We start from the raw sequence: 57,671 nt of genomic DNA, 5'->3' as shown, positions 1-57,671 counted from the left end.
TGTGATAGATTTTATCTCATCTTTTAAATTGAGAGTATTATTGTTATCAACAGTTTCAATTGAGAGAATTAACTCAATTATAGATGAAGTACCATTAGACTTAAAATTATTAAAATTTATAAAAGACAATCGTGAGCAATGTTTTATTGTAACCGGCAATATTGACCTTTGGATTAAGCCTTTACTAGATAAGTTTGAGTGTAATTATTATTCATCATCTGCTCAATATAGTGATGGTTATATCAAACTTGATAAAGTCTTAGTTAAATCTGAAGCGATAAAAAATATCAGAGCAATGGGATTTGACAGGGTTATTGCTGTTGGTGACGGAATGAATGATGTTCCGATGTTTCTCGAGTCAGATATAAAAATTGCATTTGGGGCGATTCATCACCCTCCTAAATCACTCGTAAATTTAGCAAATTATATTGTTCATAGTGGGGATTCTTTATGCAACTTATTGAAAATGTTGTGATTGCAGCTGCAGGTATGGGAGCGAGAATTGGTCTTGGCATTCCGAAATGTATGATTGATATTGAAGGAGCAAATCTCTTATCAAGGTTGATTAATTTACTTGATAGCTATTGCAAAAATATAGTTGTAGTTGTTGGTTATCGTGAAGAAATGGTTGTTGAATATTGTTCTGTTTATCACCGTAATGTTATTATTGCAAGAAATCCTGATTATGCAACGACTAATACAGCTTATAGTTATTATCAAGGAGCTAAAAATTTAGTAGGGAAAACATTATATATAGATGGTGATCTATTAGTTGAAAAAAATAGTATGCTAGCTTTTCTTAAGAGTGCAAGCTCTGTTGATGTTTTAATAGGGGTGGCAAAAGCAAATAGTGAACAAGCTGTATACGTTGGGTTGGAAGGCGAATCTGTCACCTATTTTAATCGAAATTATCAAGGTGAAGAGTATGAGTGGGCAAATGTTTTTGTCGCGCCTAGTAACTTCTTGACAAAAATAGATGGTTATGTTTTTGAATCAATAGAGTTAACTTTACCACTTCCTTCAAAAGAGATCGTATTAAGGGAAGTTGATACTAAAGATGATCTAGAACAAGCTATTCTATTTTGTCGTTCTTGGTGATCTTTTTAAGATGGAATATTAAAAGTAGATAGTTATTTCTATCTGCTTTTAAGTTGAAAACTCTGCTCGAATGGGTTGCTTTTGTAATAAAATGGGGATTTCATATTCAAGGAAGTCCGCTAGTGATAACCAGTCCTGATTTTCTTGGGCAGTTAGCATTGGAGGGATTATTTTAAATATTTGACTTTTAGCATCCGCATCTAATGTTTCAATAATAGGCTCAATTATATTTAGGCATTCTCTTAGTTTTTTTGAACCATCAGCTTCTTGTCCTAGCCTGAAATGATGTGCAGTGTTAATTAGTTTATCGATTAGCTCTTGCAATCTTAGTTCATAATTCATCTATTAAAGTCCTTAAACTGTGTCCCCTGAATTCGTGCACCTTCAAGGCTTGATTGATAAAATTTCACATTAGGCTTGGTCTTAATGTAATTTTCTAAACTACGTAAATAACCTCTAAAATTCAAGTCTGTTGGTACTCTTTTTCCTCGTCCATTCAGGATCCAATGTTTAGCATTATTTATTTTTGGTCCTAATGAACCATCAGGCCAAAATGCATGAGTTTTATTTTTGGTGTAGCAAAAGTCACAACCAAACATTGATATTTCATAAGCGCCTAAATAAATTGCTAAATCTATAATTGGATGAATAACACTACCATTAGTATATAAACGAAGTTTAGGGTGAGAATTAGCCAAAGCGTCGTATTGCTTATGCTTTGAGTAAGCACAATATTTTTTTCCTTTCCATTTTTCTACTACTTCAGGTGCCAATTTAGGAAAGTATACCAATGAGATGTTATCTGTCTCTTCTATAGGTAAATGGTCAAGGCGAATATTTATATCTATACTAATCACTATGTCTGGGTAGATCCCATGATTTATTAAGCCTCTTAGTGCAGTATCTGCTGCAATCATTAATGGTCTTATGCTTTCAGGTAACTGGCGTTGTTTAAAGAGATAATCATAGTGATCTTCAAGGGTTGGGCCTGATGCGATGACAAAACACTGTGGGTTGCTATGTTGCATGATTAGCAAATTCGCGCTTGGATCATTTTCTATATTTTTTATATTGGCCTTAAATCGAGATTCAACTCTCATATCGTTGATATGCTTTTGATTGACATAGTGGCGATTTAGTTCAAAGATGATCAAATCACGAATAATAGCATTTTCATTGCTAACTAAATTGAGTTCAGGAGTTATTGCAATATATGGAAAACTCAGTGTTTTTCCTGCTTGTTCGTGTAAGGTCAGATTTGGATGATCTAGCCACTCTCTCTGATCGGTATAACAAAGTAATAACGCGAATACTGCCAAATTTAAAATGCATACTTCAATGCGAGTATAGTGAGAGTTTTCAATCAATACGCTAGGTACATCACCCATACCCACCCCATAAACTGTTACTTGGCGAGCATTTGGGGGAAGGGTGTTGATAAAAAGTTGTGCTTCAGCGATGCGGTCGTGACGACTACTGAGCTGAATACCATTTACACTAATGGTTTGATCGCGGCCTATGACAAGATGGGCATTAAGTTGATCTATTGATTGGCTTTTGATCGCAGCAGCCACAATCGGCCAGCGTTTAGTAATAATATGTAGATTATTGGCAAATAGTTCAGTCATTCCGTTTCCTCGGAAGCTTTTGTTATTTGATATCACCGACATCACTATCTGGTCTCTCCACAGGGACTCGAACCCCGATCGGCCGCTTAGGAGGCGGCTGCTCTATCCTGTTGAGCTATGAAGAGACGAGAGTGATTATACTGGTTTTATCTGTGATTAAAAGGCTTATGATTTAGTTGCTTAAATCTTAATCGCGATGTCGTTTATCTGTACGTTGTAGACAGCATTTTGGTCTACAAGCACCGCGGTTGAGCTTTCTTCACTGACTTGTTCAATTTTGACTGTGGCGCGACTTTTTGTCGCGACAGGACGCATTTCATTGAGTCTGTCTGGCAAGTTCTGTTGTAATACTACTTGGAATTTATCGTTAACACGAATGCCATGTTTTCTGCCTAAATTTAATATTATCCTATCAGCTTGGCGACTCACTACTTGCCCGAGTAAAGGGCGGCAGTTGAGTGTGCTATCCAAATCTTGAGTAGCTTGCTGCATTAATTGATTGATATTTCTGCCATATGCCGAGCGCCAAAACCTTTCACTATTAGGCGATACTACGGCTTGTTCTTCAAACTCCCATGGGGCAGAGGTACTGTAACTTTTACTCCATACTTCTTCTCCACTGATCCCGTGGTAGAGATTAAGTTTGAATTGAAATTGTCTTTGTGGGGCTTCATCCCAGATGCCGAGGAAGGTTGATTTAACTGGATCTGTCGAAATATCAATAATTTGTGGCTGAAGAATATATTGGCTGTCGGTTATTTCGCTCAACCAATTTGGTAGCCTATATCCTCGAATATCGACTAAATCTTGGGTAATATCGAGTCTTTCTTTAGCATGTAGGTGGCTAAAACTCGTAGATGAATAGCTATCGATATTATGGCTCAATTTTTCGGAGATAATTTCTTCAAACCCTGAGAGTTGACCGTATCTAAGCTGGGTGCGATCTTTTATTTGCGCTTGAGGTATTAAAATAGCCGCTTTTAATTGCCCATTCGGACATTGCTGCGTAGGGTCTTCATTCAGATCAAGTCGTAGGGAAACATATATTCTTTGGCCTTGGATCCGCTCATTGACCAGTTGAATGCTGATTGCTTGGGCATTTCTATTTATCGCAAAGCTGCTTTGGGTGAGATTGCCATTAGTTGTTTGTTGTTCGCTGGATATTCTTATGCCTGTATTAAGCGTTGCATAACTTACTGCCTGATTGATGGCTTCTTCCCTAGCTTGGGCTATATTGCCATTAATAATCATGGCCTCACCACTGGCTTCGATCCATTCAGCCTGTACAGACATTGAAAGTAAAGTAAGGCTCAAACTAATGATAGAAGCGGATCTTAATATGTGCATCAATTCAGTCCTTAATGCTGTGCCATCACGAATGACGAGATTGTTAATTTAGCCAGTTTACTGACAGACAACGCTATTAGACTAGAAAGCAAGTTTCATGCCTTATTGAAAGGGGACTTTAGATAAAGTTTTACTAATGACTGCCGATAAAGTAGCTATGGATATAATCCCAATGGCAATTTGCTGTCTTGGTCTGGTATTTGCATTTGATATTTCCTGTGTTGTAGCTGTGGCCTAATTATCATTTAAATGGCCAAGAATTCCTTTAGACGAGGTCTGCCCAATGTTAAAACGTGTCATTATTCCCTTAATCCTAATAGTGTTAGGTGGATGCGTTGCTAAATCCGTTGTGCCTCCGAAACCTAGCTTAGTTGATGGCAATGGCTTGCCGCCAACATCGACGATTAATCATTTAGCTCAGCGAATTGTCACAGAGTTAGTTAAACAAAATGATGCACTCCGTTCAGATCAACCCATAGTAGTTACAACACCTGTGTTGGTGGGGGATATGAACAACACTAATGCAATGGCACAACAGTTACAGCAAGGATTAATGACATCACTGCATAGCTTTCAATTTAATGTTGTAGATTTAAACCTTGGTGATGGTTTAAGGGTGACGACAAGTGGTGACTTTATTTTGACGCGGGATTGGCAAAAGTTATCAAACAATCTCCCCGTTGAACATTTAGTCGTATCGACGATGAGCCCCACAACAAATGGCATGGCAATCAATACACGTATCGTGAATATCAGTAACAATCGCGTGGTTTCTGCGTCTCAAACTTATGTTACCCAAAAAGAAATGGCCAATTATATGCAGGCATCAGAACAAGTGGTCTCACAGAATGGTATTTTATATAGGCAATCAAGTTCAGGCATGAATGAGGTTCGTGTGTTGGGAGATGGAAAATGAAACATTACCTTTTACTCGTTGCAACACTTTTGTTTAGCGGTTGTGTGACAAAAGACAGATATGTACAGTGGGAAGATGTGCCTCCACCCAGTTTTCCCAAATTAACAGCTATAGGTTATGCGCCATTAGCGACACAGCCTGCTAAGGAACAATCGCAAAGAGTGTTAATGGCGATGCAAGCGTCAAAAATAGTGGCTTATCGTGAATTGGCGGAACAAGTTTATGGTCAAAAGATCACGGCGAATAGCAGTGTGAGTGATTGGATGTTAACGGATGATAATGTAAAGGCTTCAGTATCTGGCGTTATTCGCGGGGCTAAAGTGGTAAAAAGCTATCCAGCTGGTGAGCATTATGTTACTGAGTTAGAACTTGATTTTTCTCAAGTTTGGGCTCTTTATCAACAACAAAACCGTCCACAAAAAGTTAAAGAAGTCACGTATTTTTAGGCATGTCATACCCAAATATTGATTTCACTTTGGCAAATTTTTGCATCTAAAATACTAACGCTTTTGGAGCTTTTGATCGCGAAGCAAAAAGCGGAGTTATGCTACTCAAATGAGGAGTTGCGTGCATGAAGGTAAGTGCATGTCAGCTGAACTTTTTAGCTGGATCTCTGTTGTGATTGAGCGTTTGTGTTGAAAAGATCCTGTGGGAAAAGTTTTGTCCTATATCACCGTAAAACGTCAATCTTTCGTATCAATCCCTTTCTTATAAACACATCGACCGCGCATTTGCGCGGTTTTTTAGTTTATTGATTTTGCAAGCGATTATTTTGCGAGAGATACTAGCTGAAATAGAGATTAAGCTTTTAAATCATTACCTAAACTTGAGATTGTTGAGGTTTTACCTTTATCGTTATAGGTCAAGCTAGTGGCGTTACGACTTGCTTGTAGAGCTTGAGCAAAGCGATTTAAACTCGCTAAATTCATGTCGATTAAACTGGCATTTTGCTCATTTAGCTCTTTGCATTCGACCAATGCCAGCTTAACTTCTGCCATTTTATGGCTAAGGTGAGGTTGCTGCGTGAGCTGAGATTGGTCGCTATGGTTGGCCAGCAATTCATCATTGGCCTTAAGCGCTTTGAGGCATTGTGATTTTTCATTTGCGAGTGACAACAGCAAATCGGCGTTTTGGTCAACCAAAGCGCCTTTTTCTTTGAGTATAATTTGCTTTAGAACAGCCAAATGGGCGTGTTGCTGATCAACCAGTTTAGCTACTTCTGTCATAGTTACTCTTTATTAAGATCACTTAATTCGGCTTCAAAACTAGCAATATTGGCGGCCAGTTTTTCGGGATCAATTTTATATCGACCTTCGGCAATGGCTTGTTTAATTTCAGCCACTTTCTTTTGGTCAACTTCGGGTAGACTCGCCATTTTAGTCTGAGCTCCTTGTAGCTGCTGAGCTTGAGCCGTAATGACTACAGAGTCGCCTTTTTGCGATGGAGTCGATTTTGTCGCTACTTGAGCAGATTGTTCACTGCTGACTTTAGTTGCGCCAGAACGGGTTTGAGACGTCGTTCCGGTGTTGAGTTTGCTTATATCAATTGCCATTTTAGGCTCCAGCGTCGTGTATACGGGATTGCTTAACTGGTATCGGCAGCTTACAGAAAAGCTTTAGATTATTTTACATTCTAACTTCGACTTCGCCAATGCCTATGACTATTGCATCTAGTTGTTTGTTTGAACTGCTATTTTTAACTCTAATTTGCTCACCAATATTTCCATCTTGTAAGGCCTCTCCTGCTGTTTTTAACATAAATGAAGGAGAACGTACATAAATAGAGATTGCGTCATTCTTACACACAAAACACAGGTTGTTGGCAAAAATAGGAGATTCCTTTGCAATTCGACGTTTTACGCGTGTGCCTTCGAGTTGACTTGGGTCGTCAAATTGTTGTCCGCGTAAACTATTTTGTTCAATATATCTTACTTCAATTTGGCTAGCATTGATTCTATCGCCAGGTGCCAGAATTTCTGTAGTAACCACGACAGGAAATAAAATATCGACTCTAACTGAGATAAATATTTGCCAAGGGTAGGCAAGTTCAGGAGTATGACAACTGACTTTAATCGTATTATTGCGACTAATGTCGCGATCACTCGCCATTTCAACTTTTATCGGTGATGTGCACTGGGATGGTAACATGCGAGCGTCAATATTCTGAGGTGTTATGTCTACTTTAGCCTTTGCCGGTATGGAAATCTTTTCATTAATAAGGGCTTTAGCTAATTCGGATATCGCCGATATGGTGGGGGCAACAGGCTCTGTACTCGCAGTCGCGGGTAACAGTAGGGTGAAAAAACTCAAAAAACAGACTAAATTTACTTTCATAATGAAGAGACTAGCTTGTAATGCCAGAATGCACCTATACTTTTATCAAGTGAGAAGCTGATAACCAAAATCAACAGAAATATCCATGTCAGAAGATTGACTCAGTTTCAACTATGTTTATCGATAGTAAGACGTAAGCAATTTATATGCCTATACTCATACGAGTCTTAGGGTCGTACATAAACAGAACAACAAGGCAGAGTTATGTCGAGTATTCTTGATTCAGTCAACAAACGAACTCAGCTCGTTGGCCAAAACCGTTTAGAGCTTTTGCTATTTAAGTTAAATGGTCGTCAGCGATTCGGGATAAACGTGTTTAAGGTGAAAGAGGTACTGCAGTGTCCGCCGCTGACGACTTTGCCTAAACTTAACGCCAATGTGAAGGGGGTTGCACATATTCGAGGTACAACAATTTCAGTTATTGACCTCAGTGCGGCGACTGGTGGTCGTCCCTTAACGAGTACTGAAAATTGCTTCATTATTATTTCTGAATATAACCGAAGTGTGCAGGGCTTTTTAGTCAGTTCTGTTGAGCGGATTATTAACATGAACTGGGAGGCTATAATGCCTCCTCCTCAAGGTGCCGGTCGTTATTCTTATCTTACAGCGGTGACTGAAATTGAGGGGGAATTGGTTGAGATTTTAGATGTAGAAAAAATCTTAGATGAAATCTCACCGGTAAAAACGGCGATTAGTGAAGAACTCAATGAGCAACTAACCATCGACCGTACGCAGCATTACCATATTATGGTTATCGATGATTCCGCTGTCGCACGTAAGCAAATCATTCGCTCCTTAGAGTCCTTAAATTTGCAGATAGATACGGCGAAAGATGGTCGTGAGGCCCTCGATAAGTTAAAGGCTATTGCCAGTGAAATGGATAATGTTGCAGATGAAATTCCATTAATTATCTCTGACATTGAAATGCCTGAAATGGATGGTTATACCTTAACGGCTGAAATCCGCGATGATCCAAAGCTTAAACATATTAAAGTGGTGTTGCATACATCACTCAGTGGGGTGTTTAACCAAGCTATGGTGCAAAAAGTAGGGGCTAATGATTTTATTGCAAAGTTTAACCCAGATGAATTAGCAGCAGCAGTGAACAAGCATTTAAGTTTATAAATGATAGCGTTGGGGGGTTAGTGCCGAGTTGAGCTTTGCGCTATAATCAGCCCCTTATAACATTTTAGTTTTGCACTGTTTTTGGTGCTCGCTAGCGATAGGATCTAGGACGTGAATGTGCCAAATAAGTCACTTGCTGAAGCTGAGTATAATCAATTTAGGTTGTTCCTAGAGCAACATAGCGGCATCGTACTGGGTGAAAATAAGCAATATCTAGTACGTAGCCGTCTTGCCCCTTTGATGGGGAAATATAATCTGCCATCATTATCTGATGTGGTTAAGCACTCGATGAAACCGACAGAGCGAGCTCTGAGGGCTGAGGTTATCGATGCAATGACGACAAATGAAACTTTATGGTTTCGTGATCGTTACCCATTTGAATTGCTAAATAATGTTTTACTTCCAGAGTACAGCCGCTTAGGTCGTCCATTGAAAATTTGGTCTGCAGCTTGCTCATCTGGGCAAGAGCCTTACTCATTGGCGATGACCATTTTGGAATATCAGCAGAAAAAACCGGGTGCCCTTGCTGGCGGTGCAACAATTCAAGCAACAGATTTATCTCCCTCAATGCTAGAGCGTTGTAAAAATGCTGAATATGACAGCTTAGCTTTAGCAAGGGGCTTATCGGATGAGCGTAAGCGTCAGTTTTTTGATGCATTACCTTCTGGCAATATGAAGCTGAAGGATAATGTTAAGCGACTCGTTAACTTTAGAGCTCATAACCTGCTTGAAAGTTATACTTTGCTAGGTAAATTTGACATTATTTTTTGCCGTAACGTGCTAATTTACTTTGCGCCAGAGGCAAAAGCCAAAATTTTGCGGCAATTTGCTGCCGCTCTTAATCCAAAAGGGATTTTGTTTTTAGGGGCTTCAGAATCGATTGCAGGCTTAACCGATGAGTTTGATATGGTGCGTTGTAATCCTGGGATTTATTATCAGAAAAAGACTTAACTAGCTTATTTAATTGAAAATTACCGACTTATGTCGGTAATTTTTTGCCGCTATTTTTACCTGCCACCACTGTTTACCGCTATTATCTTCTTTTTGGCACATGAATTGCTTTATTCCTGCGAGTGACACTATGGAGGCAATTTTATGGCGATCAATTTCGATAATGCATTGGGTGTGCATCAATACACTTTAGGCATACGTGCTGAACGGGCTGAAGTGATTTCAAGTAATATCGCAAATGCCGATACGCCACATTATAAAGCCCGTGATGTCGATTTTTCTGCTGCGATGCAAGCCGCTCGTAGCCAACAGCAACAGCGTAATCATCTCGATATCACAGATCATGAACGGCACTTTGGTTTAGCGGAATTAACGGGCCAATATGTTAAATTTCGTGTTCCAAATCAACCTGATACTGGTGATGGTAATACTGTTGATATTCAACAGGAACAATCTGCCTTTATGCAAAATGCCCTCGAATATCAAATGTCACTGGGGTTTTTGGATAGTAAGTTTAGTGGCATGAAAAAAGCACTAAGAGGGGATTAATCATGAGTTTATTTAGCATTTTTGATGTCGCTGGCTCTGGAATGTCAGCACAATCGGTAAGGCTTAACACTACGGCCAGTAATATTGCAAATGCTGACTCAGTTTCAAGCAGTATCGATAAAACTTACCGTTCTCGTCATCCTATTTTTGAAGCTGAAATGGCTAAAGCACAGAGCCAACAGCAAACCTCTCAAGGGGTAACGGTAAGGGGGATAGTAGAAAGTGATAAACCCTTACTCAAAGAGTATTCACCAGATCATCCTATGGCGGATGCCGATGGCTTTATTTATAAACCGAATGTAAATGTCATGGAAGAAATGGCAGATATGATTTCTGCCTCTCGCTCATATCAAATGAATGTTCAAGTCGCTGAAGCCGCAAAATCAATGCTGCAACAAACACTTGGGATGGGTAAATAACATGCGTTATTTAGGAGGTAAGCTGTGAGCCTCATTAATCAAGTTGATCAAGCGTCAACGCAAACGACTCAAACTAAGAGTCAATCGGGTGCAGTAACAACGAACTCGACAACGGGAAATCCTTTTTTGGATAGTCTTCGTTTACCAACAGAGTCAATCGTGCCTGAAGCGAAAAGTCAGCAGTTGACACAAGAAGATTTTTTCTCGTTATTAAGTCAACAATTATCCATGCAAGATCCATTTAAGCCTGTGGATAATGACCAGATGATTGCTCAAATGGCTTCTTTCTCTACGGTAGATGGCATCTCTAAGCTTAATAAAGAAATTGTTAATCTAAATAGCGTAATGACATCGAGCCAAGCGTTACAAGCATCGGGGCTTGTCGGACGAAAAGTGCTACTTCCCACTGATACTGGATACGTTTCTAGTGAAAATCCTTCGATGAAAGGGGTGATTAGTACAACGGAAAAAATTCCAGTGATCAATGTGCGGGTTGAGGATGAAAAAGGACAAGTGATTACCACATTTAATGTTGATGGTAGTAAAGGCGGTAATATCGACGTCAATTGGGATGGATTAGATAAGAATGGTCAGCCTGTTGTCACAGGTAACTATTCGATTAAAGCCAGTGGGTTAGTTGACGGTAAATCTCAACAGTTAGCTGTATCCACCTATGCACATGTCAGTAGCGTTTCTTTAGGTACCGCAAGTACTGGTGCAATTTTAAACCTACGTGGTGGTATGGCCTTTAAACTTTCTGATGTGTTGTCAGTGTCCGAAACTTAATATTGTCAGTATCTAAAATGGACGCTACTCGTCCACAATTGAATTGAGTCAAATGTAGAGGTGAATTATGTCGTTTAACATTGCATTGAGTGGCATTTCGGCTGCGCAGAAAGATTTAAACACGACTGCGAACAACATTGCTAACGCAAATACTATTGGTTTTAAAGAGTCACGTGCCGAATTTGCGGATGTGTACGCTAATTCAATTTTCTCTAATTCTAAAACGGCCGTTGGTGGCGGTGTTGCAACGAGTCAAGTGGCTCAGCAATTCCATCAAGGAAGTTTACAGTTAACGAATAACTCTCTGGATTTGGCGATTAAAGGTGGTGGTTTTTTTGTCACATCTTCAGAGCTTGGCACATTAGATTTTTCCTATACTCGGGCTGGTGCATTTAAAGTTGATGCGAGTAACTATATGGTTGACTCATCTGGTAACTACTTGCAAACCTTTCCCGTTGATAAAGAAGGGAACTCAACGTCTGTCAGTTTAACGACTGCTAAACCTGTTCAAATCCCCGATACCGCAGGTAGCCCAGTAAAGACTGAGAATGTCAGTTTTCAGATGAATTTAAATGCTAAAGAGGGGTCACTCGATCCCGCTGCGTTCGATCCGACAGATCCTAAAACGTATACCAGTGTCACCTCAATGACGATTTATGACTCATTGGGTGAGCCACATATCATGACCACTTATTTTGTTAAGCCCACTAATGGGGCGCACAACGGCGAAAACAATTGGGTCGCTTACTATGCTGTTGATGGTAAACAAGTTGATGTCGCTGGCGCTGCTGGTACTTACCAAACTGATACAGATGGTGATGGGGTTCCTGACTCAACCGGTACAGCGGAAACGGCTGGTGGATGGCGTGGATCGGTATTGAAGTTTAACTCTGTCGGGGTTTATACGGGAAGTGATCCAGCCATCGTAACCACTGAAACACTTGGTGTTGGTGGTGCTGGTGTTCTAGGCCCAGGTGCGGATGGCACTCAAAGTTTGACTGTAAAATTTAATGCACCGACCCAGTATTCGGCTCCCTTTGCTGCCACTGAATTGACCCAAGATGGTACGACTGTGGGCCGTTTAACCAATGTTGAAATTGGTGCTGATGGTTTAATCACCGCTAGCTACTCAAATGGTTCGACCGTGCCTTTAGCGCGTGTTGCTTTGGTGCGTTTTGCTAATGAACAAGGATTGACTCAAGTGGGTAATACCTCTTGGAAGGCGAGTCTAAATTCGGGTCCCGCATTAGCGGGTGAAGCAAATAGTGGCACATTTGGTAGTCTCAGTTCTTCTGCGTTAGAGCAATCGAATATTGATTTGACGACCGAGTTGGTGGATTTGATTTCTGCGCAGCGTAACTTCCAAGCGAACTCACGTACTTTGGAAGTTAATAACACCTTGCAACAAACCGTGCTGCAGATCCGCTAGTTTTGACACTTATTTTAAGTGTTGCCGCCTGCGGCAACACTTAGCCTCTTTACTGTACTCCTCCGCTATTCTTTCTCCTATTCTCAGTTAATCAATAAGTTAGATGCTTGCTTTGTTGGCATGATGCTTGCTTTGCTATTGTCAGGTAGAAAATTTGACGGAGCAGTCTGTGGACAAATTCCTATATATCTCCATGAGTGGGGCTAAGCAAAATATGCATGAGTTGGCCTTACGAGGCAATAACTTAGCCAATGCGAATACCGATGGCTTTAAGTCTGATATGGCGCAGGCAAGATCAATGCAAGCCTTTGGAGAAGGATTACCAACACGGGTGTTTGCCATGATCGAAACTCCGTCTGCTAATTTTCGTTCAGGCCCAATTAAGACGACAGGACGAGATCTTGACGTTGCCATTAAGGGCGATGGTTGGTTTGCTGTGCAGGCAAAAGATGGGGCAGAGGCTTATACCCGCTCTGGCAGCTTGAGTTTTGATGCGACAGGTCTCTTGCATAACGACCGAGGTAATCCGGTGATGGGAGATGCCGGGCCAATTGTACTGCCGTTACCCATAGATAAAGTGACTATTTCCCAGGATGGGATTATTTCTGTTCGTCCTCAAGGTGCTACCGCAGAGGTTATCGAAGAGGTTGGCAGACTTAAACTGGTCAATCCTGGTAATGCCCAGATGATGCGTGGCGAAGATGGTTTATTCAGACTTGTGTCAGGTAACGATGCTCCAGCAGACCCTAATGTCGCCGTGGAAAGTGGTGCAGTAGAAGGCAGTAACGTCAATCCAGTCGATGAGATGGTGTCTTTGATTGAATTACAACGTCAGTTTGAAATGCAAGTCAAGATGATGAAAACCGCGGAAGAAATTGACCGTGCTTCATCTTCATTAATGCGTATTAGTTAGGAGATAGATTATGCATCCGGCGTTATGGATTAGTAAAACTGGCTTAGACGCGCAGCAAACAGATATTGCGGTGATATCAAACAACGTTGCCAACGCCAGTACTGTTGGTTACAAGAAGAGTCGAGCGGTATTTGAAGATTTGTTATATCAAACTGTTAACCAAGCGGGAGGGATTAGTGCATCAAACACTAAGTTACCCAATGGATTAAACATTGGTGCGGGTACAAAAGTGGTCGCCACACAAAAAATGTTTACCCAAGGCAATATGTTAACAACGGATAACTCATTGGATTTGATGATTGAGGGACCTGGTTTTTTTGAGATACAGCTACCCGACGGTACCACTGCCTATACCCGTAATGGTCAATTTACATTAGATGATACAGGGCAAATTGTAACGCCAGGATCAGGTTATGTACTGCAACCTGCGATTACGATTCCTGAAGATGCAACCAGTATTACCGTTTCTGCAGAAGGTGAAGTGTCAGTAAAAACGGCAGGAGCCGCCGAAAACCAAGTGGTTGGTCAGCTCAGTATGACGGATTTTATTAACCCATCAGGTCTCGATCCTATGGGCCAAAACCTATACACAGAAACCGGGGCGAGTGGTACGCCTATTCAAGGCACCGCTTCATTGGATGGGATGGGAGCTATTCGGCAGGGAGCACTAGAAACCTCCAACGTCAATGTGACTGAAGAGCTTGTTAATCTTATCGAAAGCCAGCGTATCTATGAGATGAACTCCAAAGTGATTTCAGCGGTAGATCAAATGTTGGCGTATGTGAATCAGAACCTATAGAGGCACATATCATGGCTAGATATTTCATATTGGCCGCAGCCCTTCTGCTGAGTGCTTGCAGCTCGACACAAAAAAAGCCGATTGCTGACGATCCTTTTTATGCACCCGTTTATCCAGAAGCTCCCCCGACAAAAATTGCCGCAACGGGCTCTATTTATCAGGATAGTCAAGCGGCGAGTTTGTATTCTGATATTCGAGCCCACAAAGTGGGTGACATTATCACCATCGTCTTAAAGGAAGCGACTCAGGCGAAAAAGAGTGCGGGCAATCAGATCAAGAAAGGATCTGATATGAGTTTAGATCCTATCTATGCCGCTGGAAGCAATATCTCTGTCGCCGGTGTGCCTTTAGATTTGCGTTACAAAGACAGTATGAATACTAAACGCGAGTCCGATGCTGATCAAAGTAACAGTCTTGATGGCAGTATCTCCGCCAATATCATGCAAGTACTTAATAACGGTAACTTAGTAGTGCGTGGTGAGAAGTGGATTTCTATTAATAATGGTGATGAGTTTATTCGCGTTACAGGTATTGTCCGTTCACAGGACATCAAGCCTGATAACACAATAGATTCAACACGTATGGCTAATGCCCGTATCCAATACAGTGGCACAGGCACCTTTGCAGATGCTCAAAAAGTCGGTTGGTTGAGCCAGTTCTTTATGAGCGATTGGTGGCCTTTCTGAGGAGTCAAATCATGAGATTTAAACGGATTATCGCACTTGCCATACTGATATTCTCTCTACCTAGTCAGGCAGAGAGAATCAAAGATATTGCCAATGTTCAAGGTGTTCGCAGTAACCAATTAATTGGTTATGGTTTGGTCGTTGGTTTGCCTGGTACTGGTGAGAAAACCAATTACACCGAGCAAACCTTCACAACGATGCTAAAAAATTTCGGGATCAATTTACCTGATAATTTTAGACCTAAAATCAAAAACGTAGCTGTAGTGGCTGTACACGCTGATATGCCAGCGTTTATAAAACCAGGGCAAGAATTAGACGTTACTGTGTCGAGTTTAGGTGAGGCTAAAAGTTTGCGTGGTGGCACGCTATTGCAAACGTTTCTCAAAGGGGTCGATGGTAATGTATACGCCATTGCCCAAGGGAGTTTAGTGGTGAGTGGTTTTAGTGCAGAAGGTTTGGATGGTTCTAAAGTTATTCAAAATACGCCTACAGTAGGCCGTATTCCAAATGGTGCGATAGTCGAGCGTAGTGTAGCAACGCCATTTTCAAGTGGCGATTATTTGACGTTTAACCTGCGCCGTGCCGATTTTTCAACCGCTCAACGAATGGCTGATGCCATTAATGATTTACTTGGGCCTGATATGGCGCGTCCATTAGATGCAACATCAGTACAAGTCAGTGCCCCAAGAGATGTCTCACAGCGGGTATCCTTTCTTGCAACTCTCGAAAATTTGGATGTTATTCCAGCAGAAGAATCAGCCAAGGTGATTGTTAACTCACGTACAGGAACGATTGTTGTCGGACAAAACGTAAAATTACTGCCTGCGGCAATAACCCATGGTGGTTTAACCGTAACCATTGCAGAAGCAACGCAGGTATCTCAACCTAATGCATTGGCTAATGGTGAAACGGTTGTGACGGCTGACACCACAATAGGTGTCAGTGAAAGCGATCGCCGTATGTTTATGTTTAGCCCAGGAACCACTTTGGACGAGTTAGTTAGAGCCGTCAACTTAGTGGGTGCGGCCCCTTCAGATGTACTTGCTATCCTAGAAGCGTTAAAAGTGGCAGGTGCTTTGCATGGTGAGCTTATCATCATCTAATTTCTGTCGGGAAAACTATGGAAAAGCTTTCAAGTTCATCACATTTTCTTGACCTGGGAGGCTTAGATTCACTTCGCGCTCAGGCACAGAAAGATGAGAAGGGCACTTTAAAACAAGTTGCCCAACAATTTGAAGGCATTTTTGTGCAAATGTTGATGAAAAGCATGCGCGATGCTAATGCGGTATTTGAATCGGATAGTCCCCTCAATAGCCAATACACTAAGTTTTATGAACAAATGCGTGATCAGCAATTGTCAGTGGATTTGTCAGATAAAGGAGTATTAGGACTGGCTGACATGATGGTGCAGCAACTCTCGCCTGAATCTAGCCAGCTTACACCAGCCTCAGTATTACGTAATGATGGTGGTGAAAAACTACAGCGAGGTGATAAAGCATTCACAGCTCTTGCACAAAATACATCAACCCAAGATGTACTTGATGCTTCAACACCACCTGTGAGTACTTCAATACAGATCCCGATTTATATCGCTCGTCCAACATTTGAGTCCGATAGACCCGAGGCTGTGACATCATCATTGGATATCGACACTCCAATACCTTCACTCGCGATAAATACGCCCAAACCTGCGTGGTCAGAGCAACCATTATCGCCGATTGAGCCCGTCATCAGTGGCCAGATTTTGCCGACTGTGGCATTTAAAGAAACTCAAAAGACACTCAAGTTTGGTAGCCGAGAAGAGTTTTTGGCGACCTTGTATCCCCATGCTGAAAAAGCGGCTAAGGCTTTAGGTACGAAACCAGAAGTGCTACTTGCACAATCTGCACTCGAAACTGGTTGGGGACAAAAAATAGTACGTGGCAGTAATGGTGCGCCTAGTCACAACTTATTCAATATTAAAGCTGATCGCCGTTGGCTTGGCGATAAAGCTAACGTGAGTACCTTGGAATTTGAACAGGGTATTGCCGTGAGACAGAAAGCCGATTTTCGTGTTTACACCGACTTTGAGCATAGTTTCAATGATTTTGTCACCTTTATTGCTGAAGGTGAGCGTTATCAAGGTGCTACAAAAGTCGCCGCTTCACCAACCCAATTTATTCGTGCATTGCAGGATGCGGGCTATGCCACTGATCCTAAATATGCTGAGAAAGTCATTAAAGTGATGCAGACCATAAGCCAAGAGCTTAAGTCGATACTGCCAGGAGAAGACAAATGATAAATCTTCATAGGATATTCGTTCTGAGGAGTGTCGGCTAATGGCGATTGACCTATTAAATATTGCACGTACTGGTGTGCTTGCCTCTCAATCGCAGCTAGGGGTAACCAGTAATAACATTGCTAACGCGAATACCGCAGGCTATCACAGACAAGTGGCAACTCAGTCAACGCTGGAGTCGCAACGCTTTGGTAATAGTTTTTATGGTACAGGGACTTACGTTGATGACGTAAAGCGTATCTACAATGATTATGCGGCAAGAGAATTACGCATTGGGCAAACAACCTTAAGTGGCGCAGAAGCAAGCTACGGCAAACTCAGTGAGCTCGATCAACTGTTTTCTCAAATCGGTAAAATGGTTCCTCAGAGTTTAAATTCTCTGTTTACTGGATTAAACAGTCTCGCGGATTTACCCGCTGATTTAGGTATTCGTAGTTCAACTCTAAACGATGCTAAACAATTGGCTAATAGTTTGAATCAGATGCAATCGAGCTTAAATGGCCAACTGACGCAAACCAATGATCAGATCACTGGGATGACTAAGCGTATCAATGAGATTAGTAAGGAGTTGGCTAATTTAAATCTCGAGCTGATGAAATCGCCAAATCAAGACGCCATCTTACTTGATAAGCAAGATGCACTCGTTCAGGAGCTAAGCCAATATGCTCAAGTGAATGTTATTCCTCAAGATAATGGTGCGAAAAGTATTATGTTGGGCGGCTCGGTGATGTTGGTCTCTGGTGAGATTGCCATGACGATGGATACTAAAACCGGTAATCCATTCCCCAATGAGTTGCAGTTGATGTCAAGTATTGGTTCACAAAGTGTCTCTGCCGATCCGAGCAAATTAGGTGGGCAATTAGGTGCGCTGTTTGAATACCGTGATCAAACGTTAATTCCTGCAAGTCACGAGCTCGATCAGTTGGCCCTGGGGATTGCTGATAACTTCAACAAAATGCAGCAACAAGGATTAGATCTAAATGGCCAAGTGGGAGCGAATATTTTTAGAGATATTAATGATCCTTTAATGTCATTGGGTCGTGTTGGTGGCTATTCAAACAATACTGGTAACGCAACCTTAGGCGTGAATATTGATGATACTCGTTTATTAACGGGTGGCTCATATGAGTTATCTTTTACTGCGCCGGCCTCCTATGAACTAAGGGATACAGAAACAGGGGGAATTACACCACTGACGTTAAATGGCTCGACCTTAGAAGGCGGTGCAGGATTTTCTATTAATATTAAAGCTGGGGCAATGGCTTCTGGTGATCGATTCGCTATTCGACCAACTGCTGGCGCAGCTAATGGTATTACGGTTGAAATGACGGATCCTAAAGGTATTGCCGCCGCTTCGCCAAAAATAACTGCTGACGCCGCGAACTCAGGTAATACCCAAGTTAAGTTGACGCAAATTACGAATCGCAGTGCAGCGAATTTTCCTATTACTGGCAGTGAATTGACGATCCAGCTCGATACCACCGCGATACCTCCAACCTATGAAGCATTTGATGCCTCCGGAACCTCCCTTGGCGCTGCCGCTCCTTATACTCCCCCAAGTATAAGTGCCTTTGGTTTTACCTTTGAAGTTGATAGTACCGCAGCCGCCAGTAATGACAGATTTACCTTTAACTTAGCCTTTGCTGAAGGCGACAACTCTAACGCCGTTGCTATGGCCAAATTGAGTGAAAGTAAAGTGATGAATGGGGGGAAGTCAACCTTAGCGGATGTATTTGAAAATACAAAAATTGACATAGGCAGTAAGACAAAAGCGGCCGAAGTGCGTGTAGGGTCTGCAGAGGCTATTTACCAACAAGCCTATGCCAGAGTAGAAAGCGAATCGGGCGTCAACTTAGATGAAGAAGCCGCCAATTTAATGCGTTTTCAACAGGCTTATCAAGCCTCAGCCCGTATCATGACTACGGCACAACAAATTTTTGACACCCTATTAACTTCAGTGCGTTAGGAGATTTAATCATGCGACTATCATCCGCGCAGATCTTTAATCAAAGCATTACGAGTGTACTGCAAAAGCAAACGGCAACTAGCAAGATCCTCGAACAGCTCAGTAGTGGCAAAAAAGTCAATACTGCAGGTGATGATCCTGTCGCGGCGCTAGGTATCGATAACCTGAATCAACGCAATGCCTTAGTCGATCAATTTATGAAGAATATTGACTACGCGACTAATCGATTAGCAGTAACTGAAAGTAAGTTGGGGAGTGCCGAAAATCTGGCATCTTCCATACGTGAACAAGTTATGCGAGCGGTAAACGGCACACTCGCGGATTCTGAGCGGCAAATGATTGCCGATGAAATGAAAGGCAGCTTAGAAGAGCTCTTATCTATTGCCAATAGTAAGGATGAATCTGGCAATTATATGTTTTCTGGCTACAGCACGGATAAAGAGCCTTTTGCTTTCGATAATTCTACACCACCCAAGATAGTTTATAGCGGTGATTCTGGTATTCAAAATAGTTTAGTGCAGTCTGGTGTTGCACTGGGAACTAATGTCCCTGGCGATAGTGCATTTATGAAAGCACCTAATGGACTTGGCGATTATAGCGTCAATTATTTGGCCAGTCAGCAGGGGGAATTTAGTGTTAAAACGGCAAAAATAGCTGATGCATCAACTTATCTAGCTGATACATATACATTTAACTTCATTGACAATGGCTTAGGTGGCACAAATTTACAAGTGCTTGACTCTGCCAATAACCCAGTGGCTAACATCGCCAATTTTGATGCGACTACCCCCGTTAGTTTCAATGGAATTGAAGTTAAAGTGTCTGGGAAACCCAGTGCTGGCGATAGTTTCACCATGGAGCCTCAGGCTGAAGTCAGTATTTTCGATACTATCAGTAGTGCAATCGCATTAATCGAGGATCCTAATTCTGCTAACACTCCGCAAGGTCGTGCGAAGTTGGCACAGATATTGAATAACATCGATAGTGGCGTCAATCAGATCAGTTCTGCCAGAAGTGTGGCGGGAAATAATCTGAAAGCCGTTGAGAGTTATAAAGAGACTCACACAGAGGAGAAAGTGGTGAATACATCTGCTCTATCTCGACTTGAGGATCTTGATTACGCGTCAGCGATTACGGAATTTGAAAAGCAGCAGCTTGCATTGAACGCAGTCTCTAGCGTGTTTAGTAAGGTGGGTTCTGTTTCCCTGTTTGATTATATTTAATCGTGATTTTTAGGTGTAATAGCCTAAATGCACTGGTAGTTTCAAGATTGGAAATGGCCAAGCTTCGAAGTCTTGGCAAGATACTTAGAAGAGGAAAATACTATGGCTATTACAGTTAATACCAACGTGACTTCGATGAAGGCACAGAAAAATTTAAATACGTCTAGTAGTGGTTTAGCAACCTCTATGGAACGTTTATCAAGTGGCCTGCGCATCAATAGCGCCAAAGACGACGCCGCTGGTTTAGCCATTTCAAATCGTCTAAACAGTCAGGTACGTGGTTTAGATGTGGGAATGCGCAATGCTAATGATGCGATCTCCATTGCCCAGATCGCTGAAGGTGCAATGCAAGAGCAGACTAACATGCTGCAACGTATGCGTGATTTGACTGTACAAGCTGAAAACGGTGCAAATAGCACCGATGACTTAGATGCAATACAAAAAGAGATCGATCAATTAGCTGAAGAGATTACTGCCATTGGTGACAGTACCGCTTTTGGTAATACTAAACTGATGACAGGGAATTTTTCTGCGGGAAAAACCTTCCAAGTAGGGCACCAAGAAGGTGAAGATATCACTATTTCCGTTGGTACCAATAATGCTGGGAGTTTATCTGTCAACACATTAACGATTGCAAGTGCAGGTGGCCGCTCTACAGCCCTCGCAGCCATTGATGCGGCAATTAAAAATATTGATAACCAACGTGCAGCGTTAGGTGCTAAACAAAACCGTTTAGCCTATAACATCAGTAACAGTGCTAACACTCAAGCAAACGTTGCCGATGCTAAGAGCCGTATTGTCGATGTCGATTTTGCTAAAGAAACATCAGTAATGACGAAAAACCAAGTATTACAACAAACGGGTTCTGCAATGTTAGCGCAGGCTAACCAATTGCCTCAAGTTGCGCTGTCACTACTGGGATAATTTACTAAGCAGAACATATCAATACAGGACGTTGCTTTTGCCTACTTTCTTCTAGAAAAAGGAGATATAGTAGGCAAAGTGTTTTTATACGTTTTTATGTTATTGAAAATAATGATTTTATATAAAATTAAATTTTTTTAAAAATAATCCTAAAGATAAAAAAGATGCTGCCGTTAAATATACTGTAACCACTAAGACCCGCCTGGCTTAAGTAGACAGGCAAGTTAAGTTAACAAGCCAGGTATACAGAGGAAACGATCATGGCCATTACAGTAAACACTAACGTAACATCTTTAAAAGCACAGAAAAACTTAAATACTTCAGCGAGCGGTTTGGCCACTTCCATGGAACGTTTGTCCAGTGGTCTGCGTATTAACGGTGCAAAGGACGATGCGGCAGGTTTAGCAATTTCTAACCGCTTAAATAGCCAAGTCCGTGGTTTAGATGTGGGTATGCGTAACGCTAACGATGCTATCTCTATCGCCCAAATTTCTGAAGGTGCGATGCAAGAACAAACTAACATGCTGCAACGTATGCGTGACTTAACCGTCCAAGCAGAAAACGGTGCTAATAGTTCAGATGACTTAACGTCAATACAAAAAGAGATCGATCAGTTAGCATTAGAAATCACAGCAATCGGTACAAATACGGCCTTTGGTACTACTAAATTACTTGATGGCACTTTCTCTGCTGGTAAGACTTTCCAAGTAGGGCACCAATCAGGTGAAGATATTACGATTTCTGTGTCAAAAACCACTGCATCAGCATTAAAAGTTGGTAGTTTAGATATTAAAGGCTCTGCTCGAGCCTCTGCACTGGCTGCGATTGATGCTGCAATTAAAACCATTGATAGTCAGCGTGCGGATCTAGGTGCTAAGCAAAACCGCTTAGCCTATAACATCAGTAATAGTGCTAACACTCAGGCCAACATTTCTGATGCTAAGAGTCGTATTGTGGATGTGGATTTTGCGAAAGAAACATCGCAAATGACCAAGAACCAAGTATTGCAACAAACGGGTTCTGCTATGTTAGCCCAAGCTAACCAATTACCTCAAGTGGCCTTATCACTGCTGTAATAGAAAGCAAGAGGTGAGACAGTGATAGGGAGGTTCGGCAACGGATCTCCCTTTGCTGTATTAAAGGTCTAGAAAGTTTTTAAAGTACACAGGTCTTATACTTATATTAGGTAAAGTTCTGTGTTCAATTTGGTGAGGTATCGCTATGGATATCAATATAGCAAGTTCATCGACTATGGTTCACAATAAAGTCGAACTAGCTCAGACGCAGTTAAAGGGGTCTGCGGATGTCGAGTTAAAGCGAAATGCCGCAGTATCGGCAATTGAGCAAACGGTAGTACAAGATGATATCGAAAATGAACAACATCCAGATCCCGCTAAACTTTCGCAAGTTGCTACTGAACTGTCTGATATGATGTCTATGATGCGTAAGGGGCTTGCGTTTAAAGTTGATGAAAAATCGGGTCAGGCGGTTGTGACTGTTTTAGATAAAGATACGGGTGATGTTATCAGGCAAATGCCTAGTGAAGAAGCGTTGGCATTAGCTGAAAAATTATCTGAAGTGACAGGGCTTTTGATGAAAACAGAGGCTTAAATAGTGATATTTCTAACATATCGATAGTTGATGAGTAGAGGTTTGTATGGCATTAACAGCGACAGGCATGGGGTCAGGTCTAGATATTACTAATATTGTTAAAGTATTAGTCGATGCCGAGAAAACGCCCAAAGAAGCGATGTTTAATAAAACAGAAGACAGTATCAAAGCTAAGGTTTCTGCTATGGGAACCTTGAAGAGTGCCTTGTCTGCGTTCCAAGATGCCGTAAAAAAACTGCAAACTGGCGATGCTTTAAATCAACGTAAGATATCCGTTAGTAATAGTACCTTTTTAACCGCTACTGCAGATAAAACCGCTCAAGCGGGAAGTTATGGCATCAAAGTCGAGCAGCTTGCTGTCAATCATAAGATTGCAGGGACAAATGTTGCTAATCGTGCATCAGGTGTTGGCGAAGGAAGCCTTGATTTTGACATTAATGGAAAAAATTTCTCTGTTGATATCGCTGCAACAGATTCCCTTGATGCAATTGCCAAAAAAGTCAATAAAGCTTCTGACAATGTGGGTGTTACCGCAACCGTAGTTACCAGTGATGCTGGTAGTCGATTGGTTTTTAGTTCCAATAAAACGGGTGAGGATAATCAAATCAATATTACTGCGACTGACACTTCAGGTTCAGGGCTCAGTGATATGTTTGATGCAAGTAATATTACAACATTACAAGATGCCAAAAATGCAGTGATCTATATTGATGGCCAAACTGTAACTTCGCAAACGAATGAAGTTAAGAATGCAATTTCTGGTGTTACGTTACAGTTAACTGAGGCTGATCTTTCCAAAACAACAACAGTTAAAATTGAGCAGGATACTGATGCTGTTAAAGCAAACATTAAGGCTTTTGTTGATTCTTATAACAGTTTGATTAATTCTGTTAATAAGTTGTCATCTTACGATAAAGACAAAAAAACGGCATCAGCATTGCAGGGCGACTCTATGGTCCGCTCAATAGAATCCCAACTTCGTAGTATCTCGAGTGAGCGAATACCTACAGAGAATGGGGGGACTATTGCGTTATATGATATTGGGATCAAAACAGATCGAAATGGCAATCTATCCATTGACGACACTAAGCTCTCAAAAGTCGTGTCTGAAGATATGTCCAGTATTGAAGCGCTATTTGCTACCTCAGAAAAAGGCCTTGCAAATCGGTTTTATGATGTATCAAATACTTATGTAAAATCAAGAGGACTGATTGCTGATAGACAGACAAGCTATACTAACCAGCAAAGTAGGCTTGCTGACCAAAGGGAAGCCTTTACTCTTAAAATGGAACAGCTAACAGCGCGGTTAACAAAACAGTTTAATGCGATGGATCTTGTCGTTGGGCAACTGAACCAACAGAGCAGCGGCTTAGTTGATCGTATAAACTCTCTTCCAGGAGCCGTTAAAAAGAGTAGATAAGGAAGCGTCTAGTGAAACAACTTGATGAACTTAATACGATTCTCATAGAGACACTCAACCAGTTAACTCTTATTCCCGCAGAAGATCCTCAAACTGATGAGTTGGTGTCAAATTTGCAAGCCTTGGTTGGAGAACGTCAACTTTTACTCGATGTGCTGGTTACAGATACTAACATATTGGATGTTGAGTATCTTCAAGGACAGCTTGACCTCACTAAAGAGTTCACTGTTAAGGCAAGTCATATCATGGCCGATAGGCAAGCATTATTATATGCAGGTAGTAAGAATAAACGTCAAATTAGTGTTTACGAGACAATAGATTCAAACAGGTAGGTATTTATGAGAGGATCGCTGCAATCATATCGTAAAGTTTCGTTAGAAAGTGAGATCACTGTAGCTTCGCCGCATCGAATTATTCAGTTAATGTTTGCTGGAGCACTGCAACGTTTGGCACAAAGTCGTTATGCTATCGAGCAAAATGATTTGGCAAACAAAGGTATTTATATTAATAAAGCGATCGGTATTATTACGGGTTTAAGTAATAGTTTGAACATGGATGAAGGCGGCCAAATTGCAAAAAATTTAAGTGAACTTTATGATTTTATGTTGCGAAAAATTTCAGAAGCTAACTTGAATAATGATGTGAAAGCAATAGACGATGTGTGTGATATTTTACGTACTATTAAAGAAGGCTGGGATGCTATCCCTGCCGATAAGCATAATGTGTCTTCCCATTCTGACGCGAGTTAAGGTAATTTAGGACACGGGTCAAGGGCCATAAAAAAAGCGCACTCTGTGCGCTTTTTTTATGGCGAATGTCAATAAATTGACTCTTGTAGCTAGAATCATGGCATAAATGAACTAAAATCAACTCAGATTGGCATAAAGCGCATCTGAGGCTTGCTTCTCGACTGCTGATAATACAATATTCATCACAGTAGTGATGGTGGCACAGATTGTTACATTGAATTTGTTAAGCTTTTACAGCAACTAATCATAAAATAATTAATGCAAATTAATACATATTAGAGCTTTACGGCCTACTGAATGATGCAAACAGATCAACGAATTTTACTTGTCGGAACCCCATCAGAGCGCCTAAGTCGCCTGTGTTGCATATTTGAATTTTTAGGTGAGCAAATAGATGTTATTGCTCCCGAAAAATTAAATTCTTATCTCCAAGATACTCGTTATCGTGCTTTGGTTCTCTTTACTGATACCATGCCAAGTGATGCAATAAAATTGCTTGCGACCCAGTTCGCGTGGCAACCGATATTATTGTTTGGCGAGATAGGTGATTTTCAAGTATCCAATGTGCTTGGACAAATTGAAGAACCCTTAAGCTATCCCCAATTAACGGAACTGCTGCACTTTTGCCAAGTTTACGGCCAAGTTAAACGTCCTCAAGTACCTACAAGTGCTAATCAAACTAAGCTTTTTAGAAGTTTAGTTGGACGTAGTGATGGTATTGCTCATGTAAGACACTTGATCAATCAGGTCGCAACCTCTGATGCAACAGTGTTGGTGTTAGGCCAGTCTGGTACGGGTAAAGAGGTCGTTGCTCGTAATATTCATTATCTTTCTGAACGTCGTGATGGTCCTTTTATTCCCGTTAACTGTGGCGCTATTCCTCCTGAATTACTCGAAAGTGAACTGTTTGGTCATGAAAAAGGTTCATTTACAGGGGCCATTTGTTCCCGTAAAGGACGTTTTGAATTAGCTGAAGGTGGCACACTGTTTCTTGATGAAATCGGTGATATGCCCTTACAGATGCAAGTTAAATTGCTACGTGTGTTGCAAGAGCGAGTTTTTGAACGAGTGGGTGGAACTAAGACGATTAACGTGGATGTTCGAGTCGTCGCGGCTACCCATAGGGATCTAGAGAGCATGATCAGCGGTAATTGGTTCCGTGAGGACCTTTACTATCGCCTTAATGTTTTCCCTATCGAAATGCCCGCCTTAAGCGAGCGTAAAGACGATGTACCTTTGTTGCTACAGGAGCTGGTGAGCCGTGTATATAATGAGGGACGTGGTAAAGTGCGCTTTACCCAACGCGCAATAGAATCGTTAAAGGAACATGCATGGTCTGGCAACGTTCGAGAGTTATCTAACTTAGTTGAGCGACTCACCATTTTATATCCAGGTGGTTTGGTTGATGTTAATGATCTGCCCGTTAAATATCGCCATATTGATGTGCCCGAATACTGCGTAGAAATGAGTGAAGAACAACAGGAGCGTGATGCCTTAGCGTCCATTTTTTCGAGTGAAGAACCCGTTGAAATTCCTGAAACACGTTTTCCAAATGAGCTACCTCCTGAAGGCGTTAACCTTAAAGATTTGTTGGCAGAGCTTGAAATTGACATGATACGTCAAGCTCTTGAGTTGCAGGATAATGTTGTTGCTCGAGCGGCTGAAATGTTAGGGATTCGCCGTACAACCTTAGTTGAAAAAATGCGGAAATACGGAATGACAAAAGAATAGTCTTTTGCATTTTAAGTTATGCTATTGATTTAATTTATTAAATTTGAATTTTAATTTGGCATAGAACCTGCAGTCACTGCGTCATAAGCAATTTTTTGACGGAGTGACTATGTCAGCCCACCCACTAGCGCAAATCGAGACATTTAAGCACACTAGCAAACAATGGAACCAACTGCGTGAGGCCGCAAATATGTCCAATCGAATGGAACATATTTTACAAGCGATGCCCTCTGGCGTGGTGATTTTAAATGGTGATGGTATTGTCACTGACGCGAATCCCGTCGCGGTGGAATTGCTAGAGCACTCTCTATGTGGTGCTCGTTGGATTGATGTGATTCATAGTGCTTTTGCACCTCAAGAAGATGATGGCCATGAAGTGTCTTTACGTAATGGTCGTCGAGTCAAATTAGCCATTACTCCTTTAACTCCAGAGCCGGGTCAGTTAATCGTATTAACGGATCTGACTGAAACTCGTCTTTTACAAAAAAATATTTCACATCTGCAGCGGTTATCTGCACTTGGTAAGATGGTGGCGACATTGGCCCATCAAGTCCGTACGCCACTCTCTGCGGCCTTGTTATATGCCTCGAACTTAGCAAGCCCTAAATTATCAGACTCTGCCAAGACTAAGTTTCAACAGAAATTGGTTGATAGACTTAATGAATTGGAAAGACAAGTTAACGATATGCTGTTGATGGCAAAAGGCCGTCAAGATGAGCTTGGCGAGTTAGTTTCCCTGAATGATGTGATGGTCAGTGTGATTGGAAACTGTGATCCAATTGCAGAGCAGCAAGGTTGCAAACTTTCCTTTACTAATACATCAAGTGGATTATTACTGGCAAATTCAAGCGCGCTAAGTTCTGCAATTAATAACCTTGTCATCAACAGCCTCGAAGCTGGAGCGAGTCAGATCCGTATCCTTGCCACAGAGTCAAAGGATCAATTAATGCTAGAGGTTATTGATAATGGCAAAGGGTTAGATGCGAAGATGCAGCAAAAAGTGATGGAACCTTTTTTCACCACCAAAGCTCAAGGGACAGGACTTGGATTAGCCGTTGTGCAATCGGTTGTGCGTAATCATGGCGGAGAAATACAACTTCGCTGCCTACCGAATAAGGGCTGTACTGTTTCGTTAGTTTTTCCTCGCGCAAAATCGGCGGTTGTATTGCCTTTGGAGAAACCCCATGTCTGAAGCCAAGTTACTCTTAGTTGAAGACGACGCCTCATTAAGGGAAGCCTTACTCGATACTTTATTACTTGCGCAGTATGAATGTATTGATGTGGCTTGTGGTGAAGATGCCATTCTTGCATTAAAACAACATCAATTTGATTTAGTGATAAGTGATGTGCAGATGCAGGGAATTGGCGGTTTAGGCTTGCTAAATTACCTGCAACAACATCACCCAAAACTGCCTGTATTACTGATGACGGCCTACGCCACGATTGGCAGTGCCGTTAGCGCGATTAAATTAGGTGCGGTTGACTATTTAGCCAAACCCTTTGCGCCAGAAGTATTGTTAAATCAAGTATCTCGCTATTTACCATTAAAAACTAACGCGGATAAACCTATTGTTGCAGATGAGAAGAGTCTTGCATTGTTATCACTAGCACAACGCGTTGCAGCATCCGATGCTTCTGTGATGATCATGGGACCCAGTGGTTCGGGTAAAGAAGTACTCGCTCGTTATATTCATCAGCATAGCAGCCGCGCCGAACAAGCCTTTGTTGCCATCAACTGTGCAGCTATTCCTGAAAATATGCTTGAAGCAACTCTCTTCGGATATGAAAAGGGCGCATTTACTGGTGCTTACCAAGCATGCCCTGGTAAGTTTGAACAAGCACAAGGTGGAACTTTGCTGCTCGATGAAATATCGGAAATGGACTTAGGTTTGCAGGCAAAGTTGTTACGGGTGTTACAGGAGCGCGAAGTTGAGCGCTTAGGTGGTCGTAAGACGATTAAGCTCGATGTTCGTGTATTGGCGACCTCAAATCGTGATTTAAAAGCGGTAGTGGCCGCAGGTGGATTTAGGGAAGATCTTTATTACCGTATCAATGTATTCCCATTAACATGGCCTGCACTGAATCAAAGGCCTGCTGATATCTTACCGCTTGCTCGCCATTTATTGGCTAAGCATGCAAAGGCTCTCAATATCGGCGCTACACCTGAATTGGATGAACAAGCATGCCGGCGTTTGCTTAGCCATCGCTGGCCAGGAAACGTGCGAGAGCTAGATAATATTGTCCAAAGAGCCTTGATTTTACGGACAGGTTCTGTGATTACCGCCAATGATATTATTATTGATGTGCAGGGTGTGTTGATAAATGATGAATCTGAAGTGTCAGCGTCTGAGCCAGAAGGGTTAGGTGAAGAGCTTAAAGCACAGGAACATGTGATTATTTTAGAAACCTTAGCCCAGTGTCAGGGGAGCCGAAAACTTGTGGCTGAAAAACTGGGGATCAGCGCTCGAACATTACGATATAAAATGGCTCGTATGCGAGATATGGGGATTCAATTACCCAGTTAACTTCAGTAAAAATGCATGATTAGCAAATGCACTTTAATGCCTTTTAGGATTAAGGTGCATTTGTATCTTGCTGATTTACCTAGTGAGTTAATCTTCCAATGCTTTTTAGTATCCCTTATTTGTCTATTTTAAATGGCTGGTTTTAAACTTGGCCATTATTTTGCATATTCCTCATTATCGATATTTTGATCGTCAAGAATTCGACGACTGGGAGCTCAGCATGCAAATAGGCGCAAATACATTTCTGCAAGAAATGCAGTCACTCAAAGGTGAAATAACACCGTCTTTCGGTATCTCACCGAATATTATGCAGCAGGTAAATAACACCAGTGGTGCCGATTTCGGTCAGCCACTCTCGCAGGCTGTTGGCAATGTCAGCGGCTTACAATCAACGTCATCAAACTTGGCAACGCGATTAGAGATGGGTGACACGACAGTGAGCTTGTCGGATACTGTGATTGCCAGAGAGAAAGCAAGTGTGGCATTTGAAGCGACGGTACAAGTGCGTAATAAACTTGTCGAAGCTTATAAAGAAATAATGAGTATGCCTGTTTAGGCCGAGAATAACCCAATCAGCAGGTACGAATTGTGAGCACAGAAATGATTGTCGGGTCTAATTCCGATTTAGCAGACCAAGGTGTCCAAGAAGAACATAAGTCAGGTGTGATGGGGAGTCTTGGCGGTGTCGATATGATGCGCCAAATTACCATGATCCTTGCGTTGGCAATCTGCTTAGCCCTAGCCGTTTTTGTGATGTTATGGGCTCAGGAACCTGAGTATCGTCCATTAGGAAAAATGGAAACTCAGGAAATGGTACAAGTACTCGATGTCTTGGATAAGAATAAGATCAAGTATCAGATCGAGGTTGATGTTATTAAAGTACCTGAGGATAAATATCAAGAAGTCAAACTGATGTTAAGCCGAGCAGGGATTGATGGTGGCACTACAAGTAAAGATTTTTTAACCCAAGACAGTGGTTTTGGTGTCAGCCAAAGGATGGAACAAGCGCGTCTTAAACACAGCCAAGAAGAAAACCTTGCCCGCGCTATTGAGCAGCTACAAAGTGTCAGTCGCGCAAAAGTGATTCTCGCACTTCCCAAAGAAAACGTCTTTGCCCGTAATACTTCCCAACCTAGCGCAACCGTGGTTATCAATACTCGTCGTGGCGGTTTAGGCCAAGGAGAGGTGGATGCCATTGTTGATATTGTTGCCTCAGCCGTGCAAGGGTTGGAACCATCGCGTGTTACCGTCACTGATTCAAATGGTCGTTTGCTTAACTCAGGGAGCCAAGATGGCGTTTCCGCTAGGGCGCGTAGAGAACTCGAATTAGTACAACAAAAAGAAGCTGAATATCGCACAAAAATTGAATCAATTTTAGTCCCCATTTTAGGGCCTGATAACTTTACTTCCCAAGTCGATGTTAGCATGGACTTTACCGCAGTCGAACAAACAGCCAAGCGCTTTAATCCTGATTTACCAGCATTACGCAGTGAAATGACGGTTGAGAATAACTCTACCGGTGGCACTACGGGGGGGATCCCTGGTGCTCTGTCAAATCAACCGCCAATGGAGTCAGATATTCCTGAAGATGCAACCAATGCATCTGAAAAAGTGGTTGTGGGTAACTCTCACCGTGAAGCAACACGAAATTTCGAGCTCGATACCACCATTAGCCATACCCGTCAGCAAATTGGGGTAGTCAGACGAATTAGTGTTTCAGTTGCTGTGGACTTTAAACCCGGTGCTGCAGATGAAAATGGGCAAGTGGCACGCGTTGCCCGTACTGAGCAAGAGTTAACCAACATTCGTCGTTTACTAGAAGGTGCGGTAGGATTCAGCACACAACGTGGTGATGTGTTGGAAGTGGTTACCGTTCCTTTTATGGATCAACTGATGGAAGACATACCATCTCCTGAATTATGGGAACAGCCGTGGTTCTGGCGTGCGGTAAAATTGGGTGTTGGCGCCTTGGTGATCCTAGTATTGATATTGGCCGTGGTTCGTCCAATGCTAAAACGCCTTATTTATCCTGATAGTGTAAACATGCCAGATGATTCAAGACTGGGTAATGAACTGGCGGAAATTGAAGATCAGTACGCTGCCGACACCTTAGGTATGCTTAATACCAAAGAAGCAGAATACAGTTATGCCGATGATGGCTCAATTCTTATCCCTAATCTTCATAAAGATGATGATATGATTAAAGCTATCCGTGCGCTTGTGGCAAATGAGCCCGAGCTTTCCACTCAAGTCGTGAAAAACTGGTTACAAGATAATGGCTGAGAATAAAACAAAAGAAGCCGCTGAAGTCTCAAGCTTTAATGTGAAGGACATGAGCGGTATCGAGAAGACGGCAATTTTACTCTTAAGTTTAAGCGAAGCCGACGCCGCTTCTATCCTCAAGCACTTAGAGCCCAAACAAGTGCAAAAGGTGGGGATGGCCATGGCCGCAATGGAGGATTTTGGCCAAGAGAAAGTGGTTGGTGTGCATAAGCTTTTTCTTGATGATATTCAAAAATATTCCTCTATCGGTTTTAACAGTGAAGAATTCGTTCGTAAGGCGCTAACGGCAGCATTAGGTGCAGACAAAGCGGGTAATTTAATTGAACAAATCATCATGGGCAGTGGTGCTAAAGGCTTAGACTCCCTCAAATGGATGGATGCGCGCCAAGTGGCGACAATCATCCAGAATGAGCATCCGCAGATCCAAACCATTGTATTGTCTTATTTAGAACCCGATCAGGCCGCAGAGATTTTTGGTCAATTTCCTGAAAATACTCGCTTAGACTTAATGATGCGAATTGCTAACCTTGAAGAAGTTCAACCCGCAGCCTTGCAGGAATTGAACGATATCATGGAGAAACAGTTTGCGGGTCAAGGTGGCGCACAAGCAGCGAAAATGGGTGGCTTAAAAGCAGCCGCCAATATTATGAACTACTTAGACACGGGCATCGAAAGCCAATTGATGGAAACTATGCGCGAATCCGACGAAGAAATGGCGCAACAAATCCAAGATCTCATGTTTGTCTTCGAAAACCTTATCGATGTGGACGACCGTGGTATTCAAATCCTGTTGCGTGAAGTACAACAGGATGTGTTATTGAAGGCGCTTAAGGGAACTGACGATCAACTTAAAGAAAAACTGTTAGGCAATATGTCCAAGCGAGCCGCAGAGTTACTGCGTGATGATCTTGAAGCTATGGGACCTATTCGTATCAGCGAAGTGGAGGTTGCACAGAAAGAAATCCTCTCTATTGCTCGTCGTTTAAGTGATAGCGGTGAAATTATGTTAGGCGGCGGTGGTGGCGATGAGTTCCTCTAATCCGAGTGACAATAAATTGTCGGATAAGATTGTCAGTGACAGTGAAATCGAATTTAGTCACTGGAACCTACCCGATGTGACAGAGGTTGAGGATGAAAGCATCTCTAATTTGTTTGGCTACTCTGGTAAGCACATCAAACCAGTCACGGTAGAAGCTATCGCACCTCCCACAATGGCTGAAATTGAGCATATTCGAGCTCAAGCGGAAGAAGAAGGCTTTAGTGAAGGTAAAACACAAGGTTTTAATGAGGGGTTAGAAAAAGGACGTTTAGAAGGATTAGCGCAAGGTCATCAAGAAGGTTTTACACAGGGCCATGAACAAGGCTTAGAAACGGGTCTTGAAGAAGCAAAGGGTTTAATCAATCGTTTTGAATCGTTACTCAATCAGTTTGAAAAACCCTTACAACTTCTCGATGGCGACATTGAGTTATCTTTAATGACCTTAGCGATGGCACTGGCTAAATCTGTTATTGGACATGAGTTAAAAACCCATCCTGAACAAATACTTTCCGCTTTACGTCTTGGTATTGAATCTTTACCTATTAAAGAGCAAGCAGTGACTATTAGGTTGCACCCTGATGACGTTATCCTCGTTGAGAAACTATATTCCGCAGCTCAATTGGCGCGCAATCAATGGCAACTCGAAGTCGATCCCTCTCTAAGCCCTGGAGAGTGCATTATTAGTAGTCAGCGTTCCTTGGTTGATTTAAGTTTACCATCGCGAATAGATGCAGTATTTGAATCTCTACGAAGTCAACATGCCCATTTAACGCAACAGCAGCAACAACGACAGGAAGCACTTGCCGCAGAAGATGCCGCAAGAATATCACATCATAATCAGGATGCTGCGGGATCGGAACTTATGCAAACTGAGTCAGATATTGATTCACTCCAAACGAATGGAGATCAAGATGCAAAACCGTCAACACCAGCTGCTGAGTAAATTCCACCAATATATTGATAAAGTACCTCCTTTTCGCGCCGTTGCCAGTGGGCAATTGGTGCGGGTTGTTGGTCTCACTTTAGAGGCGAGTGGTTGCCGTGCGCCTGTTGGTAGTTTGTGTTCTATCGAAACCATGGCGGGAGATTTAGTGGCTGAGGTGGTCGGGTTTGATGATGAGTTACTCTATCTTATGCCCATTGAAGAGTTACGAGGTGTACTCCCTGGAGCGAGAGTCATTCCACTTGGAGAGCAAACAGGGCTTAAAGTAGGCTTATCTTTATTAGGCCGTGTACTCGATGGAAATGGTGTTCCTCTTGATGGATTAGGTGCGCTGCAAACCGATCAATATGCACCAAGACATAATTCTGCCATTAATCCCTTATCTCGCCGTGCAATAACGGAACCCCTTGATGTTGGCGTACGTGCGATTAATGCCATGTTGACCGTTGGTAAAGGTCAGCGCATGGGACTCTTTGCGGGCTCTGGTGTCGGTAAAAGTGTGCTTCTGGGTATGATGACCCGTGGTACTACTGCAGATATTATTGTGGTGGGGTTGGTTGGTGAACGGGGACGAGAAGTTAAAGAATTTATTGAAGAAATTTTGGGTGAAAAGGGGCGAGCTCGCTCCGTTGTTATTGCGGCTCCGGCGGATACCTCACCCTTAATGCGCCTTCGCGCCTGTGAAACGTCAACGCGTATCGCTGAGTATTTCCGTGATTTAGGCTATAACGTGTTGTTATTGATGGATAGCTTGACTCGATATGCCCAAGCGCAGCGGGAAATCGCTTTAGTGGTGGGGGAGCCGCCTGCAACAAAAGGTTATCCACCATCAGTATTTGCTAAATTGCCCCGTCTTGTCGAACGTGCGGGTAATGGTGGTCCTGGACAGGGATCTATTACGGCGTTTTATACCGTATTGACCGAAGGCGATGATCAACAAGATCCGATTGCCGATGCATCAAGAGCGATTCTGGATGGCCATATCGTATTATCGCGTGCTCTGGCTGATTCGGGGCACTATCCCGCGATTGATATTGAAGCATCAATTAGCCGTGTTGCTCCGATGGTTATTTCTAATGAGCATTTAGAAGCGATGCGTCGTGTAAAGCAAACCTATTCTTTATATCAACAGAATCGGGATTTGATTTCTATCGGGGCCTATGCCCAAGGTAGTGATCCTCGGATCGATAATGCGATACGTCTGCAACCGGCGATGAATGCCTTCTTAAGGCAAACCATGCGTGATGCCTTTAGCTTTGCAGATAGTCAATCGATGCTGGCTCAACTTGCTGCACAGTGTAAATAACCGAGGCCATGATGGCGAATGCAGATCCCTTATTACTGGTACTTAATTTAGCGCTTGATGCTGAAGAGCAAGCCTCGCTCTTACTGAAATCGGCCCAATTAGAATGTCAAAAACGCCAACATCAGCTCAATGCCTTAAACAACTATCGTTTAGATTACATGAAGCAAATGCAGTCTCAGCAAGGTCAAGCGATTAGCGCAAGTCATTATCACCAATTTCATCGTTTTATTCGTCAGATTGATGATGCCATAGCCCAACAAAACCGGGTGGTGGCTGATGGCGAAAAGCAAAAAGAGTATCGTCAGCACCATTGGCTAGAAAAACAAAAGAAGCGCAAGGCAGTTGAACTGCTTCTCGCTAATAAAGCGAAAAAACGCGATGCATTAGAATTGAAAAGAGAGCAGAAAATGACCGATGAGTTTGCATCTCAACAGTTTTACCGCCGACATAAATAGTCTGTATTTGCGCCGATACGCGCTTTCGTAAATCTTGTTAACTATCACATAACTTTCATGTTGGCATTTTATTTGCTTAATTTCATACACAACATTGCTTTTACAGCATAAATTGACGTTTTACTCCGTTACTGTTGAGTTTAACTGGGGTGGTTTGGGAGCCGATATGCAACAAATGACGAATATATTATTACCAAAAGCGGCAAATAATAATGCAAGCGCAGGTAAAGCATCGACTCCAGAAACGCGTAGTGAAGATTTTTCTGCAGCTTTAGCCTCTGTTAACAGTGTTTCCTCATCTACCCAAAAGCCTTCAACGTCTCAAGAACGCGCGATTGAACTGACTAAATCAGCATCCTCCAATGATATATCCCAAGATGAAGAGGATGATGTGAGTTTGATTTTTGCCCAGATTAGCATGGCAAACGAAATGAAAAAAACGGCCGCAGAGGGCGACAAATTGCCGCTACTGCAGGAAATGGATCTGGATATTGGTACTTCTGCCGTTGAAGCTGAGAGTTGTTTTTCCTCTGAGTTAGATAAATTAGCCGAGTTATTAGTTGATTCGTCAGATACGGATGAATCGGGTGTAGCTTTGATTGCTGAGGCTGATGCCACTAACTTACCCGACATTAATTTGGCTTTACCCCTATCAACGCCAGCCATGCTAGATGGAGCTATTGCGTCACAAAACAATGGGGAACTGCCAGAGCAGAGCGTATTGGTTGAAGAAAGCACGGTCGAATTGGTTAGCCAAGAAGCCGCTAAACAACAGAAACAAGGGATAGTAGATGCTCAACCTATTATGGGAGAAAATGATAGTATCAGGTCTTTTTCTGCAGATAAGTCGTCTATTGCCCAACAAAATGCTTTTACAACGGGTCTAAAAGATACAAACAGTATTGATGGTACAAAGAAGGAATCTTTTGTTAGTGCAACCACTGCAGCCTTAAATACATTAGGGACTGCGGAGGATGTGGCAACTCCGAAAAACATTGAGCTAGATGGATCAGAACGGCTTGCGACAAACGTACAACTTAAAGATGCCAAGTTAGCTGTTACATTAGAATCAAGTTCACCGACGGCATTTAATCTTGATGACGAAGTCGCCTCTGAGTTTAAACCCGTTTCAGTGACAACATCACCTACTCAACCGCAAGTGAATCGTCAAGATATCCCGCAAATTCAACTTTCACTGCGTCAAGGCGTTGAAACGCCAAATCAGATGCAGGAGATGATCCAACGATTTTCTCCGGTGATGAAACAACAGCTCATTACGATGGTGAGTAATGGTATCCAACACGCTGAAATTCGTCTTGATCCACCTGAGCTTGGCCATATGACGGTCAAAATCCAAGTGCACGGCGATCAAACCCAAGTACAGTTTCATGTGACTCAATCTCAAACCCGTGACATGGTTGAGCAAGCTATCCCTCGATTACGTGAATTATTGCAAGAGCAAGGAATGCAACTCGCAGATAGTCATGTATCACAAGGTGAGCAAGAACAAGGTCGCGATGGTGGTTTTGGCGAAAGTAACGGTTCTGGGAGCACAAATTTGGATGAATTCTCAGCAGAAGAACTGGATTTAGGTTTAAATCAAACTACTAGTCTGCATTCTGGTATAGATTATTACGCTTAAGCAGGTAACCTATAGGATTAAATAGCATTGTTACATTTTGATATGATGCATAAAATGTAAAGACTTAAGTCTAAATTGAAGAGCACAGTGAATGGCCAACGAAGAATCGTTAGAACTTGAAAATACTGATACGCCTAAAAGTAAGAAAAAACTTTTTATTTTTATTGGTATCGGTGTACTCGTTGCACTATTGATTGGTGGTGCATTATGGTTTTTTCTCGGCAGTTCAGATGAGTCATCCTCTGAAGCTGTAGAGGCTGTGGTTGAAACACCTTCAAATGATAAACTGGTCGCCTCTTATGTGCCCATGCCTCGTCCTTTTCTCTTTAATTTACCCGGGCCAGATCGGGCTCGTTTAGTCGAAATTAAAGTACAGCTGATGGTCCGAGGTTCCGATGATGAGGTCCTGATACAAAAACATATTCCGCTCATTGAAGATGCTCTCCTGACAACTTTTAGCAGTTCAGATGTGCAAAAGTTAAGCACTCAAGCAGGTAAGGATGAAGCTCGTCAATTAGCACTTCTTAGTGTTCAAAATACACTGCAATCCGTAACGGGACGTAAAGTGGTCGAAAAAGTGCTATTCACCGGTTTTGTGATGCAATAACCCGTAATTTCAGTACCCTAAAGAGGCTAAGGCAATATAGTGAGTGATTTATTAAGCCAAGACGAAATTGATGCGCTACTGCATGGGGTTGATGACGTCGATGACGATGATGATCTTGATGCTGCTAGCCAAGATGCGCGATCCTACGACTTTTCATCCCAAGATCGTATTGTACGTGGGCGCATGCCCACACTCGAAATTGTTAACGAGCGATTTGCGCGTCATCTACGTATTAGCATGTTCAATATGATGCGCCGTGCGGCTGAAGTGTCGATCAATGGCGTACAGATGCTCAAGTTTGGTGAGTACGTACATACCTTATTCGTCCCAACCAGTCTAAACATGGTACGTTTTAGTCCACTCAAAGGGACTGCACTTATCACCATGGAAGCTCGCTTAGTGTTTATCCTTGTGGATAACTTTTTTGGCGGTGATGGCCGGTTCCATGCCAAGATTGAAGGGCGTGAGTTTACCCCTACTGAGCGGCGGATTGTACAGCTTCTTTTAAAAATTATCTTTGAAGATTATAAAGATGCTTGGGCTCCAGTCATGGATGTCGAATTCGACTATCTTGACTCTGAAGTTAACCCTGCCATGGCGAATATTGTCAGTCCAACCGAAGTGGTGGTGATAAACTCCTTCCATATTGAGGTGGACGGCGGCGGCGGGGATTTTCACATTACTATGCCGTACTCCATGATCGAACCTATTCGAGAGTTGTTGGATGCAGGGGTGCAAAGTGATAAGCAAGATACGGATATGCGCTGGTCACAGGCATTACATGATGAAATCATGGATGTAAAAGTGGGATTCGATGCATGCGTTGTTGAGCATGAGTTAACGCTCAAAGATGTAATGAACTTTAAAGCCGGTGATATTATTCCAGTTGAATTGCCTGAATATATCATGATGAAAATCGAAGACCTACCGACTTACCGCTGTAAAATGGGGCGTTCTCGCGATAATTTAGCGCTCAAAATATATGAAAAAATACCCCGTCCAGAAACAGTAAAAACTGAACTCCAATTAGTGACGCGCAAAGGCAAAGCTAGAGATATATCTGAATTATAAGGTGAAGCAAGATGAGCACAGAAGATACGGGCGATGATTGGGCTGCCGCGATGGCGGAGCAGGCTTTAGAGGAGGCAAATGCTGTTGCGCTGGATGAGCTCGTTGATGACTCTCAGCCTATTAGTAAAGCAGATGCTGCTAAATTAGATACGATTTTGGATATTCCGGTGACCATTTCAATGGAAGTGGGCCGCAGTTTTATTAGTATCCGCAATTTACTACAGCTAAACCAAGGTTCTGTCGTTGAGCTTGACCGTGTGGCTGGAGAGCCGTTAGACGTGATGGTCAATGGGACACTTATTGCCCATGGCGAAGTGGTTGTAGTAAATGACAAGTTTGGTATTCGTTTAACTGATGTTATCAGTCAAACTGAGCGAATTAAAAAGCTTAAATAATAGATGCACATGAGTTGGTATATGAGATGAGTACATCGGTAATATTCAGTTTAATGCCTGTTACGCAGGCTAATGCCGTGGGATTAGTTACCGACACTTCTACTGCGGTAGTCGCATCAACTGCCAAAATGTCAGAACCATCTCAACTTGCCACTGCGGCAAGTATGCTTGGTGGCTTGATCCTCGTATTATTGCTTATCTTCGCCTTAGCCTATTTGTTAAGGCGATTTAATTTAGTTCAAACAAATCATAATGTGCTTAAGACCCTCGCGGTGACTTCACTTGGACAAAAAGAACGGCTAGTGCTTGTTCAAGTTGGAGAGCAGCAATATTTACTTGGGGTGAGTGCACAACAAGTGAATTTGATTGATAAATTAGCCGAGCCCATCCAAGTGGAATCTGATTCCTTTGCGAATCGCTTACGTCAGGCGAAATTAAAACAATGACAAAGTACAGTTTCCCATTAATCGGGCTTGCCATTTTATTTTTTAGTGTATCGGTCGGGGCGGCAGATGGTGTGTTGCCTGCGGTCACCGTAAAAACGGCTGCCGATGGTTCGACAGAGTATTCAGTGACAATGCAGATTCTACTGCTGATGACGTCACTGAGTTTTTTGCCAGCCATGGTGATTATGCTGACCTCGTTTACACGGATTATTGTGGTACTTTCTATTTTACGCCAAGCGATTGGATTGCAGCAGACGCCTTCTAACCAAGTGCTTATTGGCATGAGTCTCTTTATGACTTTTTTTATTATGGCGCCCGTGTTTGACAAAATTTATGATCAAGGTGTTAAACCCTATATCGATGAACAACTGACGCTACAGCAAGCTTTTGATAAGGGGAAAGAACCATTACGAGCTTTTATGCTAGGCCAAGTTCGTACGACAGATTTAAAAACCTTTATTGATATTTCTGGCTATCAAAATATTAACTCGCCAGAAGAGGCGCCGATGAGCGTACTTGTGCCTGCTTTTATTACCAGTGAACTCAAAACGGCCTTTCAAATTGGCTTTATGTTATTCGTGCCTTTTTTGGTATTAGATTTAGTAGTGGCGAGTATTTTGATGGCGATGGGGATGATGATGCTATCGCCGATGATAGTCTCATTGCCATTTAAGATTATGTTATTTGTGCTCGTTGATGGTTGGGGGCTTGTGTTAGGCACCTTAGCCAATAGTTTTGGTTAGTCGTACTAGGAATTGTTATGACTCCAGAAGCACTGATTGATATATTTCGAGAAGCCTTAGCCGTTATTGTGATGATGGTGTCGGCCATTGTCTTGCCTGGGTTGGGTATAGGGCTTGTTGTCGCAGTGTTTCAAGCTGCCACTTCAATTAATGAGCAAACCTTAAGTTTTCTTCCTCGATTATTGGTCACATTGTTTGGACTGATGTTTATGGGGCATTGGTTAGTTCAAACCTTAATGGATTTTTTCATTGAGATGGTTAACCGTATTCCCCAAGTGATAGGTTAAGGCTATGGAGCTGTTGCTCGATACCTTAATGCAGACCATCGCATCTTACATGTGGCCGTTATTTCGCGTTGCAAGCATGTTGATGGTGATGGTGGTATTTGGCGCCGCAACGACTCCTGCTAGAGTGCGTTTACTCCTTGCCATGGCGATTACCTTTGCAATTGCGCCTGTTTTGCCTCCGGTGGAGAATGCGGATTTATTTTCCCTTAGTGCTGTTTTTATTACGGCGCAACAAATTATTATTGGCGTTGCGATGGGGTTTGTTTCCCAGATGGTAATGCAGACTTTTGTATTAACAGGGCAAATTATTGGTATGCAAACCAGTTTAGGCTTTGCCTCTATGGTTGACCCTGGTTCTGGACAACAAACCCCTGTCATTGGTAACTTTTTCCTCTTGCTTGCGACGCTGATTTTTCTGGCTGTTGATGGTCACCTTCTTATGATCCGTATGTTAGTCGCAAGTTTTGAGACTCTTCCTATTTCTAACCAAGGGCTAACGCTTACAAGCTACAGATCACTTGCAGAGTGGGGCTCGTATATGTTTGGCGCGGCTTTGACTATGTCAATTTCGGCGATCATTGCGCTGTTACTGGTTAACCTCTCTTTTGGGGTAATGACCCGTGCCGCACCACAGTTGAATATTTTTTCTATTGGTTTTCCTATCACTATGATTGGTGGGCTTTTAATCCTTTGGCTAACGCTGACGCCAGTAATGGCGCATTTTGACGAAGTATGGGCTGCAGCTCAGGTTTTGCTATGTGATATTTTGGGTCTTCAATGTCAAGCCGATGGCTTGATATAAGGTTATAGGAACTCAGTATGGCTGAAGAGAGCAGCGGCGAACGTAGTGAGGAGCCCACAGGGAGGCGCCTTGAACAGGCGCGTGAAAAAGGCCAAGTTGCTCGTTCAAAAGAACTGGGGACTGCCGCGGTATTACTTTCCGCAGCAACGGGGTTTTATATGCTTGGCCCTGGTATCGCAACGGCACTCTCCCATGTGTTTGAACGTGTTTTTACTATGGAGCGCGCTCAAATTTATGATACTAACCAAATGTTTAATGTTTGGGGGTTGGTCGCGGGTGAAATTGCATGGCCAATGCTTAAAATCATGTTGCTGATTGTGGTGGTGGCTTTTATTGGTAATGTGTCCCTCGGAGGGATGAACTTTTCAACCCAAGCTATGATGCCCAAAGCCAGTAAAATGAGTCCTCTTGCTGGTTTTAAGCGTATGTTTGGGGTGCAAGCGCTCGTTGAGTTAACTAAGGGAATTGCTAAGTTCTCCGTAGTTGCTTTTTCGGCTTACTTTCTTTTAAGTTACTATTTTAATGATATTTTATTGTTATCAAGTGATCACTTACCAGGGAATGTTCACCATGCGTTAGATCTGTTGATATGGATGTTCATTTTACTCTGTTCTTCTGTGTTATTGATTGTGGTCATTGATGTGCCATTTCAGATTTGGAATCACAATAAACAACTGAAAATGACCAAACAAGAAGTCAAAGATGAATATAAAGACACAGAAGGTAAGCCTGAAGTTAAAGGACGCGTTCGACAAATGCAGCGAGAGCTTGCACAGCGTCGAATGATGGCCGAAGTACCCAATGCGGACGTGATTGTCGTCAATCCTGAGCATTATGCCGTGGCGGTCAAATACGATGTCAAGCGCTCTGCTGCACCGTTTGTCATTGCCAAGGGCGTAGATGATGTGGCGTTTAAGATCCGCGAAGTCGCCCGTGAGTACAATATTGCGATTGTGTCAGCTCCCCCATTGGCAAGGGCCATCTATCATACGACTAAATTAGATCAGCAAATACCTGAGGGGTTATTTACTGCCGTGGCTCAGGTTTTAGCCTATGTTTTCCAATTGCGTCAATACCAAAAGGGACGGGGGCGTAAACCTATTCCTATCCCATTAAATCAGCCTATCCCTGATGATTTAAAATATTAATGGCTTGCTCGTTCACTCTTCAAATTTTAAGTGTCCTCTTGGCGCGATTTTTGCTTTTCCGCTTTTATACGTCAAAGTTTAGGTAATAGTGAATGGATGTTAAAGCGGCTTTAGGCCAAGTTAAGCAGGTAAGACTTAGTACGTTCAAAGGCATAGGTACGCCTATGTTAGTGCTTGCCGCATTAGCAATGATTGTATTGCCTATTCCACCGTTCTTACTCGATATTTTATTTTCCTTTAATATCGCCCTCGCATTAATCGTATTACTAGTCGCTATTTATACTGATAGACCCTTAGATTTTGCCGCATTTCCAACCGTGCTTTTGGTCGCCACCTTATTGCGACTCGCCCTTAACGTGGCGTCAACCCGTGTTGTGTTGCTTGAAGGCCATAATGGGGGGGATGCCGCAGGTAAAGTGATTGAGGCATTCGGCTCTGTGGTGATTGGTGGTAACTATGCAGTGGGTTTAGTGGTATTTATCATCCTCATTATCATCAACTTTGCCGTGGTGACAAAAGGTGCTGGTCGTATTGCAGAGGTGAGTGCTCGCTTTACCCTAGACGCTATGCCTGGTAAGCAAATGGCGATTGATGCCGATCTAAACGCTGGAACTCTCAATCAAGAACAGGCGAGGTTACGTCGAGCTGAGGTGACTCGCGAGGCAGATTTCTATGGTGCGATGGATGGTGCCTCTAAGTTCGTGAAAGGCGATGCTATTGCGGGGATTATGATCTTAGTTATCAACATCCTCGGTGGCTTTATTATTGGTATTGTTCAACATGGCTTGAGTTTTTCTCAAGCTGTCGAAATTTATACGCTTTTGACCATAGGTGATGGTCTGGTTGCGCAAATTCCAGGACTATTGCTGTCCATTGCAGCGGCATTAATGGTGACCCGTCAAAATGAATCGGGTGACATGGGCCAAATGCTGATGAGTCAGATGTTTGACAGTCATAAATCTTTAGGGATTGCAGCGGGTGTTCTCTTTGTCATGGGCATTGTGCCAGGAATGCCTCACATGGCGTTCCTTGGCTTTGCTGTTATTACTGCTGGTGCTGCGTATTTTGTATTTAAACGTAATGAAAATAAACGCTTAAAAGCCTTAGAACAAGTCAAAACGGGTCCGATAGAAAGACAAGACAAAGAGCCTAAAGAGTTGAGCTGGGATGATGTACACCATGTTGACACTATCGGCCTAGAAGTGGGTTATCGCTTAATCCCATTAGTCGATAAAGGCCAGGGTGGGGAATTATTGAGCCGTATTAAAGGGGTGCGTAAGAAACTCTCGCAGGAGCTTGGTTTCCTCGTACCCGCAGTGCATATTCGTGACAACTTGGATTTATCTCCCAATGCCTATCGTATTTCCCTTATGGGGGTTGTGGTTGGTGAGGCTGATATTCGCCATGATTGTGAGTTAGCTATTAATCCAGGGCAAGTGTACGGTAAGCTTGATGGTATTGAAACTCGCGATCCTGCTTTTGGTCTTGAAGCGGTCTGGATTGCCCCTGAACTTCGCGAGCATGCACAGACCTTAGGTTACACTGTGGTTGATGCTGCAACTGTCGTTGCGACCCATATTAGTCAATTACTCACCAATAATGCCGCAAAACTTTTAGGTTACGAAGAAGTGCAACAACTGATGGATATGCTTGCTAAACATTCTCCTAAGCTTGTTGATGGGTTTATTCCTGATGTGATGCCACTGGGTAGTGTCGTAAAAGTGATGCAAAACCTATTAAATGAAGGCGTTTCTGTCAGAGACTTGCGTACAATAGTACAAACTTTGTTAGAATACGGCACTAAGAGCAATGATACAGAAGTGTTGACCGCCGCCGTACGTATTGCGCTGAAACGTATGATAGTCCAAGAAATATCTGGCCCAGAACTCGAAATCCCCGTCATTACTTTGGCGCCAGAGTTGGAACAGATGTTGCATCAGTCAATGCAAGCAACCGGTGGTGATGGTCCAAATATTGAACCCGGTCTTGCGGAGCGTATGCAGCAGTCATTGGCTGATGCGGCTCAAAAGCAAGAAATGGTTGGACAGCCTGCCATATTATTAACGTCTGGTATGTTACGCGCGACGCTGTCACGGTTTGTTAAACATACCATTCCTAATCTCAGAGTGATTTCTTACCAAGAAATCCCCGATGAAAAGCAAATACGCATTGTATCTGCTGTCGGCCAGTAGAGGACGCATAAGTGAAGATTAAACGATTTTTTGCCAAAGACATGCGTGCCGCTCTGGCCCAAGTGAAAGACACTCTCGGCTCAGATGCCGTTATCATGTCAAACAAAAAGGTGAATGGCGGTATCGAAATTGTTGCCGCGGTTGACTACGATGAGCCAAAAGCGAAGGCGTCCGCGACACCTCCTGCACCTACTTTTATGGATGTCAGTGATGACTTAGTGTCTCTTGGTGGAAAGCAGCCTGTGCGTGCACAGAGCAGTGTCAAACCATCGGCGCCAGCAGATTCATTACAAGCTTTGCTCGAGAAACAACAAAGCCGTTTAAATCAGCAATTATCGCATCAGCAACCTGAAGCCGATTTACCCGCATGGGCAAAAGGGTTACAGGCACCAGTAGCATCGAAGTCTGAGCGCCGAGACATTCCGGCCGCTTTTGATAAAAAGCCGCAAACCACACAAAAACAAAATGCTGATATTGAAGCCATGCGTGATGAATTAGCATCACTGCGTAATTTATTGACTCACCAAGTGTCTTCTTTGATGACAGAGCATAAAAAACGTATCGATCCCGTTGGCGCTATGCTGGAATCTAAGTTACTTGAAGCCGAATTTTCTCCTGCAGTTGCTGCGAAATTAGCCGCGTTGAGTCAGCATTATACCCCTGCTGAGTTAGTGCGAGCACTACCCCAAAGTCTAGCTAATATGCTTGATAATCAAGGTGATGATATAGTTAGGCAGGGTGGAGTAGTGGCTTTAGTTGGCCCTACTGGTGTGGGTAAAACGACCTCATTAGCTAAATTGGCTGCGCGTTTTACTGCTCACCATGGGCCGGAACAAGTCGCATTAATTACCACAGATCATTATCGCATTGGCGCCTATGAGCAATTAGCGACCTATGGCAAAATAATGGGCTGTCCAGTTAAGCAAGCCCATGATCTCAATGAATTAGAACAAATTCTTTATCAGTTCAGAAATCGCAAGCTAGTATTGATAGATACCGCTGGTATGGGGCAACGAGATATGCGGCTTTACCAGCAACTTGATAATTTAACTGCAAATAGCAGAATACCTATTCGCAGTTATCTGGTACTGTCTGCCACAGGACAGCGCCGAGTGTTGCAAGATGCTGTTAATCATTTTAAACGCATTCCTTTATCTGGTGCCGTGCTCACAAAACTCGATGAATCAGTCTCCCTCGCGGGTGCGCTGAGTGTGTTGATCCAAAGTGGGCTACCATTAAGTTATGTTACTGATGGACAAAGGGTTCCAGAAGATATGAAAGTCGCAGACACCCTAATGTTAGCGCAGCAGGCGCTTGCGACATTAGATAGTACAGAACAACAATCATTACAAGACACAGCGTGGTCAGATAATATGGCCTGTGCATTTGAGTAGAGTTATGACCCTGGATCAAGCAAGTGGTTTACGTATGATGAATCAACCCTATAACGAAAAAGTGAAAGTAATCGCTGTCACAGGTGGTAAAGGTGGCGTGGGTAAAACCAGCGTATCAATTAATACCGCAGTGGCATTAGCCGAAAAGGGCAAGCGTGTCTTAGTGCTTGACGCAGACCTTGGCTTAGCCAATGTCGATGTCATGTTGGGGATCCGTGCCGAGCGTAACCTCTCCCATGTATTATCGGGTGATGCTGAACTTGACGATATTATTGTCCGTGGGCCTAAAGGTATTGGTATCGTACCAGCGACTTCAGGCACCCAAGGTATGGTGGAACTAAGTCCTGCTCAGCATGCTGGATTAATCCGTGCTTTCAGTGAGATGCGCACACAATTTGATATTCTTGTGGTCGATACTGCTGCAGGGATTTCTGATATGGTACTCAGTTTCTCACGTGCTTCGCAGGATGTGCTAGTCGTTGTATGTGACGAGCCTACCTCAATCACCGACGCCTATGCGTTAATTAAAATTCTCAGCCGTGAACACGGTGTATTTCGTTTTAAAATTGTTGCCAATATGGTGCGTAGTTTACGCGAAGGGATGGAATTATTTGCTAAACTCAGTAAAGTGACCGACCGATTTTTAGATGTGGCACTTGAGCTCGTTGCAACGATTCCATTTGATGAAAATTTGCGTAAGTCTGTGCGTAAGCAAAAGTTAGTGGTTGAAGCTTATCCTAAATCACCTGCAGCTATCGCATACCAAGGCTTAGCCAATAAAATCATGAGTTGGCCTGTACCGCAACAACCTGGTGGGCATTTGGAGTTTTTCGTTGAACGTTTAGTCCAACGACCAGATTTTCAAGAGGAAAAAACGAGTGAATAAAGCCGCAGCGTATACTTGTTTAGACAATAAATCGTCTATCGTTGAACAGTATGCTCCGTTGGTTAAAAGAATTGCACATCATTTACTCGCCAGACTGCCAGCTTCTGTGCAGCTAGATGATCTACTACAAGCTGGGATGATGGGACTATTAGAAGCATCATCCAAGTTTGATGGTGGCAAAGGTGCAAAATTTGAAACCTTCGCTGGCATACGGATCCGTGGTGCCATGCTGGACGAAATTCGTCGAGGTGATTGGGTCCCACGTTCTGTTCATCGTAATAATCGTAGGGTAGCACAAGCCATTGATGAGTTAGAGCAAGAACTGGGCCGTGATGCACGTGACACAGAAATTGCAGAAAAACTTGATATGACGCTCGATGAGTACCATCATATTCTTAACGATGTTTCTGTCGGAAAAATCATAGGGATAGAAGACTTAGGTGTATCGCAAGATATACTAACGCTGAGCGATAGGTCCGACGATGGCTCGTTTGAAGCTCTCGCTGAGACTCAGTTTCATTCCGCATTAGTTGAGGCAATAAAATTATTGCCAGAAAGAGATGCGTTAGTGTTATCGCTGTACTACGATGAAGCATTGAATTTAAAAGAGATTGGCGCCATTCTTGAAGTAAGCGAATCGCGAGTTAGCCAGATATTAAGTCAGGCTATGTTGCGACTCAAAGCTAAGCTCAAGCACTGGACATAAGTATAATTATTAATCGAGCACATAATGTCAGCTCACCGGAGGAAACCTTGGACAAGAATATGAAGATTCTCATTGTTGACGACTTTTCAACAATGAGACGTATCATCAAGAACTTGTTGCGAGACTTGGGGTTTAACAACACCCAAGAAGCAGACGATGGCTCAACCGCCCTGCCGATGTTGCAAAAGGGGGATTTTGATTTCGTTGTTACAGATTGGAATATGCCCGGCATGCAAGGGATTGATCTGTTAAGAGCTATTCGCGCAGACGACTCTCTTAAGCATTTACCAGTGTTAATGGTTACTGCTGAGGTAAAACGTGAACAAATTATCGCTGCGGCCCAAGCGGGGGTAAACGGCTATGTCGTAAAACCTTTCACAGCAGCTACGTTAAAAGAAAAGTTAGATAAAATATTCGAACGACTCGCTTAGGCAGGGATGAGCTATGAAGTCACATACATCAGGGCTCATCACGCTAGAGCAGGCTCAGCATTTAGTTGAATTACTAAGTGCAGGTGAACAGTCTCAAGCTGATGATTTATTTAGAGAACTTGCAGCTCCACTTCAGAGGGAACTCTTCGACGAGGTAGGTAAGCTCACTCGACAACTTCATAGTGCATTGATGGATTTTCAGGTCGATAATCGTTTAGTTCAGTTGGCGAATACTGACATACCTGATGCGAAACAAAGATTAAACTATGTTATTGATATGACAGAGCAAGCTGCGAATAAAACCATGGATGCAGTTGAGGAATGTTTGCCATTAGCAAATGCCTTAACGACAAATATTCAGCAGGTTATGCCATCTTGGGATAGGTTAATGCGGCGAGACATTGCATTAACTGAGTTTAAAGCCCTATGCCATGATGTGCAGCACTTAATGTTGCGCAGTGAGCAAGATTCTGATCGATTACGTGATTTGCTTAATCAAATATTGATGGCGCAGGATTTTCAAGATCTCACCGGACAAATGATCCGCCGTGTTATCGATTTAGTAATGGAAGTTGAAAGTAACTTGGTATCAATGCTGACGGTATTTGGTGAGCAACCAATAATTGAGCACCAGGTTATTCAGAAAAATAATATTGAAGCAGAAGGCCCGATAATGAATGCCGAGCTTCGTCAAGATGTGGTAACGGGTCAAGACGAAGTAGATGATCTTCTATCGAGTCTAGGTTTCTAACTGGGAGTCAATTTGATGGCCTTTGATGTAGATGAAGAGATACTCCAGGACTTTTTAATCGAAGCAGGTGAGATTTTAGAACTGCTACAGGAGCAACTTGTTGCCCTAGAAAATAATCCTGATGATACTGACTTGCTTAATGCCATTTTCAGGGGATTTCATACCGTTAAAGGCGGCGCCGGCTTTCTCAGTTTGACTCCCATGGTTGATGTTTGCCATGAAGCTGAAAATACTTTTGACTTGTTACGTACCGGCAAGCGAAAAGTTAATGCTGAATTAATGGATATCATTCTGCACGCTGTTGACGCCATTAATACTATGTTCGCTCAAACTCAACAGGGTGAACAACAAGACCCCGCCGATCCAGTATTATTAGCAAAATTAAAAATGCTCAGTTCTGGCGCGCCATTACCCTCTGAATTAAACCCAATTTCACCTGTTGCCATGACTGAACCAGAGCCAGAACCCGAACTTGTTGAAGTTGCTATTATTGAGGAAATGCCCATTGAAGCAACGGAAAGAAGCGGAAGCTCAAGTATTGATGAAATTGATGAAGCGGAATTTGAGGCACTGTTAGATGCTTTGCACGGAGAGGGGAAAGGTCCTGCTGTCAGTTCAGTAGGGAGCGCCGTGCCACCCCAATCTGCGCCAACAGCGAAAGCTCCTGCGTCGACTGATGATATTACCGACGATGAATTTGAAGCTTTACTCGATGAGTTGCATGGTTCTGGTCAGTTTAAAGTCGAAGTTGACGCGCCAGCTAAACCTAAAGCAGTTGTCACGCCGCCAGTGCCACCTGTTGATTCGGATGAAATTACCGATGATGAGTTTGAGCGATTGCTTGATGAATTGCATGGTAAAGGTGGGGCACCGGCAAAAGCAACAGCAAGCATCCCTGTTGCAGCATCATCAACACCTTCAGTTGTAGCGCCTAAGGCTGCGCCAATAACGTCAACGGCTAACGTGGCCGCTACAGTGAGTGCGCCTGTCGTTGCGGCTAAAACTGAGATTGCTGTCGCTGATAAAGCGCCCGCGAAAGCAGCGGCATCAGCCAACGTTCCTCAAGGTGAAACTACAGTTCGAGTCGATACTGCACGCCTTGATCAAATTATGAACATGGTCGGTGAGCTGGTATTAGTGCGAAATCGTCTTGTCAGTTTAGGCATTAGTCGTGATGACGAGGAAATGTCTAAAGCGCTTGCTAACTTAGATCTTGTGACTGCGGATTTACAAGGCGCAGTGATGAAGACCCGTATGCAACCTATTAAAAAGGTGTTTGGGCGTTTCCCCCGTGTTGTTCGCGATCTAGCTCGTACACTGAACAAAGAAATTGACTTGGTTATGATCGGTGAAGAGACCGATTTAGATAAAAACTTAGTGGAGGCCCTCGCCGATCCTCTGGTTCACTTAGTGCGTAACTCGGTTGACCATGGCATAGAAATGCCAAATGAGCGTGAAGCTAGCGGTAAGCCTAGAACAGGGACTATTACCTTATCTGCCAGCCAAGAAGGTGACCATATTCTGCTTAAAATCGAAGATGATGGCGCAGGGATGGATCCTGAAAAACTTAAGCAAATCGCGATTAAACGTGGGGTGCTCGATGACGACGCCGCCGCGCGTATGACAGACACTGAGGCTTATAATCTGATTTTTGCGCCTGGTTTTTCAACAAAGGTGGAAATTTCCGATATTTCAGGTCGTGGCGTTGGTATGGATGTAGTTAAGACCCGTATCGCTCAATTAAACGGTACTGTTCACATAGACTCAATGAAAGGTAAGGGGACGGTGCTTGAAATTAAAGTTCCCTTAACGCTTGCGATTATGCCAACCCTGATGGTGGATGTAGCACAGCAAGTATTTGCTCTGCCGCTATCGAGTGTGAATGAGATATTCCACCTTGATCTAACAAAAACCAACATTGTTGATGGACAACTCACCGTCATAGTGCGTAATAAGGCTGTACCACTGTTCTATTTGGAACACTGGTTACATAAGAATAAAACGAGTTTTAAACATGGTGATAAGAAACATGGCCATGTTGTTATCGTGCAATTAGGTATGATGCAGATAGGATTTGTTGTAGATGCTTTAATTGGCCAAGAAGAAGTGGTTATCAAACCGCTTGGAGCCATGTTACACGGCACACCAGGTATGGCTGGTGCAACGATCACCTCTGATGGCGGTATTGCTCTGATTTTAGATGTACCAGGGCTATTAAAGCATTATGCAAAGAATAAAAGTTAGTTTCCAAGCTAAGGAATGGAATGGCCATTAAAGTATTAGTCGTTGATGACTCAAGTTTTTTTAGGCGACGTGTTAGTGAAATAGTCAATCAAGATCCTGAACTGGAAGTAATTGCGACGGCCTCAAATGGGGCCGAAGCGGTAAAGATGGCTGCTGAACTTAATCCCCAAGTGATTACCATGGATATTGAAATGCCCGTCATGGATGGTATTACTGCCGTCCGTGAGATCATGGCAAAGTGTCCAACACCCATATTAATGTTTTCATCTTTGACCCATGACGGTGCCAAAGCCACGTTAGATGCGTTAGATGCGGGTGCGTTAGATTTTTTACCTAAGCGCTTTGAAGATATTGCAACAAATAAAGATGATGCCATTCTTTTACTCCAGCAAAGAGTGAAAGCCCTTGGTCGCAGGAGAATGTTTCGCCCGATAGTAAGATCTTCGGTGTTGCCAACTCCTACATCTCGAACGAGTACCACTTCTGTTCTGGGGAACACGACGCCTGTTGCCACTGCGCCTGTTCGGACATCCACTGCTTCGTCTATCCGTGCGAGTGGTAAACAATACAAATTACTGCTGATTGGCACTTCTACTGGCGGCCCAGTCGCATTGCAAAAGATTTTGACGCAGTTTCCAGCCAATTATCCTCACCCTATTTTACTCATTCAGCATATGCCGGCAGCCTTTACACCAGCTTTCGCGAATCGTCTAAATGGGTTATGTAAGATTGAAGTAAAAGAAGCTGCAAATGGTGATTTACTTCGACCAGGTTGTGCTTACTTAGCGCCGGGTGGCATGCAGATGATGATCGAACGCAGTGGTGCCAGTGGCCGAATCAAAGTCATCGCGGGGAGTGCTGAGATGAATTATAAGCCCTGCGTCGATATTACTTTTGCATCAGCATCGAAAGCCTATGGTGGTGATGTACTTGCTGTTGTCTTAACGGGTATGGGAGCCGATGGTCGAGAAGGAGCGCGTATGCTTAAATCGGCTGGAGCGACTATTTGGGCACAGGATGAAGCCAGTTGCGTGGTTTACGGCATGCCGCAGGCCGTTGCGAGTGCGGGAATTGCGAGCCAATCTATTTCACTCGACAATATGGCTGAGTCAATTTTAAAAGAGTCTGTTCGTGGCTAATGTAACTAATGTCAAAAAGCCAATGAGCACGAATGTCGTGCTCATTATGGTATTAATGGTGATTACCATTATTTGTCTGGGCGCGTTAAGTCTCGACTATCGACATAAAATCAAATTGTTGCATGAAGATGTACAACGTCTCGAATCAACTCAAGTTTTACTTATGGTACCTGATGAGCAAGCTGAAGCGATTGCAACATGGCTAGCGACTCATCCTGATCAGACTCAAGCTATGTTGAAATTAGCTTCACCGGGTGAGCAAAAAGCAGTTACGGTAGACTTAAATGCAGAACCTTCGTCAATTAATTTGGCGTTACCACCTAAATCAACTGAACCGTCAACGGGTAAAGTAAATACTGACGTTGTGCCTGTAGTGGTGTCAGAGAATGCTGATGGCGTTAAAGTGATTAGCCTACCAAATGGTGGGATAAGGGTAACAACAAGGGAAGGCGATTAGTCTTTTTCAATCGTGATTCAATGCATGTAAGTCGGAATAACGAGAGGATCACTTCTTGAAAGTATGGACCATAGCAAATCAAAAAGGCGGTGTGGGTAAAACCACAACGGTGGCGAGCTTAGCAGGAGTACTGACTAAGCGCGGTAAGCGTGTGCTAATGATCGATACAGATCCCCATGCGTCACTTGGATATTACTTAGGCATTGACTCTGAAAAAGTGCCAGGTTCACTATTTGATGTATTTCTTGCTCATCAGAACTTAACAAAAGAGTTGGTTTGTTCTCATATAGTGCCAACCTTGGTAGATGGTTTGGATCTCTTACCTGCGACCATGGCGCTAGCGACGTTAGACAGAGCGTTAGGTCATCAAGAAGGGATGGGGCTGGTTCTGCGTAATCTTTTAGCACTTGTTGCCGATGAATATGATGTGGCAATTGTAGATTGCCCACCAGTTTTAGGGGTGCTTATGGTGAATGCCCTTGCTGCGAGTCAGCATATCGTTATTCCCGTACAAACCGAATTCTTAGCCATTAAAGGTTTGGAGCGCATGGTCAAAACAATGGAATTAATGGGGCGCTCCAAGAAAACCCAATACAGTTATACCGTTGTTCCAACGATGTATGATAAACGTACTAAAGCTTCTCCCGCGGCCTTACAAATATTAAGCGAACAATATTCAGGTTCCCTGTGGCGTGATGTTATTCCCGTCGATACTAAGTTTAGAGATGCCAGTTTGGCACATTTACCCGCCTCGCATTATGCAAGTGGGTGTCGTGGCGTAAAAGCCTATGAAAGATTGTTAGATTTTTTATTAGTCGGGGAGTTTGGCCATGTCAAAATCGGTTGATGAAACTGTTTTTGATTTTTTTGAATTATTGCTGCATGAGAATGACAGTTCAATTACAGGTATTTCCAAGCCACCATCACATGGGGATAAGTCTCTACAACGGGAGGCGATCGGGAATGAGGTTACATCACTCGATGATGCGATTTTAGCGGAACGTGCATCAGTACGTTTACATCAGACAATAACCGTCACCCCTGAGGTGCAATTCGCTAAAGTAAAGGCACCAAGTCCCAATGTGGTTTTGAGTGAGGTCGCACCTAAAGTAGATAAGCAATCGCTTGAAAAACTACTGGCACCAGTATTAAAAACGGAAGTTAAAACAGAACCCAAAATCATTGAAGAGCTTATACAACCGGAGATTGTTTCCGAGGGTAAGCCTGTTGATGATACTGAACAGCCTATATCTTTTGCCGCCGAAGAGCCTCTTACTGTTGGGCGTGAAGAGGCTATTTTAGTCAATAAGCCAGAGACTCAGCTTGGTATTACACCACCGAGTATCACAAAAGATCTTCAAGAAGTGCTCGATGATGAGTTTCAGGTACTATTCTTTAAAGTGGCTGGGTTAACATTAGCCGTACCGCTAGTGAGTTTAGGTGGCATTGTTAAAGTGGAACGGATTAACCATATTATTGGCCGTCCATCGTGGTTTTTAGGTGTGCAAAGCCACAGGGAAGAACAATTAAACATTGTCGATACTTGCGCTTGGGTTATGCCAGAAAAATACACAGATAAACTGGCGCAATCGGTAAATTATCAATATCTTGTATTGTTAGAAGGCAGTAACTGGGGATTAACTTGTGAGTCTTTAGTCAATGCTGTAAAAATTAATAAATCGCAAGTAAACTGGCGCAGCAAAGCAGGTAAACGGCCTTGGCTCGCTGGTGTCGTTAAAGAACAAATGTGTGGTATTTTGCACGTACAAGCCTTAGTTGAAATGCTTGATGCGGGTTTAGGTTGTCAGGACTCAATTGGTTGAGGTAAACATGAAAGATACAAGAAATGTCGCAGCCGTAGCTGCAAGTAAAGATGATGTAGTATTACAATGGGTTACCTTTAAGTTAGACAACGAAACTTATGGTATCAACGTAATGCAAGTGCAAGAAGTGCTGCGCTATACCGAAATAGCGCCAGTGCCTGGTGCTCCATATTATGTTTTAGGTATCATTAACTTACGTGGTAATGTTGTCACTGTTATCGATACACGGTCACGTTTTGGCTTGCAATCAGCCGAAGTCGATGATTCGACCCGTATTGTGATTATCGAAGCTGAAAAGCAAGTCATCGGTATTTTAGTGGATAGCGTTGCAGAGGTTGTTTACTTACGCCGCAGCGAAATTGACAACGCACCTAATGTCGGGACAGAAGAAAGCGCTAAGTTTATTCAAGGTGTAAGTAACCGTGATAATGAGCTGTTGATCTTAGTTGATCTCGATAAGTTATTATCCGATGAAGAATGGGCTGAACTCACACAACTCTAAACTGTTGCGTTTTTGAGTGCTTAGTAGCAAGCTCTCGACCTTTATGAGCTATTGCCATCAATAACGGAAAAGGGGAACAATGCTTCCCAATAAAGCGATTAGAGTCATGAATCATGCATCCTCTTTATCCGTTATTCTGATTTATACATAGAAATGCATAAGGATTTTTAATGGGCGATGAATTTTTGATCGCGGCGTTAGTCTATGTGATTGCATGTTTAGGGCTTGTGCTCTATCTACAAAAGCAGTTGAGTAAATTACGTAATAAAGTTGAAGCGTTAACTGTGCTTGTCAAGGAAGGTGACCGTCAGCGTGAAGCCTTTAAAAGGGAATTGCAGGAATTACGCAGCGGCACTATTGGTGTGGGGCGCAGAGTCATTGAGTTAGAAAAGCGGTTGCATCAGCAATCCGAGCGCATTGAAGAAACGACCTTACAAGATCCTCAAGCAAAGCTTTATACTCGTGCGATGAAAATGGTCGGACTTGGTGCGGGAGTCGATGAACTGATAAAAGAGTGTGAACTTCCCAAAGCTGAAGCTGAATTATTGATCCGGTTACATCGTAAATAGCGAAGTGTAGGGGCTAAGACGCTCTCCCTTTTGCATAACCGCACTTTTTGTCATTTCTGCATCCTTCGTCATTCCCGCGAAAGCGGGAATCCATCAGTGAAGTCTTTTGGTGTTTTAGAGCTCCGTGACTTAAAAGCTAAAGCTGGATCCCCGCATGCGCGAGGATGACGGCTTAGGGGCGAGGATGACGGCTTAGGGGCGAGGATGACGGCTTAGGGGCGAGGATGACGTGGTAGGAGTAAGGATGACGGAAAAATCAAAGGGTGTTTTGCAACTACTCGATAGCCACTTTGTAGTATACGGACGCTGCTTCACAGTTTACAGAATGGGTTCCGCTCTTACGATAAGAGTCAGCCATGAACGAAGTGCTCTGTAAGCGTAGCGGGTGGTTTTTACTGTTAGCGCAGAGTTCTGCTTTTCCTTGCTCCTAAGCTTTTTCAACAATTTTTTGATGCATATTATTCCATTGCTCGGGGAATTTACCGTCGAGCATATAAACAAAGGCGATCAGTTCTGCAATAAGTAGATACAACTCTTTTGGGATCTCCTCACCTAACTCTAATAAGCGTAGAAAATTGCTAAGATGCGCATCTTGATGAATATAAACTCCTGATTCTTTGGCGAGAGCAATAATTTCTTCGGCGATCAGTCCTTCACCTGTTGCGACAATCTTCGGAGCATGTTTTCCATCGTAACTCAAGGCTACAGCTTGCTTGGTTTTATTATCTTCTGTTGTCATATTATGCTCATTTTGTCACTTACATTGATGTTCATAAACGCTATGCCTTCGTTTTTACTAGAAAATGGTCACCAGGGAGCAATGTGGCTGGCACTGGTGCTATCTGGGTTGAAAGTTCGCTTGTCGTAAAACCGAGCTGTGACAGTTTTTGGCTTAAGGGAGCTAAAAAGTTATCAACCTTATTGAGTAGTGTTTGGTTATTTCCTTTAAATTGAATCTCTAAGAGTTGTTGGTGATAACGAGCTGATATTAATAGGGGCCCCTGTGCAAGATTAAATTTTAGTTGTAAATGCCAACCATTATGCTTCTGCTGCTCATCAGCGTCATTCTCCTGCTCAAATTTGCCTTCAAGCTGTTCGTGTCGTTGATTGATGCTATAGGGGAGAGCAAAAAACCAAACGATATTACCGTTATTTTCGCCACTTGCTTGTTGATATAAATGTAAACTGGTCGCTAATTGTCCCATGCTCTCTAAACCGCCAGCTTTACTCAATTGACTTAGCTGATTGTTAGAAAAACCAGTCCTCGCTTGTAATTGTTCAAGATAATTCGCCAGTTTTTGGCTTAAAGCACTGGTAGTTTTGGCTCTAAAACCGAGTAATAGTTGAAATAATGACGTAATCGCACCAGCATTCATAAAGGATGATGTGTGGCTAAGCTGTTGTGCTGCCCAATTGAGTGTGGCTAATCCTAGTATTTCAGCTTTAAGTGAATCAGGATCACTCAACTGCCCTAAAGGTTGTGGGTTGATATGCGGTAAATGTCTAAGTAGCTCAGTTGCTAGATTATTGTTGCTCCGCAATACCAGTTGATCAGAGGGTAATGCGCCTGCTTTATTAAACGCTTTTTGCAGTACATCATTCACGTTAATGTCGCCATCACTGCTACTGTCAATCTGCTGAACATCTGGCTTAGTTTGCCCAAGATTATTTGTAACATGTGCAGATTGAGAGATAGTTGCAGCGATAAGTGAGCTGTTCTGCAACGAGATATTCGTCGCTGTGTTAGTGATGTTTTGTTCTGTAGTGGGCGGTAAACTGCCAAGGGGTAATCGGGTGGCTGTTATCGATTGCCCGGTTTGTGCGTTAGCTTGTGTATTATTGGCATTAGCTTTGGTTGTTGCTTGGCCGAGATTGGTCGCATCCAAAGTTGGTGTCATCGATGATGCTGCCACTGAAGTGCCTTGGGCACTAAGGGAAGGGCTTATATTTATCGTGGTGGCATTTGATGAGCGCATTTCTGGTTGAGGTATAAGGCTTTCTAGC

General features: G+C 42.9%; 62 protein-coding genes and 1 tRNA gene (2 of these 63 running past the window's edge). 54 read left to right on the top strand and 9 right to left on the bottom strand.

The genetic code is table 11. The features are described 5' to 3' along the window. Positions 1-475, top strand: the 3' portion of a protein-coding gene (locus JEZ96_RS13125) for an HAD-IB family phosphatase (protein ID WP_025008397.1). Its footprint begins 125 nt before the window's first position; only the last 475 of its 600 coding nucleotides appear in the window; the start codon falls outside the window, past its left edge; its stop codon occupies positions 473-475. Then, positions 451-1,098, top strand: coding sequence for an NTP transferase domain-containing protein (locus tag JEZ96_RS13120; RefSeq protein WP_227498148.1), 648 nt, complete (start codon positions 451-453; stop codon positions 1,096-1,098). The genes JEZ96_RS13125 and JEZ96_RS13120 overlap by 25 nt, the downstream gene beginning before the upstream one ends. A gap of 48 nt (positions 1,099-1,146) precedes the next feature. Here the strand turns inward: JEZ96_RS13120 and JEZ96_RS13115 are convergent, their stop codons facing one another. From JEZ96_RS13115 to JEZ96_RS13100, 4 genes are all read right to left on the bottom strand, one after another. Continuing rightward, positions 1,147-1,440 (bottom strand): hypothetical protein, encoded by a 294-nt coding sequence (locus JEZ96_RS13115; protein ID WP_011788742.1) that lies wholly within the window; start codon positions 1,438-1,440, stop codon positions 1,147-1,149. Continuing rightward, positions 1,437-2,726 carry a motility associated factor glycosyltransferase family protein gene (locus JEZ96_RS13110; RefSeq protein WP_011788743.1) on the bottom strand — a complete coding sequence of 430 codons (1,290 nt, stop codon included), beginning with the start codon at positions 2,724-2,726 and terminating at the stop codon, positions 1,437-1,439. Before JEZ96_RS13110 ends, JEZ96_RS13115 begins: the two co-directional genes overlap by 4 nt. A 49-nt stretch (positions 2,727-2,775) precedes the next feature. Continuing rightward, positions 2,776-2,851: transfer RNA gene (locus JEZ96_RS13105), tRNA-Arg, on the bottom strand. Between the two features lie 55 nt (positions 2,852-2,906). Then, positions 2,907-4,073: a flagellar assembly protein FlgT gene (locus tag JEZ96_RS13100; protein ID WP_011788744.1), complete on the bottom strand. Its 1,167-nt coding sequence runs from the start codon at positions 4,071-4,073 to the stop codon at positions 2,907-2,909. Between the two features lie 283 nt (positions 4,074-4,356). Between JEZ96_RS13100 and JEZ96_RS13095 the strand changes: the two genes are divergently transcribed. Next, positions 4,357-4,989, top strand: coding sequence for a FlgO family outer membrane protein (locus JEZ96_RS13095; protein WP_061783055.1), 633 nt, complete (start codon positions 4,357-4,359; stop codon positions 4,987-4,989). After that, the gene (locus tag JEZ96_RS13090; protein ID WP_061783056.1) at positions 4,986-5,435 is read left to right on the top strand and encodes an LPP20 family lipoprotein; all 450 of its coding nucleotides are present in this window, start codon (positions 4,986-4,988) and stop codon (positions 5,433-5,435) included. The genes JEZ96_RS13095 and JEZ96_RS13090 overlap by 4 nt, the downstream gene beginning before the upstream one ends. Before the next feature lie 354 nt (positions 5,436-5,789). Here the strand turns inward: JEZ96_RS13090 and JEZ96_RS13085 are convergent, their stop codons facing one another. The 3 genes from JEZ96_RS13085 to flgA all read right to left on the bottom strand — a co-directional run bounded on the left by JEZ96_RS13085 (position 5,790) and on the right by flgA (position 7,322). Then, positions 5,790-6,215, bottom strand: a complete 426-nt coding sequence (locus JEZ96_RS13085) for a flagella synthesis protein FlgN (protein WP_011919626.1) — start codon at positions 6,213-6,215, stop codon at positions 5,790-5,792. Positions 6,216-6,217: 2 nt separating this feature from the next. Then, the gene (flgM, locus tag JEZ96_RS13080) at positions 6,218-6,541 is read right to left on the bottom strand and encodes a flagellar biosynthesis anti-sigma factor FlgM (RefSeq protein WP_011919625.1); all 324 of its coding nucleotides are present in this window, start codon (positions 6,539-6,541) and stop codon (positions 6,218-6,220) included. A 73-nt stretch (positions 6,542-6,614) separates the two neighbouring features. Then, positions 6,615-7,322, bottom strand: a complete 708-nt coding sequence (gene flgA, locus JEZ96_RS13075) for a flagellar basal body P-ring formation chaperone FlgA (protein ID WP_011788749.1) — start codon at positions 7,320-7,322, stop codon at positions 6,615-6,617. A 204-nt stretch (positions 7,323-7,526) separates the two neighbouring features. Here flgA and JEZ96_RS13070 point away from each other — a divergent pair, with 204 nt between their 5' ends. From JEZ96_RS13070 to JEZ96_RS12825, 50 genes are all read left to right on the top strand, one after another. Further along, positions 7,527-8,447: a chemotaxis protein CheV gene (locus JEZ96_RS13070; RefSeq protein ID WP_011788750.1), complete on the top strand. Its 921-nt coding sequence runs from the start codon at positions 7,527-7,529 to the stop codon at positions 8,445-8,447. Positions 8,448-8,558: 111 nt separating this feature from the next. After that, entirely contained in the window at positions 8,559-9,398 is an 840-nt protein-coding gene (locus JEZ96_RS13065) for a CheR family methyltransferase (protein WP_011919624.1), read from the top strand. 144 nt (positions 9,399-9,542) lie between these two features. Continuing rightward, the gene (flgB, locus tag JEZ96_RS13060; protein ID WP_011919623.1) at positions 9,543-9,947 is read left to right on the top strand and encodes a flagellar basal body rod protein FlgB; all 405 of its coding nucleotides are present in this window, start codon (positions 9,543-9,545) and stop codon (positions 9,945-9,947) included. A 2-nt stretch (positions 9,948-9,949) separates the two neighbouring features. After that, the gene (flgC, locus tag JEZ96_RS13055) at positions 9,950-10,366 is read left to right on the top strand and encodes a flagellar basal body rod protein FlgC (protein WP_011788753.1); all 417 of its coding nucleotides are present in this window, start codon (positions 9,950-9,952) and stop codon (positions 10,364-10,366) included. A 24-nt stretch (positions 10,367-10,390) separates the two neighbouring features. Next, positions 10,391-11,152 (top strand): flagellar hook assembly protein FlgD, encoded by a 762-nt coding sequence (gene flgD, locus JEZ96_RS13050; RefSeq protein ID WP_025008401.1) that lies wholly within the window; start codon positions 10,391-10,393, stop codon positions 11,150-11,152. A 67-nt stretch (positions 11,153-11,219) separates the two neighbouring features. Further along, positions 11,220-12,581: a flagellar hook protein FlgE gene (gene flgE, locus JEZ96_RS13045; RefSeq protein WP_011919621.1), complete on the top strand. Its 1,362-nt coding sequence runs from the start codon at positions 11,220-11,222 to the stop codon at positions 12,579-12,581. A 169-nt stretch (positions 12,582-12,750) separates the two neighbouring features. Next, the gene (gene flgF, locus JEZ96_RS13040) at positions 12,751-13,494 is read left to right on the top strand and encodes a flagellar basal-body rod protein FlgF (RefSeq protein WP_011919620.1); all 744 of its coding nucleotides are present in this window, start codon (positions 12,751-12,753) and stop codon (positions 13,492-13,494) included. Between the two features lie 10 nt (positions 13,495-13,504). Continuing rightward, positions 13,505-14,293 carry a flagellar basal-body rod protein FlgG gene (gene flgG, locus JEZ96_RS13035; protein WP_011919619.1) on the top strand — a complete coding sequence of 263 codons (789 nt, stop codon included), beginning with the start codon at positions 13,505-13,507 and terminating at the stop codon, positions 14,291-14,293. Positions 14,294-14,304: 11 nt separating this feature from the next. Beyond that, entirely contained in the window at positions 14,305-14,979 is a 675-nt protein-coding gene (flgH, locus tag JEZ96_RS13030) for a flagellar basal body L-ring protein FlgH (protein WP_011788758.1), read from the top strand. A gap of 11 nt (positions 14,980-14,990) precedes the next feature. Then, positions 14,991-16,082 carry a flagellar basal body P-ring protein FlgI gene (locus JEZ96_RS13025; protein ID WP_011788759.1) on the top strand — a complete coding sequence of 364 codons (1,092 nt, stop codon included), beginning with the start codon at positions 14,991-14,993 and terminating at the stop codon, positions 16,080-16,082. A 17-nt stretch (positions 16,083-16,099) separates the two neighbouring features. Continuing rightward, positions 16,100-17,257, top strand: coding sequence for a flagellar assembly peptidoglycan hydrolase FlgJ (gene flgJ, locus JEZ96_RS13020; RefSeq protein WP_025008402.1), 1,158 nt, complete (start codon positions 16,100-16,102; stop codon positions 17,255-17,257). Between the two features lie 40 nt (positions 17,258-17,297). Next, positions 17,298-19,223, top strand: coding sequence for a flagellar hook-associated protein FlgK (flgK, locus tag JEZ96_RS13015; protein ID WP_025008403.1), 1,926 nt, complete (start codon positions 17,298-17,300; stop codon positions 19,221-19,223). 11 nt (positions 19,224-19,234) lie between these two features. After that, positions 19,235-20,446, top strand: coding sequence for a flagellar hook-associated protein FlgL (gene flgL / locus JEZ96_RS13010; RefSeq protein WP_025008404.1), 1,212 nt, complete (start codon positions 19,235-19,237; stop codon positions 20,444-20,446). A 102-nt stretch (positions 20,447-20,548) separates the two neighbouring features. Then, positions 20,549-21,370 (top strand): flagellin N-terminal helical domain-containing protein, encoded by an 822-nt coding sequence (locus JEZ96_RS13005; protein ID WP_025008405.1) that lies wholly within the window; start codon positions 20,549-20,551, stop codon positions 21,368-21,370. Between the two features lie 260 nt (positions 21,371-21,630). Next, positions 21,631-22,446, top strand: coding sequence for a flagellin N-terminal helical domain-containing protein (locus tag JEZ96_RS13000; protein WP_011919614.1), 816 nt, complete (start codon positions 21,631-21,633; stop codon positions 22,444-22,446). 145 nt (positions 22,447-22,591) lie between these two features. Further along, the gene (locus tag JEZ96_RS12995; RefSeq protein WP_011788765.1) at positions 22,592-22,981 is read left to right on the top strand and encodes a flagellar protein FlaG; all 390 of its coding nucleotides are present in this window, start codon (positions 22,592-22,594) and stop codon (positions 22,979-22,981) included. Between the two features lie 46 nt (positions 22,982-23,027). After that, entirely contained in the window at positions 23,028-24,401 is a 1,374-nt protein-coding gene (gene fliD, locus JEZ96_RS12990; RefSeq protein WP_025008406.1) for a flagellar filament capping protein FliD, read from the top strand. 11 nt (positions 24,402-24,412) lie between these two features. Continuing rightward, positions 24,413-24,733, top strand: a complete 321-nt coding sequence (locus JEZ96_RS12985) for a hypothetical protein (RefSeq protein ID WP_025008407.1) — start codon at positions 24,413-24,415, stop codon at positions 24,731-24,733. A gap of 6 nt (positions 24,734-24,739) precedes the next feature. Then, a complete protein-coding gene (gene fliS, locus JEZ96_RS12980) occupies positions 24,740-25,150 on the top strand; it encodes a flagellar export chaperone FliS (RefSeq protein WP_011919611.1) in 411 nt (136 codons plus the stop codon). Between the two features lie 297 nt (positions 25,151-25,447). Then, a complete protein-coding gene (locus JEZ96_RS12975; RefSeq protein ID WP_198779811.1) occupies positions 25,448-26,881 on the top strand; it encodes a sigma-54 dependent transcriptional regulator in 1,434 nt (477 codons plus the stop codon). A 109-nt stretch (positions 26,882-26,990) separates the two neighbouring features. Beyond that, entirely contained in the window at positions 26,991-28,073 is a 1,083-nt protein-coding gene (locus tag JEZ96_RS12970) for a sensor histidine kinase (RefSeq protein ID WP_061783060.1), read from the top strand. Continuing rightward, positions 28,066-29,406, top strand: coding sequence for a sigma-54-dependent transcriptional regulator (locus JEZ96_RS12965; RefSeq protein WP_025008408.1), 1,341 nt, complete (start codon positions 28,066-28,068; stop codon positions 29,404-29,406). Before JEZ96_RS12970 ends, JEZ96_RS12965 begins: the two co-directional genes overlap by 8 nt. A gap of 220 nt (positions 29,407-29,626) precedes the next feature. Further along, the gene (gene fliE, locus JEZ96_RS12960) at positions 29,627-29,962 is read left to right on the top strand and encodes a flagellar hook-basal body complex protein FliE (protein WP_128090282.1); all 336 of its coding nucleotides are present in this window, start codon (positions 29,627-29,629) and stop codon (positions 29,960-29,962) included. A 44-nt stretch (positions 29,963-30,006) separates the two neighbouring features. Beyond that, the gene (fliF, locus tag JEZ96_RS12955) at positions 30,007-31,689 is read left to right on the top strand and encodes a flagellar basal-body MS-ring/collar protein FliF (RefSeq protein WP_061783064.1); all 1,683 of its coding nucleotides are present in this window, start codon (positions 30,007-30,009) and stop codon (positions 31,687-31,689) included. Further along, the gene (gene fliG / locus JEZ96_RS12950) at positions 31,682-32,728 is read left to right on the top strand and encodes a flagellar motor switch protein FliG (RefSeq protein ID WP_011788773.1); all 1,047 of its coding nucleotides are present in this window, start codon (positions 31,682-31,684) and stop codon (positions 32,726-32,728) included. Before fliF ends, fliG begins: the two co-directional genes overlap by 8 nt. After that, entirely contained in the window at positions 32,715-33,671 is a 957-nt protein-coding gene (fliH, locus tag JEZ96_RS12945) for a flagellar assembly protein FliH (RefSeq protein ID WP_025008409.1), read from the top strand. Before fliG ends, fliH begins: the two co-directional genes overlap by 14 nt. Beyond that, entirely contained in the window at positions 33,640-34,977 is a 1,338-nt protein-coding gene (fliI, locus tag JEZ96_RS12940) for a flagellar protein export ATPase FliI (protein ID WP_198779810.1), read from the top strand. The genes fliH and fliI overlap by 32 nt, the downstream gene beginning before the upstream one ends. Positions 34,978-34,988: 11 nt before the next feature. Continuing rightward, a complete protein-coding gene (gene fliJ / locus JEZ96_RS12935; RefSeq protein WP_011919605.1) occupies positions 34,989-35,432 on the top strand; it encodes a flagellar export protein FliJ in 444 nt (147 codons plus the stop codon). A 166-nt stretch (positions 35,433-35,598) separates the two neighbouring features. Beyond that, the gene (locus JEZ96_RS12930) at positions 35,599-37,074 is read left to right on the top strand and encodes a flagellar hook-length control protein FliK (RefSeq protein WP_025008410.1); all 1,476 of its coding nucleotides are present in this window, start codon (positions 35,599-35,601) and stop codon (positions 37,072-37,074) included. Positions 37,075-37,165: 91 nt separating this feature from the next. Beyond that, positions 37,166-37,681 (top strand): flagellar basal body-associated protein FliL, encoded by a 516-nt coding sequence (fliL, locus tag JEZ96_RS12925; RefSeq protein WP_011788778.1) that lies wholly within the window; start codon positions 37,166-37,168, stop codon positions 37,679-37,681. Between the two features lie 39 nt (positions 37,682-37,720). Beyond that, positions 37,721-38,752, top strand: coding sequence for a flagellar motor switch protein FliM (gene fliM / locus JEZ96_RS12920; protein WP_011788779.1), 1,032 nt, complete (start codon positions 37,721-37,723; stop codon positions 38,750-38,752). A gap of 11 nt (positions 38,753-38,763) precedes the next feature. Continuing rightward, entirely contained in the window at positions 38,764-39,147 is a 384-nt protein-coding gene (gene fliN, locus JEZ96_RS12915) for a flagellar motor switch protein FliN (RefSeq protein ID WP_011788780.1), read from the top strand. A 26-nt stretch (positions 39,148-39,173) separates the two neighbouring features. Further along, positions 39,174-39,593: a flagellar biosynthetic protein FliO gene (gene fliO, locus JEZ96_RS12910; protein ID WP_011788781.1), complete on the top strand. Its 420-nt coding sequence runs from the start codon at positions 39,174-39,176 to the stop codon at positions 39,591-39,593. After that, a complete protein-coding gene (gene fliP / locus JEZ96_RS12905) occupies positions 39,590-40,336 on the top strand; it encodes a flagellar type III secretion system pore protein FliP (RefSeq protein WP_011788782.1) in 747 nt (248 codons plus the stop codon). Before fliO ends, fliP begins: the two co-directional genes overlap by 4 nt. Positions 40,337-40,353: 17 nt before the next feature. Continuing rightward, positions 40,354-40,623 (top strand): flagellar biosynthesis protein FliQ, encoded by a 270-nt coding sequence (fliQ, locus tag JEZ96_RS12900; RefSeq protein ID WP_011788783.1) that lies wholly within the window; start codon positions 40,354-40,356, stop codon positions 40,621-40,623. 4 nt (positions 40,624-40,627) lie between these two features. Then, on the top strand, positions 40,628-41,425 hold the full coding sequence (gene fliR / locus JEZ96_RS12895) for a flagellar biosynthetic protein FliR (protein WP_011788784.1): 798 nt from the start codon (positions 40,628-40,630) through the stop codon (positions 41,423-41,425). 17 nt (positions 41,426-41,442) lie between these two features. Continuing rightward, complete coding sequence (gene flhB / locus JEZ96_RS12890) at positions 41,443-42,573, top strand: flagellar biosynthesis protein FlhB (protein ID WP_025008412.1); 1,131 nt, start codon at positions 41,443-41,445, stop codon at positions 42,571-42,573. A gap of 92 nt (positions 42,574-42,665) precedes the next feature. After that, positions 42,666-44,765: a flagellar biosynthesis protein FlhA gene (flhA, locus tag JEZ96_RS12885; protein ID WP_011788786.1), complete on the top strand. Its 2,100-nt coding sequence runs from the start codon at positions 42,666-42,668 to the stop codon at positions 44,763-44,765. An 11-nt stretch (positions 44,766-44,776) separates the two neighbouring features. After that, on the top strand, positions 44,777-46,159 hold the full coding sequence (gene flhF / locus JEZ96_RS12880) for a flagellar biosynthesis protein FlhF (RefSeq protein WP_025008413.1): 1,383 nt from the start codon (positions 44,777-44,779) through the stop codon (positions 46,157-46,159). 4 nt (positions 46,160-46,163) lie between these two features. Then, complete coding sequence (locus JEZ96_RS12875; RefSeq protein WP_011919601.1) at positions 46,164-47,045, top strand: MinD/ParA family protein; 882 nt, start codon at positions 46,164-46,166, stop codon at positions 47,043-47,045. Continuing rightward, positions 47,038-47,751, top strand: coding sequence for an RNA polymerase sigma factor FliA (locus JEZ96_RS12870; protein ID WP_011919600.1), 714 nt, complete (start codon positions 47,038-47,040; stop codon positions 47,749-47,751). The genes JEZ96_RS12875 and JEZ96_RS12870 overlap by 8 nt, the downstream gene beginning before the upstream one ends. A gap of 47 nt (positions 47,752-47,798) precedes the next feature. Continuing rightward, positions 47,799-48,182, top strand: a complete 384-nt coding sequence (cheY, locus tag JEZ96_RS12865) for a chemotaxis response regulator CheY (protein WP_128090283.1) — start codon at positions 47,799-47,801, stop codon at positions 48,180-48,182. Positions 48,183-48,195: 13 nt separating this feature from the next. Then, positions 48,196-48,933, top strand: a complete 738-nt coding sequence (locus JEZ96_RS12860) for a protein phosphatase CheZ (protein ID WP_011788790.1) — start codon at positions 48,196-48,198, stop codon at positions 48,931-48,933. A gap of 15 nt (positions 48,934-48,948) precedes the next feature. After that, positions 48,949-51,177 carry a chemotaxis protein CheA gene (locus JEZ96_RS12855; protein WP_061783061.1) on the top strand — a complete coding sequence of 743 codons (2,229 nt, stop codon included), beginning with the start codon at positions 48,949-48,951 and terminating at the stop codon, positions 51,175-51,177. 20 nt (positions 51,178-51,197) lie between these two features. Beyond that, positions 51,198-52,316 (top strand): protein-glutamate methylesterase/protein-glutamine glutaminase, encoded by a 1,119-nt coding sequence (locus tag JEZ96_RS12850; RefSeq protein ID WP_025008415.1) that lies wholly within the window; start codon positions 51,198-51,200, stop codon positions 52,314-52,316. A 22-nt stretch (positions 52,317-52,338) separates the two neighbouring features. Beyond that, entirely contained in the window at positions 52,339-52,773 is a 435-nt protein-coding gene (locus JEZ96_RS12845; RefSeq protein WP_025008416.1) for a hypothetical protein, read from the top strand. A 55-nt stretch (positions 52,774-52,828) separates the two neighbouring features. Next, positions 52,829-53,620 carry a ParA family protein gene (locus JEZ96_RS12840; protein ID WP_011788794.1) on the top strand — a complete coding sequence of 264 codons (792 nt, stop codon included), beginning with the start codon at positions 52,829-52,831 and terminating at the stop codon, positions 53,618-53,620. Next, positions 53,604-54,596 (top strand): chemotaxis protein CheW, encoded by a 993-nt coding sequence (locus JEZ96_RS12835; protein ID WP_011788795.1) that lies wholly within the window; start codon positions 53,604-53,606, stop codon positions 54,594-54,596. Before JEZ96_RS12840 ends, JEZ96_RS12835 begins: the two co-directional genes overlap by 17 nt. 7 nt (positions 54,597-54,603) lie before the next feature. Continuing rightward, entirely contained in the window at positions 54,604-55,098 is a 495-nt protein-coding gene (locus JEZ96_RS12830) for a chemotaxis protein CheW (RefSeq protein ID WP_011788796.1), read from the top strand. 170 nt (positions 55,099-55,268) lie between these two features. Further along, a complete protein-coding gene (locus JEZ96_RS12825; RefSeq protein WP_011788797.1) occupies positions 55,269-55,667 on the top strand; it encodes a DUF2802 domain-containing protein in 399 nt (132 codons plus the stop codon). A gap of 427 nt (positions 55,668-56,094) precedes the next feature. Here JEZ96_RS12825 and JEZ96_RS12820 read toward each other — a convergent pair whose 3' ends face one another. Next, positions 56,095-56,406 (bottom strand): EscU/YscU/HrcU family type III secretion system export apparatus switch protein, encoded by a 312-nt coding sequence (locus tag JEZ96_RS12820; RefSeq protein WP_011919594.1) that lies wholly within the window; start codon positions 56,404-56,406, stop codon positions 56,095-56,097. Positions 56,407-56,446: 40 nt separating this feature from the next. Next, positions 56,447-57,671: the 3' portion of a hypothetical protein gene (locus JEZ96_RS12815; RefSeq protein ID WP_061783063.1), read on the bottom strand. The gene runs 695 nt beyond the window's last position; the window shows 1,225 of its 1,920 coding nt (coding positions 696-1,920); the start codon falls outside the window, past its right edge; the stop codon is at positions 56,447-56,449.

Origin of the sequence: Shewanella putrefaciens, from assembly GCF_016406325.1 — a bacterium.
Lineage (GTDB): Bacteria > Pseudomonadota > Gammaproteobacteria > Enterobacterales > Shewanellaceae > Shewanella > Shewanella putrefaciens.
Note: the sequence above shows the minus strand (reverse complement) of the source record. Positions and strands in the feature narration are given on the sequence as shown.

Coding starts and splice junctions, on each gene's coding strand:
- fliE (WP_128090282.1), top strand. CDS start 29,627: ATGCAAATAGGCGCAAATACATTTCTGCAAGAAATGCAGTCACTCAAA.
- fliH (WP_025008409.1), top strand. CDS start 32,715: ATGAGTTCCTCTAATCCGAGTGACAATAAATTGTCGGATAAGATTGTC.
- fliQ (WP_011788783.1), top strand. CDS start 40,354: ATGACTCCAGAAGCACTGATTGATATATTTCGAGAAGCCTTAGCCGTT.
- JEZ96_RS13005 (WP_025008405.1), top strand. CDS start 20,549: ATGGCTATTACAGTTAATACCAACGTGACTTCGATGAAGGCACAGAAA.
- flgH (WP_011788758.1), top strand. CDS start 14,305: ATGGCTAGATATTTCATATTGGCCGCAGCCCTTCTGCTGAGTGCTTGC.
- JEZ96_RS12835 (WP_011788795.1), top strand. CDS start 53,604: ATGTCAAAATCGGTTGATGAAACTGTTTTTGATTTTTTTGAATTATTG.
- fliS (WP_011919611.1), top strand. CDS start 24,740: ATGAGAGGATCGCTGCAATCATATCGTAAAGTTTCGTTAGAAAGTGAG.
- fliR (WP_011788784.1), top strand. CDS start 40,628: ATGGAGCTGTTGCTCGATACCTTAATGCAGACCATCGCATCTTACATG.
- fliP (WP_011788782.1), top strand. CDS start 39,590: ATGACAAAGTACAGTTTCCCATTAATCGGGCTTGCCATTTTATTTTTT.
- flgJ (WP_025008402.1), top strand. CDS start 16,100: ATGGAAAAGCTTTCAAGTTCATCACATTTTCTTGACCTGGGAGGCTTA.
- JEZ96_RS12875 (WP_011919601.1), top strand. CDS start 46,164: ATGACCCTGGATCAAGCAAGTGGTTTACGTATGATGAATCAACCCTAT.
- JEZ96_RS13120 (WP_227498148.1), top strand. CDS start 451: ATGCAACTTATTGAAAATGTTGTGATTGCAGCTGCAGGTATGGGAGCG.
- JEZ96_RS13070 (WP_011788750.1), top strand. CDS start 7,527: ATGTCGAGTATTCTTGATTCAGTCAACAAACGAACTCAGCTCGTTGGC.
- flgL (WP_025008404.1), top strand. CDS start 19,235: ATGCGACTATCATCCGCGCAGATCTTTAATCAAAGCATTACGAGTGTA.
- JEZ96_RS12845 (WP_025008416.1), top strand. CDS start 52,339: ATGAGCACGAATGTCGTGCTCATTATGGTATTAATGGTGATTACCATT.
- fliD (WP_025008406.1), top strand. CDS start 23,028: ATGGCATTAACAGCGACAGGCATGGGGTCAGGTCTAGATATTACTAAT.
- JEZ96_RS12820 (WP_011919594.1), bottom strand. CDS start 56,406: ATGACAACAGAAGATAATAAAACCAAGCAAGCTGTAGCCTTGAGTTAC.
- flgA (WP_011788749.1), bottom strand. CDS start 7,322: ATGAAAGTAAATTTAGTCTGTTTTTTGAGTTTTTTCACCCTACTGTTA.
- JEZ96_RS12930 (WP_025008410.1), top strand. CDS start 35,599: ATGCAACAAATGACGAATATATTATTACCAAAAGCGGCAAATAATAAT.
- JEZ96_RS13085 (WP_011919626.1), bottom strand. CDS start 6,215: ATGACAGAAGTAGCTAAACTGGTTGATCAGCAACACGCCCATTTGGCT.
- JEZ96_RS12830 (WP_011788796.1), top strand. CDS start 54,604: ATGAAAGATACAAGAAATGTCGCAGCCGTAGCTGCAAGTAAAGATGAT.
- JEZ96_RS12975 (WP_198779811.1), top strand. CDS start 25,448: ATGATGCAAACAGATCAACGAATTTTACTTGTCGGAACCCCATCAGAG.
- JEZ96_RS12965 (WP_025008408.1), top strand. CDS start 28,066: ATGTCTGAAGCCAAGTTACTCTTAGTTGAAGACGACGCCTCATTAAGG.
- JEZ96_RS13095 (WP_061783055.1), top strand. CDS start 4,357: ATGTTAAAACGTGTCATTATTCCCTTAATCCTAATAGTGTTAGGTGGA.
- JEZ96_RS12850 (WP_025008415.1), top strand. CDS start 51,198: ATGGCCATTAAAGTATTAGTCGTTGATGACTCAAGTTTTTTTAGGCGA.
- JEZ96_RS12860 (WP_011788790.1), top strand. CDS start 48,196: ATGAAGTCACATACATCAGGGCTCATCACGCTAGAGCAGGCTCAGCAT.
- JEZ96_RS13025 (WP_011788759.1), top strand. CDS start 14,991: ATGAGATTTAAACGGATTATCGCACTTGCCATACTGATATTCTCTCTA.
- JEZ96_RS13115 (WP_011788742.1), bottom strand. CDS start 1,440: ATGAATTATGAACTAAGATTGCAAGAGCTAATCGATAAACTAATTAAC.
- flhB (WP_025008412.1), top strand. CDS start 41,443: ATGGCTGAAGAGAGCAGCGGCGAACGTAGTGAGGAGCCCACAGGGAGG.
- flgE (WP_011919621.1), top strand. CDS start 11,220: ATGTCGTTTAACATTGCATTGAGTGGCATTTCGGCTGCGCAGAAAGAT.
- JEZ96_RS12855 (WP_061783061.1), top strand. CDS start 48,949: ATGGCCTTTGATGTAGATGAAGAGATACTCCAGGACTTTTTAATCGAA.
- flgG (WP_011919619.1), top strand. CDS start 13,505: ATGCATCCGGCGTTATGGATTAGTAAAACTGGCTTAGACGCGCAGCAA.
- JEZ96_RS12970 (WP_061783060.1), top strand. CDS start 26,991: ATGTCAGCCCACCCACTAGCGCAAATCGAGACATTTAAGCACACTAGC.
- flgC (WP_011788753.1), top strand. CDS start 9,950: ATGAGTTTATTTAGCATTTTTGATGTCGCTGGCTCTGGAATGTCAGCA.
- JEZ96_RS13110 (WP_011788743.1), bottom strand. CDS start 2,726: ATGACTGAACTATTTGCCAATAATCTACATATTATTACTAAACGCTGG.
- flgM (WP_011919625.1), bottom strand. CDS start 6,541: ATGGCAATTGATATAAGCAAACTCAACACCGGAACGACGTCTCAAACC.
- fliI (WP_198779810.1), top strand. CDS start 33,640: ATGCAAAACCGTCAACACCAGCTGCTGAGTAAATTCCACCAATATATT.
- fliN (WP_011788780.1), top strand. CDS start 38,764: ATGAGCACAGAAGATACGGGCGATGATTGGGCTGCCGCGATGGCGGAG.
- flgB (WP_011919623.1), top strand. CDS start 9,543: ATGGCGATCAATTTCGATAATGCATTGGGTGTGCATCAATACACTTTA.
- flhA (WP_011788786.1), top strand. CDS start 42,666: ATGGATGTTAAAGCGGCTTTAGGCCAAGTTAAGCAGGTAAGACTTAGT.
- fliG (WP_011788773.1), top strand. CDS start 31,682: ATGGCTGAGAATAAAACAAAAGAAGCCGCTGAAGTCTCAAGCTTTAAT.
- fliF (WP_061783064.1), top strand. CDS start 30,007: ATGATTGTCGGGTCTAATTCCGATTTAGCAGACCAAGGTGTCCAAGAA.
- fliJ (WP_011919605.1), top strand. CDS start 34,989: ATGGCGAATGCAGATCCCTTATTACTGGTACTTAATTTAGCGCTTGAT.
- fliO (WP_011788781.1), top strand. CDS start 39,174: ATGAGTACATCGGTAATATTCAGTTTAATGCCTGTTACGCAGGCTAAT.
- flgK (WP_025008403.1), top strand. CDS start 17,298: ATGGCGATTGACCTATTAAATATTGCACGTACTGGTGTGCTTGCCTCT.
- JEZ96_RS12825 (WP_011788797.1), top strand. CDS start 55,269: ATGGGCGATGAATTTTTGATCGCGGCGTTAGTCTATGTGATTGCATGT.
- JEZ96_RS13000 (WP_011919614.1), top strand. CDS start 21,631: ATGGCCATTACAGTAAACACTAACGTAACATCTTTAAAAGCACAGAAA.
- JEZ96_RS13090 (WP_061783056.1), top strand. CDS start 4,986: ATGAAACATTACCTTTTACTCGTTGCAACACTTTTGTTTAGCGGTTGT.
- JEZ96_RS12995 (WP_011788765.1), top strand. CDS start 22,592: ATGGATATCAATATAGCAAGTTCATCGACTATGGTTCACAATAAAGTC.
- JEZ96_RS13100 (WP_011788744.1), bottom strand. CDS start 4,073: ATGCACATATTAAGATCCGCTTCTATCATTAGTTTGAGCCTTACTTTA.
- fliL (WP_011788778.1), top strand. CDS start 37,166: ATGGCCAACGAAGAATCGTTAGAACTTGAAAATACTGATACGCCTAAA.